Below are 57,671 nucleotides of genomic sequence, written 5' to 3' on the forward strand. Positions count from 1 at the left end.
GTACCTCCAGTATTTTTTAACTCTAACCGTGATGCACCGCTCATTTTTAAGAACTTAAAGGAATTGAATTTGAATAGGAACCTTTCCTTTACAAGTAACGATTTAACGATAAAAAATCCAAGATATAATTTGCAAGCGCAGATGTTATATAAGCTGTCAGACCAATGGACTTCGCAAACTGTAATTTCAAGAGGGAATGTGAAATCTGATGGCTATTATACTTACATCTGGGATGATGCATCTGGTGGCGCAAATAGAGATAATTATTTCGATCAGTGGTTTCATAAAGAGCAACAAACTACAAATACAACAAATATTCAGCAGAATTTTAATGGAGATTTTAAAATTGGAGGGCTTAGGAATCGTGTTTTGGTTGGCCTGGATTATTTTAGTCGCAATGTAATTAGTCATGGGTCTGGTTGGGCAATGGTTAGACAAGTAACGCCTCAAAATAGTGAGGTAGCGGTTGATAAGGACGGAAAAGCGATTGACCCTGTGTTTTTGAGTCAGGCTTTGGTTGACAATGCTATAGCCGGAGCAGGCGGTAGCAGCGCTAACATTAAGAACAGTTCTTACAGCGCTTATGCTTCTAACGTAATTAATCTGACCTCAGGATTGATGGCAATGGCCAGCTTAAGGTTAGATTATTTTGATTCTAAAGGTGCCATTAGCGATCCTAAGGATGATTATCATCAGTTGGTAATGTCTCCTAAATTCGGTTTGGTTTATCAGCCGATTTTAGATAAAGTGTCTCTTTTTGCAAATTATATGAATGCGTTTTTTAATGTTGCCCCTCAGGAAGTATTTGATGGTAATAAAGTTAGTTTGGGCGTGAAATCATTTAAACCAGAGCGTGCCAACCAATGGGAGTTTGGAGTTAAAACCAATTTGTTCTCGGATAAGCTGTTTGCTACAATTTCTGTGTATGATATTAAAGTAGCCAATAGGGTTTACAATACCGAAATTACTGCTGTTCAGGGTGGAAAGACAGGAAGCAAAGGTTTTGAAATAGATTTAAATGCAAATCCTTTTCCAGGCTTAAATTTGATTGCCGGTGTTAGTCATACCAAAATACAGGTGCTTGAAGGAAACAAGGAAAATCCTTCGGATTTTTATAATGAAGTAGGTAGAAGTCCGGGTGGGCAAGGTCCTCAGGATCTGGCTAACTTATGGGCAACTTATAAGTTTATGGACGGAAAGTTAAAGGATTTTGGTTTCGGAATAGGAGGGAACTATGCAGGAGAATATAAAGTAATTGACAATAGTGTAACGGGCAACTTTTATCTTCCGAGCTATACATTGCTTAATGCAAGTCTGTTTTACAATTCGAGCAAGTACAGGTTTACTTTTAACATGAACAATTTAACCAATCAGGAGTATTACATTGGTTATTGGTCTGTCAATCCTCAAAAACCAGCAAATTTTGCAGCGAGTTTTGGATATAAGTTTTAATTGGCAGGCTCCAATCTTTAGCGTAAACAACTTTTCTGTATATTTAGCTTTCGTTGTACATTCAATTTTACTTGGTTGTACACGTAATTTGAAATCTAAACACATGAATTTTGTTATGAAAAAAAAGAATCTACTTTTACTACTCTTATCTGGTTTTATAGGCTTTTCAGCTTTAGCTCAGGATGCCAATAAAAGCGCTTCCAGCCCTGGAGATGCTAAAATAACACCGGTAAAAATCTATGACGGATTGAAAAATCCATGGGGAATGGCATGGTTGCCAGATGGCCGCTTGTTGGTAACAGAACGTAGTGGTGAAATTTTAGTTTTCAAAAACGATAAGTATACAGGTGTTAAGCTTACCGGAGTTCCGGCTGTATTTAGTAATGGGCAAGGTGGTCTTATGGACATTAAATTGCACCCTGATTATAAAAAGAACGGTTGGATCTACATCACTTTTTCTAAACCGGTAGGTGATCTTGCAACAACCGCAGTAGTGCGCTTTAAATTAAAGGGAAATGAAATTGTAGACAAAGAAGACATATTTGAAGCTAAGCCAGCTTTGAAAGCTGATTTTCACTTCGGTAGCAGAGTTGTATTTGATAAAGATAAATACCTGTTTGTAAGTGTTGGCGAAAGAGGTACTCAACCAAAAGTTCAGGAATTAAATAACGACCATGGTAAAGTGCACAGATTATTTGACGATGGTCGTGTACCTACAGATAACCCTTTTGTTGGACAAGGTGATGCTCATGGTTCTATCTGGACTTATGGCCACCGTAACCCACAGGGTATGGTTTATGATGCAGCAACCAACCATATTTGGGAAGTTGAACATGGCCCTAAAGGGGGAGATGAACTTAACCTCATTGAAAAAGGCAAAAACTATGGATGGCCAAAAACTTCATATGGCATTAACTATGATGGCACAGTATTAACTCCAAATAAAGAACTTCCCGGGATAGAAAATCCTAAACACTATTGGGTTCCATCTATTGGTCCATGCGGTATGACTATCGTTACCAGTAGCAAATATCCTGAGTGGAAAGGCAATTTATTGATAGGCGCACTTGCGTTTACTCACCTAAACAGAGTGGTGCTTGATGGTACTAACTATGTATCAGAAGATAGAATGCTGCAAGGTAAAGGACGTTTCAGATACGTTGCTGAAAGTCCTGATGGTTTTATTTATGCAATTACCGAAGGCCCGGGTACATTATTAAAGCTGGTTCCAAAAAAATAAGGTAACACTTCTTATCCTACATCAATATCGGGGTGGTAAAACATGAATACCTTTGTGGTACAATAATTAAAACAACTAACTATTGGCAAGTTTAACAAGCTTAAATGAAACAGGAAAGGTTGTTTTAATGTTACCAAAAAGGAGAAAAAACATGAAAAAGTTAATTGAAAAAATTGTGACAAATTCTGGTAAACCACACATGGTTGGTGACGGATTTAGAGTGTTTAATTACATTCCCGGAGCAGGTATTCCTCAGGAGAGAATAAGTCCGTTTTTACTATTGGACTTTAATCCTGAATATGATTTCGGTCCTTCAAATCATCTTCGCGGTGTTGGAGTTCACCCACATAAAGGTTTCGAAACTGTAACCATTGCTTACAAAGGTTCAGTTGCGCATCATGACAGTACCGGTAGCCATGGTATAATTAATTCTGGCGATGTACAATGGATGACTGCCGGTGATGGGATTTTGCACAAAGAATACCACGAAGAAGCATTCTCTAAAAAAGGAGGGCCGTTTGAAATGGTGCAATTATGGGTAAACTTACCTAAAAAGCATAAATCAGTAACCCCACATTATCAGGAATTAACTGCTGCCGGAATGGGTAAAATTGAATTAGCTGATGGTGCCGGTGAAGTAAATGTGATAGCCGGAACGTTTAATGGTACGGCTGGTCCTGCAGAAACCTATAGTCCGGTAAATTTAATAGACCTTAAATTGAACGAGGGGGCTGAAATAAATACTTCAATCTCAGCCGGACACAATACAGCTTTATTGGTTGTAAACGGAAGTGTAGAGGTGAATGGAGAGATAGCAACAGAACACAATTTTGTATTGTTTGCAAATGAAGGCGAGGAAATAAATATAAAAGCAAATCAGAAAAGCGTGGTTTTATTGTTAAGTGGTGAGCCACTTAATGAGCCAATTGTAAGCTATGGCCCTTTTGTAATGAATACAGAAGAAGAAATCCATCAGGCAATTACTGATTTTAATATGGGTAAATTCGGTGTGTTAGAAGATTAATAAATTACCACCCTTTCGTATTTTATAATAAAGAAACCCCTAATCCAAGGGGTTTCTTTATTGAATTATTAAACGTAAATTTGAAGCCTTAAATAAAATTAATGGTTAAGTTATTTGTGGTGGGCTATCCACTGGATATTCAAGATTCTGAACTTATAGAAATGTTCAGCATCCAGGGTTTGGTTCATAGTATTGAATTGATTACCGATAAATTTACACACAAGCATAAAGGCTTTGGGTTTATTGAAATGGTAGATGAGGCAGGAGCGGAAAGGGCTATAGCTGCACTAAACGGAAAGGTTATAAAAGGTAGAAAAATCACTGTTAAAAAAGCAGACGAAGACAGAGCCGAAAAACCTAGAACTTTTAAGGGAAACAGATTTCACTCTGAAGAAGGTAACAGTGCACCACGCGCTGAGGAGCAGTCGTTTAAAAGCAAACGTCCTCGTAAACTGGTATCTGATAAATAGAGCCCTATCCTGAAATGAAAATTGCAATACTAGGCTACGGTAAAATGGGCCGTATTATTGAGAAAGTAGCAGAGAACCGTAACCACGAGATCATTCTGAAGATTGGCAGCAGTAATCAGAATGAATTAACAACGGAGGCACTTAAAAAAGCCGATGTAGTGATAGAATTTAGCACGCCTGATGTAGTATTACACCACATTCATGAGTGTTTTAAGGCTAAGGTGCCAATTATTGTTGGAACTACCGGATGGTACGAACATTTACAGGCAATTGAAAAGCAATGTAAGGAAACGGGGAATACACTGCTGTACGCTTCTAACTTTAGTATTGGGGTAAATGTGTTCTTTCATGCGAATAGGCTGTTAGCTAAGCTGATGAACAACTACCCGAATTACAAAGTGCATACAGAGGAAATTCATCATACGCGTAAGATGGATTCGCCAAGTGGCACAGCAATAACTATTGCCGAAGGGATTATTGAAGGATTGAACAACAAACAAGAATGGGTAAATACCTTGAATGTTGAGCAAATAGATGTTTCGGATAAAACAATACAAAACAATCAGTTACTGATCGCATCTAAACGCATAGAAGATGTTCCGGGAACACACACTATACAATATGCCAGCGAGGTCGATTGTATAGAATTTAAACATACAGCGCTTAACCGAGATGGCTTTGCCCTTGGTACTGTACTAGCCGCAGAGTGGGTACAAGGTAAGAAGGGATTCTATTCGGAAAAGGATATGTTTAATTTCGATATGGCATAAGCTTACTTAACACAGTTTAATCAAATTCATATTTCCGAAAGAATTCTCGTAAATTGAGTATTGATAAATTCGCATCCTTATGAAAAACTTATCTAAATTGAGTTTGCTCTTGTTGTTTCTTTTATCCTGCGTTTCTACTCAGAAACTGTATGAAAAAGGAGAGTACGACAAAGCCTATTACGCTGCCATTGGCGATCTTAAAAAGAATCCATCAAATGCTGATGCGTTAAAAATTCTACCGGATGCCTATAAAGAGGCCTCAGCTAAATTTGAACAAGATATCCTTTTAGCAAAAGGCGGTAAGGGTAAAAAATCTGAACAGCTTGCTGAGATTTATAATGGATATCTGTCTTTGCAAAATATGTATGATGCTTTCGCAAATTCAGATGTAAAAATAAATGGTTTTAGTCCTCAAAATTATGACCGTGAATTAAATCAGGCAGCTTTAAATGCTGCCGAAACACACTACAATTGGGGAGTTGCACTATTAAACCGTAACGATAGGGTAAGTGCTCGTAAGGCTTATAACAATTTAAAACTTGCAGACAATTATGTGCCAGGTTATAAGGATGTAATCGAGAAGAAGCAGGAAGCTGAAGAAGCGGCTGTAACCAATGTGTTGGTTACCAAGTTAGATCAGCGTTTTGGTTATTATTCAATTGACGGAGCCTTTTTTGAAAGAGATATTCTCTGGAATCTTAATTCAATAGGCAACTCCAACTATTATGAATTTTACAGTGGAAGCGAAGGGCAAGGCCGAAGAATTGATCAGTACCTGGAGATTTCTATGAATGACATCTGGTTCAGTAACCTTGCTACCAATAATTACTCATACCGTGTATCAAAAAAGATTCCTGTTAAAAGCGACAAAGCAAATGGTAGCGTAAGTACAATTACTGTTACAGCCACTATAAATGCCGTAAGGAGGATTATCAACTCGAGGGCGAGTATGTACTATAGAATTACGGATGCGGAATCAAGAAAGCTGATTGCATCTGACAGGATTCCTGCAGAATACACCTGGCAGAGTATTACCGGTAAATACACCGGTGATTCGAGAGCTTTGAGTGCAAAGGATTGGGATATTGTTCGTGGTAGTTATAATAACAGACCGGATTATAATGATTTATATCATGAGCTTACCCGCCAGATTATGACTCAGTTTAACTTTAAAATGAGAGACATTTACCGTTAATGGAACTAAGTTCCATTAACGGTATCGCTTATTCTCAACAAAGAGTTTGGTTATAGAGGAGTAAGATACTGAGTATAAGAATATCCTGCTTCACCATCGTCTGTTTTAATTTCCCACCATTGGTCGTTTGCTTTGCTTACCAATGTAACTACTTCGTGCCTGGCAGCTTTGCCCACAATATCAGCATCGGTACTTGGCCCGCTGCGGATATTTAAATTAGAGCTGTTGGTGGTTACCTTTAATTTAGAACCTTCGGTAACACCGGCTATGCTATTGATATTCATTACCAAATCGCCCGAGGAATAGTTAGGGTCGAGGCGTTCGTAAGTATCCCAGAGTTGTTGTTTTATGGAGCCACTTGCGTCGCCATCAATGTATAGTACACCTTCCTGTTCACGTACATTTAAGTTATTTACTCCCTGTGCAGTGGCAGTATCTATTAATTCTTTATATTTTTCTTGTAAAGCCATGTTGTGTTTCTCCTTTAACTATTTAATAACCAGTTGAGAATTGTCGATTTTTTTAGGTTTTAGTGCATTCAAAGCCATCATCAACTTTTGGAGATTTGTTTTTTGAATTTCACCTTTTAAGGTAATCACACCATCATTAACAGTTGCAGTTACAGTAGGGAAGTCCTTAGTAGCATCTTTAACCGCATTGGTAAGCATGTCTGTAGCAGCTACCGCAACACTTGGCGTATCGGCAACAACTGCAATGTTATTTACTACAGATTTAACACCTGGAATGGCGGCAACAGTTTTGTCAATGTCGGCTTTGGTTGCATCATCAGGAACTTGCCCAGATAATGTTGCTACTCCTTTTTCAACTACCACTGCGGCACCCGCGATGTGCGGATTTGCAAGCAATGCAGTCTCGACGGCAGCTTTTATAGCATCATCTTTGGGGCCACTTTTGCAACCAGTAAATGTAGCTGCCATCATAACGAGGGCAACCAAAAACGCAGTTGTTTTCATTGTCAGATTTTTCATACGGTTTTTTATTTTGGTTTTAAGTTTAAGAGGTATGCCTAACTGCTTTACTTAAAGAATAATAGCATACCAAAAGTTATATGAGAACAATGATGGAAACAAATTGTTTTTACATGGATAATTAAATGAATAAATGAGAAATATTATATACAGTTTTAAAGTATATTGGCTAAACTAATCAACTGTATGTCTATGGATTTATACTTAAAAAGATTTTGGGAGGAAGGAAGCGGAAATCAGTTAGTGGAGTGGTCTGGAGCTCAGATTAGTCTGGATAACGCTAATGTTTTTACACTGTTAGCCAAAGAATATGATGTACAGGGAGATGAAGCTGTTCAGGAGATATTTAAAGACAGAAATTTTGGAGAAGCATACGCTTATGTTACTCAGTTATCTAAAACTATAATCTCCGAAAATGACGATTTGCCAGAAAACATAAAAAGTATGTTTTTAACCATGCAGCAAAAGCCAGCCTGGGTAGATGATGAACTAATACAGATGGGTTGTAATTTATGTATGAGGAGTGGTACCAACGCACTTATTTCTTTAAGGGATTATAGCCTGATGAGTGGATATGATTACGCATATTTGAACAAAGCACTTATTTATACTGGAGCACTTAAGAAAGGTCCTGCAAAAAGAATCACCGATACACTTGATTTTTGGATTCATGTAACACGCAATAATGCTTTGGAAATTAATGCACTAGGATATCAATATATTGCGCGTACAAGAATGATGCACTCCTTCTCTCGGTTGATGATAAAGGAAAAATATGCAGACTGGGATCATGAAAAATGGGGTGAGCCCATTAATTTCGGCGATATGGTTGCTACCAATATCGGGTTTAGCTTGTTTTATCTTCATGGTTTGCACAAGCTGGGAATGCATATTTCTGAAAAAGAAGAGCTAGGGGTTTTTCACCTTTGGAAATACGTTGGTCATTTGCTTGGGATTCCTGAAAAACATTTGCCTAATAACAAAAAAGAAGCAACTGAATTATTTTATTTATGGACTGATGGGCAGGTCTCAGCAGATGAGGATTCAGTAATGTTGGCTCAGGCTTTGGAAAATGAAGCTTTTGCATCAAATATTTTTAAAAAGGCTTATCAAAAGAATTTCCTTAAGTACCTGCATTCTTGTTACGTTAGGTTTTTAATAGATGAAGAAACATGCAACAGACTTCATATTTCTAAAATAAGAATGTACTACCTTTTTCCAAGGTTTAGGAAATTTCGCAATCAGATTCTACAAAAAATAATCGGGATGAGTGGTAAAAACTATAAGCGGGCTGTAACTATGGGGGATATTTTTCAAACTAAAATCTCGCAGGAATACTTAAAGGCAGATAGTTAGTTCATCTTCAAATTTTCTCCCAATTTGATAGGCAACTTTGGTGCAAAACGATTCTTATGCACAGACTTATCTCCATTCTTCTTTTTATGCTGCCACTATTTGTTGCTGCGCAAAGTAATTCCACTGTTACCGTTTCAGGAATAGTGAGGGACATTAAAAAAGGTGCTCTGCCTTACACAAACATTGTACTAAAAATACCAATTGACAGCAGTTTCGTTGTCGGGACGGTAACCAATGATGAGGGCAGGTTTACATTAGCCAATGTAAAAAATGGCAATTACATTATAGAGATTTCGATGCTTGGCTTTAAAACGATAAAGCAACCGTTTAGTATAGGGACATTGAGTGCATTTCTGGACTTGGGACATTTTGAACTTCAGGAAGATAGCAAGATGTTGAACGAAATCACAGTTGTTGGCACTACTGCCAAAGATGGGGTTTCCGATAAAATGGATAAGAAAACCTTTACACTGGCCAATAATGCAACTCAAACAGGAGGTTCGGTATTACAGGCTATGCAAAATTTGCCAGGAGTTACCATTCAGGATGGTAAAGTTCAGCTTCGCGGTAACGATAAAGTAGCCGTTCTGATTGATGGGAAACAGAATGCTGTTACCGGATTTGGTAGTCAGAGCGGATTAGATAATATCCCTTCATCAGCAATAGAGCGTATAGAGATCATCAATAATCCTTCGGCTAAATTTGATGCAAACGGCAATTCGGGTATCATTAACATCATTTATAAAAAGAACAGACAGGAGGGGCTAAACGGTAAAATTGGTCTAACAAGCGGACTCGGTGCACTATGGATTAGAAAAGAGAACCTGCCAACTATAAGGCCGCAATATCAGGCAACCCCTAAATTAAATCCATCCTTATCACTTAACTACAGAAAAAACAAAGTAAACACATTTCTGCAAGCCGATTGGTTGTATACCCAAACGCTAAACAGGAATGATTTTGCCCAAAGAATTTATGATGATGGAACGGTAATCAATCAGCAGGTAAAACGGAATAGAACAACAACATTTTCAACCGTAAAAACTGGGATGGACTGGAATCCAGATGATCAGAACACCTTTACAGTTTCAGCCTATCTCAACAGAGAAAAGATTCTTGACAGAGGTGATATCCCGTATTTTAATAAAGACTTTACTGAGCGCAGTCGTTTGTGGCAGTTTCTGGAAGATGAGGTTAAATATACAGCCACGGGAGCGGCACTTTTTCAGCATAAATTTAAGCAACCAGGCCATTTACTGAATGTTAGTTTCAACTACACTTTTCACAGGGAAGATGAGAAATATTTTTTCACCAATATTATGCCCACATTTACAGGAGAGGACTCATTTAAGCTGCTTTCTGATGAGCATGTGGCTGATCTAAACCTTGATTACGTTAAGCCATTAAAGCATGGTAGATTGGAAGGTGGTGTAAAATTCAGAAGAAGAACAATACCCACCAATATGCAGTTTTTTCCTGGACTTAACTCTCCTTTGGATGTTAATGCCGGTGGTTGGGCTGATTACAAGGAAACTATTCCTGCAGTATATGGTAACTATGTTTTTGAGAACAATAGCTTTGAGTTGGAGGCAGGTTTAAGACTTGAGTATGTAAAGGTAAACTATGATGTGAATCCTAATCATAATACCTATAAAAGCGATGGCTATGATTATACACGTCCGTTTCCAAACCTTCGCTTGGCTTATAAACTTAATGAGAGAAACAAAGTTTCTGTGTTTTATAATGAAAGAGTTGATAGGCCAAATGAAGTGGACATACGAATATTTCCAAAGTATGATGAACCTGAGGTAATTAAAGTCGGTAATCCAACACTGCGACCTCAATTTACCAGAAATATAGAAACAGGCTATAGGTTAACCTGGAGTAAAGGAAGTGTTTATTCTGCTGTTTACCATAAAATGATAAATGCCACTATTACCAGGATTGCCACTGTAGTTCCGGGAAGTACACTGATTTATAATATCTTTCAAAATGCAGGTAAAAGTCGTAATACTGGTGCTGAGGTGACTTACAATCAAGAGCTTGCTCCATGGATTTCTTTTAATGCCAGTGCTGCTTTGTACAAAAATACCATCGATGAATTTACGGTAAGCAACAAATATCCAGTTCCGACGGTGTATACTATGGGAAAGGAAAGTATTACTTCGTGGAATTCAAAATTAAACGGAATATTCAAATTACCTAAAAAGACAGAATTGCAGGTCTCGGCCATTTATTTGGCACCTGATATTATTCCTCAGGGAAAGATTGGATCAAGGTTTTCGGTAGATATGGGGGCAAAGAAACAAATCCAAAATGGGAGAGGAGAGCTGTTTTTGAATGGTACAGATTTGTTTAACACCTTAAATCCTACAAGAGAAATAGCCGGTAATGGATTTAAATTGATCAGTACAGACTATTTTGAAACGCAGGTTTTTAGAATTGGTTATAGCTACAAGTTTTAAGATAGGGCTGGTAAAGTAATGGTGGTTAGCGGTTTATTTCGTAGTAAAATACTTAATGTTTAAGCGTTTAAATTTTCTTGAATTTAATTTAAAATCGTTAAATTCAATGTATACTTTTGCGCTTAACCATATTAATTTATGGAATTACTAACTACACATAAAAAACATTCAATTCTAGCTTTATGAATAAGCCAATCTTTATTGCGCTAATTGCGCTTTCCTCTTTAGGAGCATTGTCATCTTGTAACATGATGAAAAAAAATACAGAAAAAACATCAGCGGATAAGTCAGCTGCTCAGCTGACGGGTTCTTGGGAACTAAACTACATTACTGGAGTAAGAATAGCCTTTAATGGTTTGTACCCTGATACAAAACCAAGTATTAGTTTTGGTAAAGTTGCAGGCGAAATGAATGGTAATACAAGCTGTAATGTATTTGGTAGCAAAGTAACCATTAGTGGAAATAAATTAAGTGTTTCTGAACCAGGTGCTATGACAATGAGATTTTGCGAAGGCGAAGGAGAAAAACGCTTTTTAGATATGCTTAAAAAAGTAGATAGCTACGAAGTGAAGGACAACGTTTTGACTTTATCGCAAGGTGATCTTGCTTTAATGCGTTTTACAAAGAAATAACATTTTTGGGAAGGCTATGTGTATTCATGGGCTTCCCAAAAATTATAAATCATATCAATATAAAAAGAAAAGCCGGTAGCTTAAATGGCTATTTTCTTTTGAGGGAACTGCTCGGTATGAGACATTATCATATGGAGTATGTAATCATTAGATGGATATGGCTGTAATGCCGATTTAAGCTGCTCAGGTTCGTTAATATCAGTATGGTGGGAAATGTATCCCATCCCATAAAACTTCCCTTGTTCTACAAGCAGACAGCTTTGCTCATCTTCTGTTCTGCCTTTATCAATAACTGCAAAAGTGGGTAACATCAACTTCAAATCATCTATTGCATATTTAACCCGCACATTATAAGCCGCTGCGGACTCTTTACCTAAACAAGCACCTGCGCATTTGCCCTCTTCATGAGCGGTGCAACATTGCCTGTTTTTCTGAATAAAACATAGTTTTTCGCACAATAAATGCTCTTTTATTAATGCTTTTAAGAGATTATGACCTTCTAAAATGGTATTGAAACTGTATAAAACAGGCGTATTCTTTTTAAACTTATCGATACCTAATCTTATATATCCCTTCTGATCCTCGAAAGCAAATAAGCTATATTTCTGCTCAAAACGCTTTAATGCCCTGTTATTTTCTGGCCATAACTTTTTGATCTCAGAAGCCTCAAGTATAAAAGCCATCAGTTCTGTACCGCAAATCTCAAAGTCAACACTGTAGATGTCCTTGAGGAAATTCTGACGCTGTTTGGTAATGCTATTACCTGTAAAATGAGAACAAACCCTTTTTTTTAAGCTTTTAGCTTTTCCAATATATATAACTTTTCCTTTTTGATCTTTAAAATAGTACACGCCAGGACTCAATGGCAGTTTATCTACTTCTGATTTGGGTAAATTAGGGGGTAAGGCCTGCTCTTTTGAAATTTTACTAAGTGATTGCTTGATGATACCTTCTGAATCAGCTTCTAACAGTATACCCAGTAAAATTGCGGTAGCGGCAGCATCTCCACCCGCACGGTGTCTGTTGTTTAGCTCAATTCCTAAAGCACTACATAATTTACCCAGACTATAGGAGCGGTGCCCAGGCAACAATTTACGGCTAAGCCTTACGGTACAAAGTTTATTGCATAGTAGTTCATAACCTGCAAGTGATAGCTGGTGTTTAACAAAAGAATAATCGAAATTTACATTATGTGCTACAAATGTTTTATCGTGCAGTAGTTCATATATTTTTTCCGCTATATCCTCAAATAAAGGAGCATCCATCACCATCTCATTACTGATACCGGTTAATGCCTGAATGTATTCAGGAATCTCCTGCGCGGGATTAATTAGCGTTTCAAAAGTATCTACCACAGAAACGCCATCATGAATAAGAATTGAAATCTCGGTGATTCCATTTCCTGAGGCAAAACCTCCAGTTGTTTCTATATCTACTACAGCGTAAAGCATGATTTTTTATGAACTTTTATAAAGTGTAAATATGCTAAAAAAATTAGTAATAAATAAAACTATTGGTATTTAGTGAAAAATTTTGTTGATATAAATAAGTCCCAACAAAAAGTGTCCCATATCACTCTTTTAACAGTTAATTAATAAGAATGAAAAGTATGGCATATAAATAGCTTGTAATTAACTAAAAATAGTTAATGTAATGTCAAGAAAGATACTAGCAGTTGACGACGATAGCGATATAGTTGAAATTATTAAGATTGTATTGGAAAGTGAAGGTTTTGAAGTTTCTACTTTAACTAGTGGGAGAAATGTATTAAACGTAATCTCATCAATGAGACCTGATCTGATATTGTTAGACGTAATGCTAGGCGGAATAGATGGCAGAGATATTTGTAAAGCCATAAAAAACCACTCTTTATTTAAAAGTATTCCGGTTGTTATGATCTCTGCAAGCCACAATCTTCAGAGTGTTTTAAAATTACCTGATTCACCAAATGACTTCCTTTCGAAGCCATTTGATATTGATAGTTTAGTTAAAAAAGTAAAAGCACAATTTGCAGCTTAACTATTTCTTTACTGTACTAATTAATGTATAGATAGTACTAAATTCTATATAGTAACGTTATAAAAAATTAGTGTGTTTCAATTTTTATAGGATTGCTCAGGATTTTATGAATAGGGCATTTATCTGCAATCTGCATCAAACGCTGACGCTCTTCGTCTGTTAACGTACCAATCAGTTCAATTTTTCTGGTGATGGTAGTTTCCTTATTCATGTCCTTTTCATCACAAATTGCCAGTTCTACTTTTATTCCATCAAGGTTGTATTGTTTACGATCTGCATACATTCTAACTGTAATGGCTGTACAGCTGCCCAGGCTAGCCAAGAGCAACGCACCTGGTGTCATGCCTTCATCTGTTCCGCCAATGCTTTCGGGCTCGTCAGAATAGATAAAATGGCCTCCTGCGTAAACTTTAGTTTTATAATGAGATCTGTCTAGCTCTGTAATTGCGGTAATTTGAGTATCTGCCATGTTTTATGTGTTGTGCAGATAAAGCTACAATTAAATTTAAGTATTCACATTCCTAAAATAAACATACAGAGTTAACAATAATATAGCAGGTACTTAAAATAGGAGAAACATATTATATCTTAATTTGTTATATGTGTAACTAACCAAATAACAGTATGTTAAGTAGCTATTTAAATTTCAGATTCGATGTTCAGGGCAAGCCAATCAATGGATTCTGTATGCGTATACAGGATGATTTCCACGAAACCTACGCTGTAATTGTAGATGGCTATCATTCGTTTTGCGTATGGTTAGATTCAACCTCAACCTGGAGATCATCTAAGCATACTAGCGTTGAACCCACAGTATTAGAGCAGATCATCAGCAGGATAACCTCAGTAGAACCTTCGTAGTATTATTTATCCAAAAAACAAATAAGCTAAGCCAATAGCTGTACATACGCCAACAAGATCGGCTAATAGCATAGCGCCAATCGCATAGCGCGTGTTTTTAATACTCACAGAGCCAAAATAAACTGCAATTACATAAAATGTAGTATCAGATGCACCCTGGAATATTCCAGAAAGCCTGCTTGCAAATGAATCTGGGCCATATGTTTCCATAGTGCTTACCATCATTCCTCTTGCGGCGCCACCACTTAAAGGTCTTATCAAAGCTGTAGGTAAGCCTTCAACAAATCTAGTATCAGCCCCTAAAAAAGCAAAAAAGCTTTTGATTCCGCCAATTATAACGTCAAATGTGCCACTGGTACGAAGCAGACTTATGGCAACCAGCATCCCAACAAGGTAAGGAATGATTTTTATAGCGGTATCAAAACCATTTTTTGCACCCTCAACAAAGGCATCGAAAACATCAATCTTTTTATATATCCCTCCAAGTACGATCAGTAGAAAAACCAATAGTATTAACCCATTGCTCAAAATACCTGAAAATGATTTTATCCCTTCAGCGTTAAGTGAGGTGATGTATAAAACCAACAAGGAAATGATGAAAGAAAGACTCAAAATCCATCCGATTACTACCGGTTGTAAAAGGTTGATTTTTTGTTTGAAAGAAACAATTAACATTGCAGCTATAGTACCCACAAAGGTTACGATAAGACAAGGGATAAAAATATCGGTTGGATTAGATGCATTTTGAGAAGCTCTTATAGCAATAACACTAACCGGAATTAAGTTTAAACCTGCCGCATGTAAACATAAAAACATGATCTGTGCATTCGAGGCTGTGTCTTTACTTGGGTTTAGTTCCTGCAAACTTTCCATAGCTTTTAGGCCAAAAGGAGTAGCTGCATTATCTAATCCTAATAAATTAGCGGAAAAGTTCATGATCATATGACCCATAGATGGGTGTCCTTTTGGTATATCCGGAAATAGCTTGGAAAAGAAAGGCCCAACTATACGCGATAACAAACGAATACCCCCGGCTTTTTCAGCAATGCTCATAAGTCCGATAAATAAAGCCAGAATACCAATTAATTTAAGACATAACTCTACAGAAACCCAACAAGTTTCGATAATGCCATCTAGTTTTAAGGGGTTTGCAGGGTCACTGGCTTTGCCAATGACCATCCAGTTAAATATATCAGATTGTCCAAAAAAGAAACATTTTATAGAGGCTACAACAATAGCTACAATAATAAAGCCTGACCAGATTCTGCTTAATGCCATTAATTAGGGATAGTTTGTTTAACGATGTTAATGTATGGATTTAAAATAATATATCCCTAAGGCTTTTCATCAGTAAGTTCAAAACCCCATGTTTTACCCTTTTCGGTTGCAGGTATACCCTGAGTCATCCATGCAGGAGCTTTAGAACCTTTTAAATAGTAATCAAAAAACTGTTGTTCACGTATTTGTATGTCTTTTCTATTCTGACGCTTTACCAGATTATGTGCCTCGTTATTGTAATTTAACATCCATACCGGTTTGCCCAATCTTCTTAGACCTGTAAACATTTCAATTCCTTGGTACCATGGCACTGCACCGTCGGCATCGTTGGCCATAATTACTACAGGAGTAGATACTTTAGGTAAGGCAAATAAAGGAGAGTTTTCGATGTATAATTCTGGTTTTTCCCATAAAGTAGCACCAATTCTGCTTTGAGTTTTTTCGTACTGGAACTGTCTGTTCATACCACTTTCCCAACGCATACCACCGTAAGCCGAAGTCATATTTACTACAGGAGCACCTGCCCATGCGGCAGCATACATATTGGTTTTTGTAATTAGGTGAGCAACTTGATAGCCACCCCAACTTTGTCCCTGAATACCAATTTTACTACCATCAACCCAAGAGTTTTTCTTTAAAAACTCTACACCCGAATTGATAAACTCTTCGGCAGATTTACCAGGATAACCATTTTCATAGCTAATATCAGGTGCAAAAACCAGGTAACCATTACTTACAAAATAAGAGATATTTAATCTTGAAGGAGTAGGAGCAGGTGCTTGATAAGTATATAATCCATCTGATAATTTCTCGTAGAAATATACGATCATTGGATATTTCTTAGCTGGGTCAAAATCTTCTGGTTTATACAAGATCCCATCAGATTTAAAGCCCTTAGGCGTTGTCCAGTTAACCAGCTCTGCAGTTCCCCAGTTGTAGTTTTGTTGTTGTGGATTGGTGTTACTTAATTTAACCTCCGTTTTCATATCAGTTGATACAAACACATTAGGAGAGTTGGTGTAGTTCGCTTTGTCGTAAATATAGCGTTCTTCGCCTCTGGCTTTACTTAAGTTTGAATATTTAAATTTAGCCATTACAACAAGTTCAGGACTTTTATTGTCGCCAATGTTTTTTCTGTAATAGCCATTTTCTTTAGTTATGTTGTTAAAAGCATCAAGCAGGACTACTTCTCTTTTACTTAAAAAACGACTGTTAGAATCTAATTTTTGATAGCGGAAAGTAATGTTATTTTGTCTGCCATAACCATTGGTAATGTTTTGCGGTGCACCTTTTCCATCTGGAGAAAATTCCCAGATATCATATCTGTCGTACAATAGAACAGCTTTGTCTTCCTCAGTCCAAGCAGCAACGCCGTATGCGTCGGGTTGATCTGGTACATCATTTTCCTCATCAACTAATTTCACGCTAAGACCGTTATTTAAATGTGTAACCTTGGCTGTTAAAGTGTTATAAGTGTACCAGTTAGATGTCTTTTTGTCGAAATAAAGTACATACTTTCCTGATGGAGATGCTGTAGCATTCCCCATTAAGCCAGCAATGATCTTTTTCCTTGCACCTGTTTTTGTATCAACCAAGTAATAATCCTTTATCGCATTTCCAGACCACTGAGATTGGATTCTATTCCCAAAATCTGTTGATGCCAATACAAAGTTGGAGTTACCCTCATCAATCAGCTTCGCTTCAGGAAGTTTTGGATCTGTTAAAGGCACTACTTTTACATCGCTGTTAAATATCTCAATAGAAGTTAAATAAGTTCTCTTAGCTTCTTTATCAGCATTTTTTAGCTGCATTGGCTGTAAGTAATCATCCTTATAGCTCCATACATCAAGCTTTGCATGTTCAAAATCGATAAGCGTGGTGTCTTTTGGCTTTTTGATAGGAGCGATACCGAAAAATAGTTTTGTACCCTCTTTGCTAAAGTTCAATTTTCCATCACCACTAACAGCCCATTTCGCAGGGATGCCCGGTATTTCATTGTCTACCAAAATTTGAGCAGTATCTAATGATGGCGAATTGTAGTAAATGAAATAGTCTTTAATTTCAGCTTTTTCAGGACTTCTTTCGCCAAGAAATGCTACCGATTCACTTTCGTCGTCAAAAACAAAGTTTTTGAAGTTTCCTTTTCCACTAACTAATGTTTTAAGCGTGCCTTTGTCTGTGTTTAACAAAAAAACTCCTGTTTGTGCAGCTTTATCTTTTTTTGAACCTGTACAAGCGAAAACAAGCTGTTTGCCGTCTTTACTAAAAATATATTCACTTACATATTTAAAAGTACGCTCAGTACCTGTTGTCAGGTTCCTGAAAACAAGATCAGAGCCTTCTTTATCATCTTTTTTTGTGGAGTCCTCATCTACAAAGAAGTCCGAATCGTTATCTCTTTTGTCAGTACCGGTTACAGTTGCTTTTTTTGAGGTATCTATTGGTTTTTCTAATTGGTAAGCAAGTAGCGCCAAGCCATTTTCCGGTAGTTTGAACGATTTTACGCGCGCAACTTTTACAATAGCGAGATTGGTTAGGTTGGCTATTCCCAGTGAGTCCTTAGGCATCTCTTCCGGTTTTTTCTTTTTAATTTTGGCTTGTCTTATAGCAGAGTAAAACGGTTTAATTGCAAAAGCAGCAAATTTAGAATCGGCACTAAACTGTGCGCTTTCTGCTCTGTTTACTTTGGTTTTTACATTAGTAAGCAAGTTGGTTAGGTATAAGTTTGCATCTCCCTCTTGAACAGCAATTCCGTATGCTGCCCAATTCCCATTGTTTGATAATTTTCTTGAAGCAATAGATTCCCATGTATCATACACGGAATGGTCTAGCGGTTTCTTCTGCGCAAAACTGATTGTCGTAAAAAATAGGAGAGAGAGAATTAGATATTTCTGCATAATATAAATGGTTGTTTTATCCCTGGTTAGTTCTGGAACCCTAAAAATTAGAAAATTTTAAGACATATCACTATTGTATATCAAATTTTACAAAAATAAGTGTGTTTTTAACGTGAATTTGGGCTTATCCTTAAGTATTTTGCTATAAGGCGCTCGTCATCCTGAATTTATTTCAGGACCTCACACTAGCAAGGTTTTCTTTCTCTTGAGAGGTCCTGAAATAAATTCAGGATGACGGGGTGCATATGGAGCTGTTCTGAAATACCTGCATAAAAAAAACACCTACATCACAAACACCTACATAAAAAAAGCCTGCATCAATATTATTGATGCAGGCTTTTTTGAAAAATATAGTTAAGAACTATTTGTTCTTTTTCTGTTGAATTTGAGCTTGTTGTTGTTGACGCATATAGTCTTCTAACTTAGCACTGAATCTTGATTTCTTTTTCTCTGCAACAGGTTTTGTTTTGTTTTCCTGAAGTGTTCTATGGATTTTCTCATCATCTACCATAGATTTAATCAAGAACTGTTGAGCAAACGTTAGCATGTTGGCTAGGAAGTAGTAATAGTTCAAACCTGAAGGGTAGCTATTTAATACACCCAAGAATACGATTGGCATAATGTAACCAATGTATTTCATTTGGCCGGTTGCACCAGAAATCTGATTGTTAAAATAAGTATAGATTAATGTGGAAATAGTCATCAGGATACACATTAAACTTAAGTGATTACCCAGAATAGGGATGTTTACACCAAACTTGATGAAATCATCATATGTAGAAAGGTCCTTCATCCATAAAAAGCTCTCGCCTCTTAACTCAAATAAGTTAGGGAAGAAGAAGAAGAACGCCATTACAAATGGTAACTGTAGCAACATTGGTAAACAGCCACCCAATGGATTTACACCCACTTGCTTGTAAAGTTTCAAATATTCTTGTTGCAATAATGTTGGGTTATCTTCACCTACTTTTGCTTTAATTTCATCCATTTCAGGTTTTAAGATTCTCATCTTAGCCATTGAAAGGTATGATTTGTAGGTTAGCGGAGACATTGCCACCTTTAGCATAACGGTAAGCAGAAGAATAATTAAACCATAGCTCCAACCAAATCCCTCAAGGAAGTTAAATACAGGCAACACAATAAATCTGTTGATGTATTTTAATGGCCAGTATCCCATATCAACTTGTTTCTCTAATTCATGCCCTTGAGCTTTTAAAGTAGAAAACTTGTTGGTTCCAAAATAGAACTCCATTGAATAGTTTTGAGCAGCTAATTGGTTAAACGTAAGTTGCATATTAGCACCATACCATTTAATTTGGCCTGGCTGAGTACTCACTTTAACTTCAAGATCACCTTTATCAAAAGGAACTGTTGGAATTAGTACTGCCGAGAAGAAGTGTTGTTTGAAAGAGAACCATTCTATTTTTCCTTCTTTTAATTCTTCTTTCTCATCTTTAGCAACACTTAAATGGTTAGGGTTTTCGCCAGCATATTTGTAATATGGAGCCGAATGTTCCTGCTCTTTTTTACCTGATTTTTCTTGCTCAAGTAAAGTAGCTTCCCAGTTTAAGGTAATTGTATTGTTTTGAATAACCTGGTTTAAACCATTTAGGTTGATATTGAAACCAACTTTACTGCTGTTTGGTTTTAAATCGTAAACGTACTCAATGTATTTATCTCCAGAGTAATTGGCACGCATGTTAATGCTGTTGCCATTTTTAGAAGCAGTAAAGTACAAATCATTGGTGCTTACAATTTTGCCACCTATATTAAGGTTTAAACCAAATTTGTTTTGGTCACCATCAAATAATATTACCGGTTTACCATCATAAGTTTTTTGTCCTTTAACTTCTGCAGAAAGGATTTTACCACCTTTGTTGGTAAGCGTTAATTTTAAATTCTCATTTTCTAAAACGCTGGTTTGCACTGTGCCTGCGATGTTACCACCAAAAGGACCTTTTAATGCAGCCGAATCAACAGCTGGTATTGCAGCAACGGTAGCTGCAGCAGGAGTAGCAGTGCTATTAGCTGTTGCTTTCTTTATAGAATCAGCAGCAATTCTTTCATTTTCTTTTTTCATTTCAGCCTCACTTGGCTTGAAAAAGTAAAAAGAACCTGCCAGAACAATCATGATCAGGAATAATCCTGTAAACGTATTTCTATCCATTATTGTTAATTAAACGCGTATTATTTTGTTTTCTTCTTCGCAAACTCCATCGCAGCGGCGACAAATTTAACAAAAAGTGGGTGAGGATTTGCAACTGTTGATTTTAATTCTGGGTGAAATTGTCCGCCAACAAAGAAAGGGTGGTTTTTAAGCTCAACAATTTCTACCAGATTACTGTCAGGATTGATACCTGAAGCAATCATTCCTGCTTCTTCAAACTGATTTAAATAAGCATTGTTGAACTCATAACGATGTCTGTGACGTTCGGTAATGTGTTGTTTTCCGTAAGCAGCAAAAGCCTTAGTACCTTTTTTAAGGTCACATGGATATGAACCTAAACGCATGGTACCACCTTTGTTAGTGATGTTTTTCTGATCTTCCATCATATTGATTACCGGATGCTCAGTGTTTTCATCAATTTCGGTAGTGTTCGCGTTTTGTAGTCCAAGTACATTTCTGCCATACTCAATAACAGAACATTGCATACCTAAACAAATTCCAAAGAAAGGAACGTTGTTTTCTCTTACGTATTTAATAGCGTCAATTTTTCCTTCGATACCTCTGCTTCCAAAACCTGGAGCAACAAGTAAGCCATCTAAATGGCCAAGTTTTTCTTTGACATTATCAGGATAAACACCTTCTGAGTGGATGTATTGAACACGTACTTTACATTCGTTCTTAGCACCTGCATGAACAAAAGATTCAGTTATAGATTTATAAGCATCTGGTAACTCTACATATTTACCAACAACACCTATTGTTACTTCTGAAGTAGGGTTTTTTAAACGACCAAGGAAATCTTTCCAGCTTTCCATATCAGGTTCATTTTTATGAGCTAGTTTTAATTTAGTTAAAACTGTTTTGTCAAGCTGCTCTTTCATCATTAATAAAGGAACTGAATAGATTGATGATGCATCAATAGATTCGATTACTGCATTAACGTTTACATTACAGAACAAGGCAATTTTTTTACGGATGTCTTGATTGATATGATGCTCAGTACGGCAAACCAAAATATCGGGTTGTATTCCGTATTCCAATAAAGCTTTAACAGAGTGTTGTGTAGGCTTGGTTTTTAACTCACCGGCTGCGGCAAGGAATGGAACCAGGGTTAAGTGAATAACGATGGCATTGTTAGCGCCTTCTTCCCACTTGAACTGACGTACAGCCTCAATGAAAGGAAGTGATTCGATATCACCAACAGTACCGCCCAATTCAGTGATAACAATATCGTATTTACCGGTCTCGCCTAAAATGCGCATGTTTTTTTTGATCTCATCTGTGATATGAGGTACAACCTGCACTGTTTTACCAAGGTACTCACCTTGTCTTTCTTTGTTAATTACATTCTGATAAATACGACCAGTAGTAATGTTGTTAGCCTGCGTGGTTGGAACGTTTAAGAAACGCTCATAGTGACCAAGGTCAAGGTCTGTTTCTGCACCATCTTCGGTAACATAGCATTCGCCATGTTCGTAAGGGTTTAGAGTTCCCGGATCGATGTTGATATACGGGTCAAACTTTTGAATGGTTACACTGTAGCCGCGTGCTTGTAATAGTTTGGCTAATGAAGCGGAGATGATGCCCTTACCCAAAGAGGAAGTAACACCGCCCGTAACAAAAATATACTTAGTCATGTTTGTGAATTTCTGATATAAAAACAGTTTTTAACGCTGTTTTTATTGTTTTTGTACGGGATACAAAGTTAGCAAATAAACCGAAGCTTTAAGGCTCTTTTTTTAAATATTCGTAAAGGAAAAAATGTTTTAATGAAATTGTAAAGATAATAGGCCTTGTAATTGCTGAATAACAATTATATAAGGAGGCCTAATTAAAGGGTAAAACCATAGATCTTTTTACGAGTTTCTTCTGGTTTCTGGTCTTTACTGCCAGTGTAGCGAGTAAAAAGCTCTATTAATTTCTTTAATTCTTTGTCTGTTTCTGCTTTTTTTCCTTTTGTGGGTGGTTGAATTTCATTATTGAAATTAGTGAAAGCTTCAATTTTTGTGGCAAACCAGGTGGTGTTTAATCGAGGAATGGCAAGGCCGAGTATCATGCCAGGTAAACCACTGAATCCTTCAGGGCCACCTCTTAAAAGAATCTCATCAGTATAAAATGCAATTACATATACGGTGTCATTAATACGACCAATAGCTTTTCGACATTCATATCCTGAAATGGTACGCACTTCATGCATGATTTTCCAATCTACATTTGGTATCGAATCTTTTAAAAGATAGTCTTCACCCATAATGCTTTTCTTTAATACGCGGTTTTTGTTTGCGTAATCAGCATACAGTTCGTTGGTAGATTCACCGGGCGAGATGAAATACATTAGATCATCATCCGTATCGTCTTTTTTTTGTGCTTTATAAATAGATCTTGTACGGTCAAAACAGAGGTCCCAATTGCTCGTTTTGTACTTGGTCATGGTTCCTTTAACTTCTTCAGAAATGCCTAGATTGGCTAAGGTACGGGCCATGTTTACTTTTTTCTCGAATGTAATTTTTCCATTGGGAATAAAAAGTTGTTGGGAAAGCAGCTTAAACGGCAGCAGACAGAAAATAAGAAAAAATATAGGCCTGTTCATCTATTAGCTATTTAACGCTGGATTTCTTAATAAAATTACCACTTAAATTCCAGTTTATTCCAAATAATATATATCTGGGGATATAGCTAAACGTGCTTTCACTCTTAATGTTTCCACCCACATATCTGTTGTAACCAATTTTTTGATTAAGCGCATCGGTTATAGATAACTTAATTTCAAGTGCTTCATTCTTTAATACTTTGGTTGCCAGGTAGCCATTTAGGATGGCTACATTTAAGTCTTTATTAAAAGATGAGTTGGCAGGACGGAAGGATAGGGACATGGTTGTGTTAAACTCAAATTTGTAGGGAAGTTGTACGGTTGCTGAAAACTCATGATCGTGTATTAAACTTTTACCGTCATTAATACTGCCGATAGATGATTTTCCATACATAAAACTGGCCGATGGTGTATAGCTAACATCAAGTGTATGGGTGTAATAATTGAAGGATGTTCTTAAATTGAATTGTGTGTTACGGGTTTTGTTTCGTGTAAAATTTAAAATAGTTTGATTGTTTGATGTGTTAAAGCCTAAATCTACTCCATAACGGAAGTTTATTTTAGGAAAGCCTTTTGAGTAATACACATTTCCAGCTATCGAATTATTACCATTAAGGTTGGTGTAACTGGATATCCTTTTATTAAAATCATCAACTATCTCTGTATCAACTATTGCATTTGTGGTAAACCCATAGCTAAAATAACCTGATATGTACTGGTCAGTAGAAAATTGGAAGCTATTGTAAGAAAGGCCAAAGTTGTTGGTAAATGACGGTCTTAATGATGAGTTTCCAACTATTTGAAATAGAGGGTTGTTGAGCTGACGTACCGGTTGTATCTGATTGATGCTGGGTTGCTGCATGTAGCCATTATAGTTTACAGATAAGTTGCTATTGTTGTCTATTTTATAAAATATATTGGTACTTGGGGCAAGGTTTAAATAGTTGCGGTCAAAGTCGCTTTTTTGATCCAAATCTTTAAGTTCAAAATTAGTTTGAGTTGCCTCCAGCCCTGTAGAAATGGAGAAGTTTTTGACCTTATATTGTGTTACTATTTTGCCGATATTGGAGAAGTTGATGAATTTAAAGTTATTACTTAAAGAGTCTATTTTGTTGGTGCTATTGTCTGAAACTAATCTGTAACTACTTGATGATATGGTTTTAAAGCTATAGCCAGCCTCTAATACCCATCTTTTTGACAAAGGCTCTGTGTAACTGACTCTTGTGCCTATTGAATTTTGTTCGTTTGTGTTATTCTTATTTAGGTTGGTGTTTTCAACACGATTTTCATGACCGTTGTCGTCGTAATACCTTGTTCGGTTTATGCTGTTTTCTGTGTTTCTACTGGATAGGTTTTCCGGTTGAATATCAATCGATAATGTTCTTCCTTTTTTGGCGAATCGTCTAGACCAATTGATGTTTCCATTAAATGCCTCGCTATGACCAGAGCCTGTATTGGCTTGGTTATTTGTACTAATGAATAGACCGCGTTGATCTTGGGTAAAATCATCGCTGGTAGAGTTAAGTTGATTTCGGTTCTGCTTGGCTCCAAAGGCTATTTTTAAGGTAGAAAGTGAATCTATATTATAATTGTAGCTACCTCTCAGACTTTCTCCGGTGTTTTTTGATTTATCTTCACTTCTTCCTGAACTAGAAAATAAGGAACCATTAGGTAGAAGTTCTTCAGATTTTGAAGTCCTTATGTTTTTGTTTTTATAATCGAATCCTTTAAAATTAAGCTTAATACCCATCTTATTTTCTTCAAACCGATCGGAGAAATGACCACCCATATTAATATTGTTAGGTAAACCGCTGGTAGGGGAGCTATAGTCGTCATCATCATCTCCTCCCGATGAGTACATTATTGAACTACCGTCATCGCCAACTTCAATTACGTCATAATCCTCGCCCTTAAGTTTACGCATAGAACGGTTAATCTTGGAGTCGTTGGTAAGATTAGAATGTGTTCCGTAAGCGGCCGCTTTGAGTTTGCTCTTAAAAACACCGAGCATGGCGCCGTAATCCTGGAAATTATCAGAGCCCCTGTTTGCATCTAAAGAGGCGAGGTAGCCATTCTTCGCATTTTCTTTAAGTTTAATATTGATGGTTTTGTTTTTCACCCCGTCATCTATACCTGTAAGTTCTGCAGCTTTACTTTTTTTATCAAAAACTTGAACTTCTTCAACAGCATTAGCTTTTAAATATTTAGTAGCCAGGAGTGGGTCGTCGCCAAAAAATTCATCCCCATCAACCAAAACAGTCTTTACATCTTTACCCTGAGCTTTGATATTACCATTTTTATCGATAATGATGCCAGGTAAGCGTTTTAGTAATTCTTGCACATTAGCATTAGTACGCACAGCAAAGCTGTCGGCTTGAAATACCAATGTGTCACCTTTCATACGAACGGCACTTTTTGCTTTTATAATTACCTCACTTAAGAGTTTTGATTTAAGCTCCATTTTAACATCACCAAGATTTATAGAAGAAGTATCAGAAAGCCTTAGATTGGTAATATAGTCGGCCATTTTAGGAAAGGTGATCAATAATTTGTAGTCACCTTTGGCAATATTCCTAAGCTCAAACTGTCCGGTTGCATTAGTTCTGGTTGTTTTAATCATTACGGAATCGGCGGCTCTTAAGAGCAACACTGAACTATATTCCAGATTTCTTTTTTCCAATGTATCAATAACCCTACCGCTGATATTAGCTTTTTGTGCTTTTACGGCAAGAAACGATATTGTAAGGAAAATGAAAATGGATAACCTTTTCAGCATAAATTACCGTGTAACATTTATTAAGAAAGCTAAAATAATGTTTTTTGACAACTTGAGGTTTTTGTGGAGTAGGTATCAAAAAAAAGGCCCGAAATATTTCGGGCACTTTCTTTAAAGTATATTTGGTTAGAATATTCTAGGTTGTTTATTTATAGTCTTTTACGTGGTTCTTTTTGTTTCGTTATATAAACATAGTGTTAAATTTGAAAATATCATAATATTTTTTTCAAATAATTTTCAACAATTTTAACAGAATGCCTTTTAACGTGTCGAATGCACATTTATTGTGTTGATATGCTTTTTTGTGAAAATAAAATATTTCACTTAGTACAGCAGCTATAATAGGTTTTTACCTTTCCTTCTTTGGTAGACCAAGCTATGTAGTTTTTGTTTTCTTTTCCCAAGCGATAGATGAATCCATTTAATTTTGTTTTCTTTAGCTCTTCGAAAAATAATTTATCCGGTACGTTTTCATCAGGCTTGTCTTCTTCATCAACGGCGGGCTCCATGAAGTTCTCATCGTCAAAAAAACGATTAACTTCTTCTTTCAGAAATTCAATCTGATTCTTTTTCTTGCTAAGATCTATTGTAGCGATATAATTTTTAAACAGATCAGTAGCTTTAATATCTATATCGTAAATCTGTTTACCATCAAAAGAGGTGATGGAGAACGCGAGGTGCATATTATCCGGCTTATCACCCAATACTTGTACTTTAAAGGTATCTGCTTTTAGTGAGTCACTAAATGGTTTGGTAATAGTTTTTGAAAGTTCTCCAACAGCTGTATCACTTGCATTATTACATGCAACTAAAAGAATGGTGCAGAGTAAAAGGCAGGCTAACAGTTTTTTCATGCGCTATCATTTATTTTATTTAAATCTTCAGGCGTGTCAATTGCAATAGTTTCAATTTCCGTTACCTTGGTTTTAATTTTATACCCGTTTTCTATCCATCTTAATTGTTCCAAACTTTCGGCAAGTTCTAAAGATGAAGGTGGTAGTTTAGTGATTTCTAAAAGGGCAGGGTAGGTGTAGCCGTAAATACCTATATGTTTATAGAACTGATTTGAATTTAACCAGTTCTCTTTTTCCTGATTTCTGATATAAGGGATTGTTTGCCTACTGAAATAAATGGCTTCGCCATTTCCATTGACTACAACTTTAGGGATATTGACATTGAAAAGTTCAGTTTCTGTATGTATTTCCTTAATTAAGGTGGCTAGCTGAACATCTTTCTCGTTAAAACATGATGCTAAAAGATCAATCTGTTCAGGGTCTATATAAGGTTCATCACCCTGTATGTTTATGATGGCGTCATATCCTGAAACGTTATTTGCAACTTCAGCACATCTATCGGTTCCACTTAAATGGTCGCTTCCTGTTAAAATAAACTTGCCGCCAAACTGTTTTACTTCGGCAGCAATGCGTTCATCATCGGTAGCTACAATCACGTCCGACAGGCTTTTAGCTTTGCCGGCTTGCTCATAAACCCGCTGAATCATACTCTTACCCTTAATTTGTACTAAAGGTTTTCCCGGAAAACGGGTTGATGCATATCTTGCGGGTATGATTCCCAGTATCTTCATTTAAAATAATCCGTTTATTTCGGCCTCAATTGCTTGTATTATGGTTCCCAGATCTTCAGGATTATTTGTAAAGTCTAGCTTGTCTTTATCAAGGATAAGCAGATTACCTAATTTATAATCCTTAATCCATGCTTCGTATTTTTCGTTTAGCTTAGATAAGTAATCTATACGGATGCTAGCCTCGTATTCTCTACCTCTGCGTTGAATATTGTTTACAAGCGTAGGCACTGATGCACGAAGGTAAACCAATAAATCAGGTGGTTTAATAAATTGGGTAACATTAGCAAAAATAGCCTTATAGTTTTGATGATCTCTTGTGGTCATCAAGCCCATGTCATGCAAGTTATCAGCAAATATATGAGCATCCTCATATATAGTTCTGTCTTGTATTACATTTCGGTTAAAGTTCTGTATATCTACAATCTGTTGGAAACGACTATTAAGAAAGTAGATTTGAAGATTAAAACTCCATCTTTTCATGTCGCTGTAAAAATCCTCAAGATAAGGATTGTTATCTACCGCTTCATATAGAGCTTCCCATCCATAATTTTTTGCCAGTAAACCTGTTAAGGTGGTTTTTCCGGCTCCTATATTTCCTACTATCGCTATATGCATATACTTTTCTTGAAGATTAGTAAGGTAGTTATTTTACCCTTAATGTTAAAATGATTTGAAACCAATTAATTCTCTTACATCTCTAATGGTTTTTTGAGCACTTTCTCTTGCCTTTAATGCACCATGTTTAGCTACCTGACGTAAGTAAGAACTGTCTTTCGAAAGATCTTCAATACGTTCACGAATAGGTGTGTTAAATACAATCATATCTTCAGCTAATTGTTTTTTGAAATCACCGTAGCGTATGGCCATTTTATTATACAATCCATCAAAATGCTCTAAAGTATCAGCTGGAGAAACTATTTTCATTAAATCAAACAGATTTTGAATTGCTTCAGGTTTAGCTTGGTTTTCTTCTGAAGGGCCACTGTCTGTTACAGCGCGTGATACTTTTTTACGGATAATTTCCGGGCTATCTGCTAAATAGATACAGTTACCTTCACCACTTGATTTACTCATTTTTCCATTTCCATCTAAACCAGGTATTTTAACAAGGTTTTGAGAATAGTTAAAAGCAAATGCTTCAGGGAAATATTCTGAATTGTATAATCTGTTAAAGCGGTTTCCAAAAGTACGTGTAAATTCAAGGTGTTGTTCCTGATCTTTACCAACAGGTACTTTCGTAGCCTTATGGATCAAAATATCAGCTGCCATTAAGGTTGGGTAAGTTAACAAGCCTGCATTTACGTTATCTGGCTGAGTTCTTACTTTATCTTTAAATGATGTGCTTCTTTCCAATTCGCCCATATATGCATTCATATTCAGGTATAAATACAGTTCGGCAACTTCTGGAACATCAGACTGAACGTAAATCGTTGTCTCTTCAGGATCTATTCCACAGGCAAGATACTCTACCAAAACGTGTCTAACGTAACCATGTAAATCACCCGGAGTAGGGTGAGTTGTTAAAGAATGAAGATCAGCGATAAAAAAATAGCAGTTATAATCGTACTGCATTTTTACAAAGTTGGTGACCGCACCAAAATAATTTCCTAAGTGTAATTTTCCTGTTGGACGAATGCCGCTAACTACCGTTTCTTTCATAAGGCCGAAATTAATAAAAAACCCTAATTCGATCTGCTTATAATTTCTTTTTTTATGCCCATTCTATTAAATGATTAAATATTTTCACAACTCTTATACTTTAATGGTTTGAATTCTAAAATTTTGTATGTTTGAATTTGATGGTTAGATTTCTAAGGCACCTGCACCGTATATATTCTTTATTTGTTCTTTTGGTTTTTTCAACCTTATTTTATCCATTTTATTATTTTGCATCAACGCATCCAAGGTATTACGACCTGATGAATAAATTGCGAAAATGGAATAGCTTCATTTGCAGCTTTTTTATTGGCCTGGTGTATCGGATTAAATTTGAAGAAGAACTGAAAAACGATCAGACCTATATATATTGCGCCAATCATACCTCAAATTTTGATATTATGACACTTTGTGTAATTGCAAAGGGTCGTTTTCATTTTATGGGTAAAGAAGAATTGCTGGCTAATCCGGTGTTGAAATTGTTTTTTAATACTATTGACGTTCCTGTAAAACGAGAAAGTAAGATTTCGGCTTTTAGGGCGTTTAAAAAAGCAGGGGATAATCTGGAAAAAGGGATGAGTCTTATTATTTTCCCAGAAGGCAAGATAGAGGATCAATACCCTCCAAAAACAATTCCTTTTAAGAACGGGCCTTTTAGGCTGGCCATTGAAAAAAATGTAGCTATTGTTCCGGTAAGTATGGTTAATATTTGGAAAAGAATGTGGGATGATGGTTCAAAATATGGAACAAGTCCGGGAATTTGCGATATTTACATCCACAAACCGATTACAACTCAAGATTTGAGTGTTGACGATTCAGATTTATTGAAGGATCGGGTTTTTGATTTAATAAATAGTAAACTTGCTCATAAATGATTATAGATAAGCAAACCATAAATAAAGTTGCTGATTTAGCCAGAATAGCTATTGAAGATAAAGAAGTTGATACATTGATTCCCGACATGAATAAGATACTTACTTTTATGGAGAAGTTGAATGAGTTGGATACTATCGGTGTAGCGCCTTTGGTTTATATGAACCTTGAGGAGAACATTTGGAGAGAGGATGTAGTGAAGCAGGAAATTTCAGTAGAAGATGGATTGAAAAATGCGGCAAAGCATAACGAGAGTTTCTTCTTTGTTCCTAAAATTATAGAAAAATAAACGCTGGTGTAACATTGAGGTGTTAAGGATCGTCTAAAAAAGAAAAAGTAATGGAAAAAGCATTAATACAAATTAGCGATATAGGTCGTAAATACGTCATAGGTTCAGAAGTTATTCATGCTATAAAATCAGTTACTCTTGATATTCATAAGGGCGAATTTGTTGCCTTAATGGGGCCTTCTGGTTCAGGTAAATCAACTTTAATGAACATTCTTGGTTGTTTGGATACCCCTAGTAAGGGCACATATATTCTTAATGGAATTAATGTGAGCCACATGACTGATAATGAACTTGCTGAAGTTAGAAATAAAGAGATTGGGTTTGTTTTTCAGACTTTCAACCTTTTACCTCGTTCTACATCTTTAGATAATGTTGCTTTACCATTAATTTATGCCGGCGCTTCTAAAAAGGAGCGTGATGAGCGGGCTCAAAAAGCTTTAGAGAATGTTGGCCTGGGTAATAGGGTGACACATAAACCCAATGAGCTTTCGGGTGGTCAGCGTCAGCGTGTAGCTGTAGCCAGAGCATTGATAAATAATCCTTCAATTATATTGGCTGATGAGCCAACAGGTAACCTTGATACCAAAACCTCAATAGAAATTATGGGCTTGCTTGAAGAAATTCATAGTAAAGGAAATACCATTATTCTGGTTACTCACGAAGAGGATATAGCTCAACATGCACATCGTATTGTGCGTATGCGTGACGGCTTGGTTGAAAAGGACTATAAGAATGAAGATGTCAAAACAGTATCTCCTCGACTTCTTAACCTGGAGAAAATAGGTAGTGACTTTGAGAAAATAGTATAATATTTCTTAATGAAGATATATACCAAAACAGGAGATAAGGGATTAACCTCATTAATTGGAGGTACCCGGGTTCCGAAATTCCATTTGCGTATAGAATGTTACGGAACAGTTGATGAGCTTAATTCTTATGTTGGATTAATCATGTGTCAGGATATCGATAGCCATCATCAAAAAACATTAAAAGAGATTCAGGATAGGTTATTTACGGTTGGCGCTTCGTTAGCGGCAGACCCTGAAAAATCAAGGATGAAGATTCCTGATCTTCATGAAAGTGATATTTCATTACTAGAGGAGGAGATGGATCGTATGAATGAGATATTGCCTGAATTGAAGCATTTTTTGTTGCCAGGAGGAAATACGGTGGTTTCTTACTGTCACGTAGCAAGATGTATTTGCCGCCGTGCAGAGCGTTTAACGGTACATTTGGCGGCCGAAAGCTTTGTTGACGAAAAAATGACCATTTATTTGAACCGTTTAAGCGATTATTTATTTGTTTTGGCACGAAAACTGAATTTCGATGCTGGAACGGAAGAAAATATATGGCTTCCAAGGCTATAAAAACAGTGGAAAAAAAAGTTTGTTTTGCTCAGGTTTTTTATTATACTTTTGCGAATAAATTTAGAATAACTTAATAGTAAAGAAATATGTATTGGACTTTAGAACTCGCATCGCATTTGGAAGACGCTCCATGGCCTGCAACAAAAGATGAATTGATAGATTATGGTATACGTTCTGGTGCACCTGTTGAGGTGATAGAAAATTTACAAGCTTTGGAAGATGATGGGGAACCATACGAAACCATCGAAGAGATTTGGCCAGATTATCCAACTAAGGATGATTTCTTCTTTAACGAAGATGAATATTAACCACAACTCATAAAAAAGAAAGGCCCCAATTATTGGGGCTTTTCTTTTTTTTGGAACGATGATTGTTTATGTATTGTCAAGGAAGTGTTTAACGCAACCTAAAATCTATCAAAAAACATACACCTAAAATTAAACGTCATGGGAAATTTACTTTATCTAGTTGCAGTAGTATTAGTAATATTATGGATTATTGGGTTCTTCTTTAATGGTTTCGGTCCAAATGTTGGTGGCCTAATCCATATATTATTAGTGATTGCAGTTATAGCAATTATTCTAAAGGTTATTAATAGAGCAGCATAATAGTATTCACATAAGACTCTATAATTTTAAATAATAGACAGAAGTGGTAATGATAAAATTCATTATCACTTTTTTTTATACCATTTTTTTGGGTTCGGAAGGTGGGACGGGATTTGAACGTATCTCATTCGGGCTTTGTTCGACTGTGGTCGAACGAGGGCCGAACAAGGTCCCTTTAAACATGGTGTAAGGGACGACTGTATTTTAGTTTTTTTTTCGGACCTAATTCCATTTTAAAACTTAGCAAATTAGCATTGAGGTAAATAGAAAATTCCATTTAATTTCGACACCATTTGCAATCTATTTAATTGAAGAATTAAATGTAAGAAAAATATTAACACACAGGAACATTGGCTGTGATAGTAATATTTTATAGTGTATCTTGTTTAGGCTTATTCTAAACGACTCTGTTAATGAATTTTGAAAAATGAAAAAGGTCATCTTAAATATTTTGTTGGTATTTGGTTTACCTTGGCCTATTCTCGCTCAAAAACTCCCTAAGATTCAAGAGCATTCAATTAAAGCACCTGTTAATACACGGATAGACGGCAAACCAACAGAATGGAAGGATGCTTTTCAAGCCTATAATCCTAAAACGGAATTATACTATACGATTTCTAACGATCAAGATAATTTATATTTAATTGTTCAAGCAAGGACGATAGATGTTATTCAAAAAGTTATTTACGGTGGTATAAGTTTTACCGTAAGTACATCAGGAATAAAAACTGACACTAGTAATGTTGAGATTACGTTTCCTGCATACACAAAAGGCTATTCCAAGTGGATGGTAAATCTGGAGGATCTCAAAGAAGTGAGCAAAAGCATTGGGGAAAATAAAGTGTTAGTCGACTCTTTTGTTAATCTGCGTAACAGTCAAATTGATTCCAAACTTAAGCTAATTGGTATTTCAGGAATAAAATTAACTAATGATAGTCTTCTTTCGGTTTTTAATGACACTGGTGTTAAAGTGAAATCTAAATTTAGTTCCAATATAGTTTATACTTATGAATTGGCCTTCCCGTTGAAATTATTGGATAACAAAGGAATTAACCTAAGCGAAATTAGTTATAATATTAGGGTTAATGGGGCGAGCACCCGTAATGTAGTTATCGAGGTGGACCAAGATCGAAAAAGAATTTTTGTTAACGGAAAGAACAATGATAATTATGTTTGGCCGTTGACGGCAAGCTATCTTAGCTTAGCTTTTCCGACAGAATTTTGGGGCCAATATGTTCTATTTACCAAATAAGCTCAATCCGCGGACTGTTATTGAGAAATATTTCTTTTGCTAAGAAACATGGAGGCTATTTCAAGATCTTCTGGGTAGGTGATCTTTATGTTCTGTCTTTCACCTTCAATCAGATTTATTTCAAATCCTGAATATTCTGCAACCGAGGCATCATCTGTAAACTCATTTCTAAAAGGTTTCTCGTAGGCTTTTCTTAATACATCCAGATTAAATGTTTGTGGTGTTTGTATCAGAGCTACTTCGTTTCTGTTTAGTGATTCGCTTTTGTTGCTTCCTAGAAATCTTCTAATTGAATCTGTTGGTGTAATGCCTGCAACGCAGTTGCCTAGCTCTTCTGCTACCTGAAATGACTTTGAAATAAGTTCTGCAGAGACTAGTGGTCTTACAGCATCATGTACAGCGACGATGCCTTTGCCTTTAATGGCTTTTAGGCCGTTCTTTACTGAATGAAATCTTTGTTCCCCACCTTTTATCACCTGATGAGGTATTGTGAAGTTGTAGGTGCTGCAAAGCTCTTCCCAGTAGGTGTGCTGATGTATGTTTAAGACTAAAAGTATTTCAGGGTTTAGTGCACATTGGTAAAAGGCTTCCAAGGTATGCATCAATACTGGCTTACCATCTAATAATAAAAACTGCTTAGCTATGGAGTTTTGCATCCTGCTACCAGATCCACCTGCAACTAAAATGGCATAGTATTTCATGAGGGAGTATTTAGTAGTTAATAATTAGTATTTAGTACTTAGACAAAGTGTGTATTAGCAAAAAGCTATCTACATCCTGTCTAAGTGCTAAATACTGATTACTACTTACTGAAACTATATAATCAACATAGCATCACCATAGCTATAGAAACGATATTTTTCTTTTAAAGCTACTTCGTATGCATTTCTAACATAATCGTAACCACCAAATGCACTTACCATCATCAATAAGGTAGATTCTGGAGTGTGGAAGTTGGTAATCATTGAATTAGCGATGCTGAAATCATAAGGAGGGAAGATGAACTTACTAGTCCAGTCGTTAGCTGCCTTAAGTGTTCTATTTGAAGATACAGCTGACTCTATTGCACGCATAGAAGTTGTTCCAACTGCACAGATTTTTCTTTTGTCTTCAATAGCTTTATTTACAATGTCAGCATCTTTTTGCTCAATAATGAACTGTTCTGAGTCCATTTTGTGTTTAGTTAAGTCTTCAACCTCTACAGATCTGAAAGTACCTAGGCCTACGTGTAAAGTAACTTCTGCAAAGTTAACACCTTTTAATTCCAGGCGTTTCATTAATTCTCTGCTAAAGTGCAAACCTGCAGTAGGTGCCGCAACAGCTCCTTCATGTTTTGCAAATATAGTTTGGTAACGTTCTTTATCTTGAGCAGTAGCTTTACGCTTGATATATTTAGGAAGTGGAGTTTCGCCAAGAATTTCGATGTTCTTTCTGAACTCTTCATCAGTTCCATCAAATAAGAAACGGATGGTACGTCCACGTGATGTAGTGTTGTCAACAACTTCAGCAACTAATAAATCGTCATCACCAAAGTACAATTTGTTTCCAACACGGATTTTACGAGCGGGATCAACCAAAACATCCCATAAACGTAATTCTTTGTTCAGTTCACGCAATAAGAAAACTTCAATTGTAGCACCAGTTTTTTCTTTATTTCCGTATAAACGGGCAGGGAAAACTTTGGTGTTGTTCAATATCATTACATCCTTATCATCAAAATAACTTAGAACATCCTTAAATATTTTATGTTCAATTTTGCCACTATCCTTATGTAGAACCATTAAACGGGCTTCGTCCCTTTGTTCTGAAGGATTATTGGCAACTAATGATTCAGGTAGATTAAACTTAAATTGAGATAACTTCATATTTTTCGATGTGATAATTAAGGGCGCAAATTTACAAAATATAATCTTCTTTTTTGCAATTAACTTACGTCCTGATAAACAAGATAGATTTTATTTATAAACATAATTGTATTTTTTATATTATATAATATTTTTCTGTAACCTTTTTGGTTAGTTTTGGTCTAAACGTTAATTATGATTATTTTCAAACTAATAGGCGAAAGTTTTCGATTTGCATTTGATGCACTACGCCAAAATAAACTTCGCACAATGCTTTCCTTACTGGGGATAACCATTGGGATTTTTGCAATCATATTCGTGTTTTCTGCTGCTGATACTTTTAGAGGGAAACTGCAGGCAAGTATAGATAAATTGGGTTCTAAAACGATATTTATTCAAAAATGGCCATGGGGAGGTTTTGGTGATTATCCCTGGTGGAAATATATGAACAGACCTGTTCCTTCATTAAGGGATTATGAGTTGTTAAGGGCACGTTTGGAGCATGCGGAAGGTCTTTCTTACGAGATATGGGCAAATGAACGTACTATTAAACATAGAAGTAATTCTGTGGAGGGAGTAGGAGTAAGGGCGGCTTCACAGGATTTTAATAAAACATGGACTCTGGATTTTCAGGAAGGTAGGTATTTTACAGAGAATGAAGGCAAGTCAGGTTCTCCTGTTGTTCTTATTGGTGCTCTTGTCGCAGAAGGATTGTTTAACGGTGAACCTGCAATTGGGAAATCTATAATAGTGATGGGCCGTAAGTTGAATGTAGTCGGTGTTTTCAAAAAAGAAGGGGAAGATATTCTGGGTATGTCTCAGGACAAGAATCTTGTTATGCCATTAAATTTTGCAAAAGGCATTATGGATATTGAAAGTGATAGGTATGACCCATCGATTACTGTAAGAGGATTTGAACATATTTCTCTTGAAGAAATTGAAAGTGAAATAAAAGGAACGATGCGTTCTATAAGAAGGTTAAAACCTGGTGTGGAGGATGATTTCTCTTTGAATAAAAGTACTATTGCCTCTAATCAGCTGGATAAGATGTTTAATATGGTTGACATTGCCGGCTGGGTTATTGGAGGTTTCTCAATTCTTGTAGGAGGATTTGGTATTGCAAATATTATGTTTGTTTCTGTAAAGGAACGCACTAATATTATTGGTATCCAGAAGTCTCTGGGGGCTAAAAATTATTTTATTATGCTCCAGTTTCTATTTGAAGCAATAGCATTGTGTTTGCTAGGAGGGTTTTTAGGGCTGTTTCTAGTTTATTTGGCAACATTGGGCGCCAGTGCAGCCGGTTTTGAAATGGTCTTGTTTATGAAGAACATAATTCTTGGGATAGGTGTGTCTCTTGTTATTGGAACAATATCTGGATTTTGGCCGGCGTATGCAGCGTCTAGGTTGGATCCTGTAGAAGCGATTCGCTCGTAATAAGGTTCCGCTCCTAATATGGCTTCGCTTTTTGCTTAAAAACTGTGCATTACTACTCAAAGGCTGGAATCTTTTGCCCTGAAGAAGGACAAAATTTCCTAGGCCTTTTCCTAGAACGCCCAGCTTTTAAGGTATGGCGCCTCAGCATAAACTCGCTAGTCCAACATGCATGGAGCATGCTTGATGATTGACTATTTTATAGAAACACAAAGGCCTGTTCCATTATTTGGAACAGGCCTTTGTGTTATGTTTAAATTCAAGATATTGATATTATTAGTAGTAAAGTCTAAGTACTAAATACCAGTATCTAACTACTAATTAGCTTAATTTGGCTAAAGCAGCTTTTATTCTTGAAACTGCATCTCTAAGTTTATCTTCGGCAGCGGCATAAGAAATTCTGATACAATCGCTGTTTCCAAACGCTTCTCCGGTTACGGTTGATACATGAGCTTCGTTCAGTAAGAATAAGCTTAAATCTTCAGCGCTATTGATGGTTTGAGTACCATCAGTTTTACCGAAGTAAGATTTTATCTCAGGGAAGAAATAGAAAGCTCCATCTGGAAGATTTACATTAACGCCCGGGATTTCTTTTAATAAAGCATAAACGATATCTCTACGTTTTCTGAACTCATCAACCATTTCCGTTACGCTGTCTAATCCACCTTGGTAAGCTGCTAAAGCTGCACGTTGAGCGATAGATGAACTACCTGAAGTGATTTGACCTTGTAATTTATCGCAAGCATTTGCAATTTCTTTATTTGCAGCCATATAACCAACTCTCCAGCCAGTCATAGCATAAGATTTAGAGAAACCATTGATTAAGATTACTCTGTCTTTAATAGAATCAAATTCAGCGATAGAAGCATGTTTACCAACAAAGTTGATGTGCTCATAAATCTCATCAGAGATGATATAGATATTAGGATGTTTTTCAAAAACAGCTACCAAATCAGCTAATTCTTCTTTGCTGTACACAGATCCCGTAGGGTTGCATGGCGAAGAGAACATGAACAATTTGGTTTTAGGAGTAATTGCTGCTTCTAATTGAGCTCCTGTAATTTTAAAGTTGTTTTCAACTGTAGCATTAATGAATACAGTTTCGCCTTCACCAAGTTTAATCATTTCTGAATAAGATACCCAGTAAGGAGTTGGAACGATAACTTCGTCACCTGGATCTACAATACACATTACTGCGTTGGCAAGTGATTGTTTTGCGCCTGTTGAAACTACAATTTGATCAAAACTGTAGCTCAATCCATTTTCTCTCAATAACTTTTCTGCAACTGCCTTACGAAGTTCAGGGTAACCAGAAACCGGAGTATAGTATGAATAATTCTCATCTACAGCGGTATTTGCAGCTTCCTTAACAAATTTTGGTGTAAAGAAGTCTGGCTCACCAAAACTTAGGTTGATAACGTCTATTCCTTTTGCGGATAGCTCTCTGCCTAACTTAGCCATTTTAATTGTTTGTGACTCAGATAGGTTATTGATTCTTTTGGATAAAAATGTCATAATAATTTGTGCGTGGGCAAATTTAATTTTGTGCAATGACAAATATATGAACCTCACTGAATTATAAACTAAAAAAAATACTTTTTAATGTAATTCGGTAGTGAAACTGTATTTTTGGTGACTAAACTCTATAAAGTGCAACCTAAAAAAAAGGCGATACTTCTTTCTTTATGCATCAGTATAGTGCTTATGTTGGCAAAATTTGTTGCCTATTTCATCACTCAATCTAATGCAATTTTAACTGATGCTTTAGAGAGTATTGTAAATGTACTTGCCAGTAGTTTTGCATTTTATAGTATCTATTTGGCAACTATCCCTAAAGATAAAAATCATCCTTATGGTCATGGTAAAGTTGAGTTCTTCTCTGCTTTTTTGGAAGGTGCGTTAATTACCATAGCCGGATTAATTATCATCTTTAAATCTACTTACGATTTAATATATCCTAAACCCATTTATCAACTTTTTGAAGGCGCAAGTATTATTGGTGTAACTGGGGTAGTAAATCTAATAATTGGCTTATACCTAATTAACACCGGAAAAAAGCATAATTCAATTACACTGGAGGCTGATGGAAAACATCTGCTTACGGATGCAGTAACAAGCGCCGGATTGGTAGTTGGTGTGGTTTTGATACAACTTACTAAAATCTACTGGCTGGATAGTGTGATCTCGATTTTACTTGGTCTATATATCATTTATAATGGATATAAGCTAACCAGGCGATCAGTTGGTGGGTTGATGGATGAAAGCAACATCGATCTGGTAAAAGATATTATAGGAATTCTGCAGAAGAATCGTAAAGAACCATGGATAGATGTTCACAATCTTAGGGCGCAACAGTATGGGGCCGATCTGCATATTGATTGTCACTTTACACTTCCTTATTATTTCGATCTCAATCGTGTTCATCAGGAGATATCAAGTATTGATAAGCTGATAAATGGGAATGCACACCATAAAACTGAACTATTTATTCATGCAGATCCTTGTTTGCCAGCCTGCTGTAATTACTGTAAAATGCAGGATTGTCCGGTGCGAGAAGAGGCCTTTAGAGGTGAAATTGAGTGGACAATAGAAAATGCAACTAAAAATCAAAAACACTTCGATCAATGAGTTATTTTAATGTAAGAGTATATGGCTTACTAATTAATGCTGAAAACCAGGTTCTGATTAGTGATGAACAATCAGGAGGAAGAACTTTTAGTAAATTCCCAGGTGGTGGGTTAGAGTTAGGGGAGGGGCTGATAGATGCACTTAAACGAGAGTTTATGGAAGAATGTAATGCTGAAATTGAAGTGTTGAAACATCTTTATACTACAGATTTCTATGAGCAATCTTCTTTTAACGACAGTCAAATTTTAAGCATTTATTACACTGTAACAGCTTTACATCCTTTAGCGCTTAATTTTAAAACTGAACTGTTTGATTTTGATGAAAATACCTTGCAATCGTTTAGATGGGTTAGTTTAGAACATCTTAAAACTGACGATGTAACTTTTAAAACAGACAAAACCGTAGTAGAACTATTAATTAAAGAAAGAAACCAATGAGTTTAGCCGAAAGGGATAAAAAAGTAATATGGCATCCTTATACCCAGATGAAAAATGCCTTACCACATATCCCAATTGTACGAGGAGAGGGTGTTTACTTATTTGATGAGGATGGGAAAAAATATATTGATGCTGTTTCTAGTTGGTGGGTAACTATACATGGACACGCCCATCCGCATATTGCGGCTAAAGTTTCCGAACAGTTAAATACCTTAGAACATGTAATATTTGCAGGTTTTACGCATGAGCCCGCTGTACAACTTGCGGAGCGCTTGCTGCCATTGCTACCCGGGAAACAGGAAAAGGTTTTTTATAGTGATAACGGTTCAACCGCAATAGAGGTGGCTATAAAAATGTGTCTGCAGTATTGGGTTAATACAAGTAAGCAGCCTCGAACCAAAATTATTGCATTTAAGGAAGCTTATCATGGTGATACTTTTGGCGCGATGTCGGTAAGTGGTCGTAGTATTTTTACTGATCCTTTTGCCTCATTGTTATTTGATGTAGAGTTTATTGATCTGCCGAACGAGAAAAATATTGAACAGCTTAAATCGAAGATCAATTATCTTTCTAATGAGGTTGCCTGCTTTATATTTGAGCCTATGGTTTTGGGAGTGGCTGGTATGAAAATGTATGAGCCTCATTACCTGGATCAACTTATTGAAACCTGTCAGAAACATGGAATATTGACCATTGCTGATGAAGTTATGACTGGTTTTGGACGCACAGGTAAGTATTTCTCTTGTGAGGCATTAACTACTAGTCCAGATATTTTCTGTCTGTCTAAGGGGCTTACTGGTGGCACTATGCCAATGGGGATTACTACTTGTAACGAGAAAATATTTGATGCCTTTTTAAGTGAAGATAAACTTAAGACCTTATATCATGGTCACTCATTTACTGCAAATCCTATAAGTTGTGCAGCATCTTTAGCTAGTTTGGACATCCTGTTAAACCCGGAAACTCTAGAAAATATTCATAGAGTAGTAGCAAAGCATGAGGCTTTTGCTTTACAAATTAAGGATCATTCTAAGCTTAAGGATGTTAGGCAGGCTGGGACTATATTGGTATTGGAGTGGGAGACAGGAACTGATACTTCTTATTTAAGTGGGTTAAGAAATAAACTTTACAACTACTTTTTGGAACGGGGCATTATTTTGAGACCATTGGGTAATATTATTTACATTTTAGCTCCTTATGTTATCAGTAATGATGATCTGGACTATATTTACCAAACTATTACTGAAGCACTAAACGATATATAGAAACACTAAACGATAAATAGAAACACTAAACAATATAAAGGTTGTCATCCTATATGCCTTCCGTCATCCTGAATTTATTTCAGGATCCCGCACTTGCTGGTGAGGTCTTATATGTGAGATCCTGAAATAAATTCAGGATGACGAGATGAACATTATTAGAATGATGACAAGACGAGTATTATCAGGATGACGAATATTAAAGTAATTTATAATAAATATACAAATGGAAATTAAGGCGATTTTAGAGAATATAGTGAGCGATAATCTTTTGCATGCCAAGTGGTTAAATACTTTGTCGTATATGGAAAATGCGGGTGCAAAAAAAATATCTGCTTCGGAGCATAAAGAAAACGTAAACCTTATCATCCTTAAACATGCAGCAGAGGAGCACCGTCATGCTTATTATTTGAAAAAGCAATTGGATAAACTGGATGGCAATCTTTGCAAAACTTATACTAATGATGAGCTTCTGGCTCCTAACGATACTAAATTCTATTTGAATGCTTTGGATGTAGCGGTGTGCCGCTATTTAAAACAGCATTTTAATTTAAGTGGTTATGAGTTAAAGTTTGCTGCTTATCTTTTTGTAACCTATGCGATTGAAGTTCGTGCAGACGAATTATATCCAGTATATCAAGATGTTTTAACTTCAGTAGGAAGTAAAGTGACAGTTAAATCGATTATTCTCGAAGAGGAAGGTCATCTTGAGGAGATGCTAAATCAACTTAAGTCATTCTCTGCTGATTGGGAAAAACATGCTGAACTGGTAATCAAAATTGAACAGGATATGTTTGATTCCTGGATGAAAAATTTGGGAAACCAATTACTTAATTAAGCTTTAATGGTTATAACTTTTGCAGGAGTGATGGCGTAAAAGCGATCACCCTGTTTTGAATCTAATACTTTTAGTCCGGTAAAAACACTGAAGGCCGGTAATATTGCGTAATCGCTTCCAAAATAGAAACAAGGAAACTTGAGTTGTTGCTTAGCTTTTCCATAGATGATTACACCTGGATGTATATGACCTGAGATATTGTAGTATTCATCAACTTCAGAAGGTTTATCGTGTATAAACCTAAAAGGTGCTGCCAAAAGTTCTTTCTGATATACATCTATTCCTAAAGCATCATAATCTTCATTTTTTAAATTATCGTGGTTTCCTTTTATCAATACAACTTTAAGATGGGCAAAGCTTTTTCTCCAATGCATAAAGGTATTGGTATCGCTGTTAATATTGTTATGGAACATGTCTCCTGTAACCAACAGTGTTTCAGGATTAAATTCAGCTACTAATGCGGTTAACCTTTGCAAGTCTGTTAGGTTTATGGAGTCGGGAACCGGGATGCCTGATTTTCTGAAATGAGCGGACTTACCAATGTGAAGGTCACTAATGATAAGCATCTTTTTGGCTTGCCAGTATATAGCCCTGTCACTACTTAATATGAGTTGCTCTCCTTTACAATCAATGGTCATTTTTTTTCTTTTTACTTGTAATCTTCTTCTCCGATTCTGCTGTCATTCTCTCAATTCGTTGACTTAATTCTTCACTACTCATATTATCCCTTAAGCTATCAACTTTTATTGGGAAACATAGGGGAGTGTAGGTTTCGGTCTTCATAATAATAACTTTACTGGCTTGTATCCGATGAAGAGCTGCTGCTAATCTGGGTTCCTCAATCTGCTGATAAAATGCTTCGTCATACGACTGACGCAACAATAAGTTATGTTTATCATAATCGCTAAACACGTTGAAAAATAAGGATGATGAAGATTGTAAATGTTTGTTAGCAACATATTTGCCAGGATACCCCTGGAATACAAGTCCAGAAATACAGGCAATATCTCTGAATTTACGTCTTGCCATTTCTGTTGCATTGATGCTCGCTACAATATCATCTGTAAGGTTTGTGGGGCTAAATAGCTCTTTTATATTGCTTTCTTCGAGAGGGATTGGTTGTTCACTAAGCAGTTCAAAACCATAATCGTTCATCGCAATAGAGAAACTAATTGGCTGGAGGCGACCCAGTCGGTAGGCTATTAATGCAGCCATGATCTCATGAACTTGCCTGCCTTCGAATGGATAGGCAAAGAAATGGTAACCATCCTTGGTATTAATTAGTTCGATAAGAAATTCATCGCTTCTAGGTACATGAGAAACCTTTGCCTGTTGTTCAAATAAGGGAAGTATGAAATCAAGCTCCTCATCGTCATGTTGTTTATCTAATGTTTCATTATACTTCTTCCTGAGCAGGTTACCTAGATTTGCTGTTAACGACATGCGGCCACCCATCCAGCTAGGGCTAATGGCTTGCTTAAGTTTACTTTTTCTAACTAAAACCATCATTTCTTTAACCATTACAAATTCCAACACTCTGCCTGCAAGTGTAAAACTGCTTCCGGGTTTCATCCGAGATATGAAAGATTCCTCTATCATACCAACGTAACCTCCTGTCAGATATTTTACTTTAAGCATGGCATCACTAACAATTGTTCCGATGTGTAATCTGTGACGCATAGCAATTTGCCTGTTTTCTACTTTCCAAAGTCCATCAGTAGTTTTGTTTACTTTACTGAATTCATCATAAGCTGTTAAACTGTCACCACCTGTAGTGATGAATTGCATGATCCAATTCCATTCCTGAGGAAGTAGCTCCCTAAATGCATGAGTTTGCTTAATCTCGAAAAAAATCTTTTCATCATCAAATCCATCGCCAACCGCTAAAGTAACGAGGTATTGAATGAGGGTGTCAAATGACATTACAATAGGTTCCCTGCTTTCAATGTTTTGAGTTTTTGCGGCTTCTTTTATTGCCGCGGCTTCTACAAGTTCTAATGCATGAGTAGGCAGAAAGTAAATTTTGGAGGTTTCGTGCGGTGAGTGACCACTGCGCCCCGCACGTTGTAAAAATCGGGCAACACCTTTTGGAGAGCCAATTTGAACTACTGTATCTACGGGCTTGAAATCAACACCCAGGTCTAAAGAAGAAGTGCAAACTACAGCTTTAAGTACTCCAGAGTGCAAAGCATCTTCAATCCAGTTTCTTAATTCATAATCTATTGAGCCATGATGTATGGCCAGAAGTCCTGCGAGGTTTTCATCCTGAGCAAGCAGGGTCTGATACCAGAGTTCAGCCTGTCCGCGTGTATTGGTAAATATTAACGTGGTTTTGCTTTTATTAATAATAGGAATTAGCTTGCTTGCCAGCTTATGGCCTAAATGGCCGGCCCAGGGCAGCATATCTATATGATCCGGTAATATTGATTTGATAACTATCTTTTTTCTTATATCGGATTTTATTATGGTTTTCAGGAGATCTGTATAAGGCACAAGTACGTCCATTGCCTGTTCCATATTACCTATAGTTGCAGATATCCCCCATATCCTTAAGAGTCTTTCCGGATGTTGCTCTATTAGCAAACCTTTTATTCTTGAAATAGCCAGTTCAGCCATCACACCTCGTTTACTGCCTAACAATTCATGCCACTCATCGGCCACTATGCATTGTAATTGATCGAAGTAATTGAAGGTGCTTTTTTGAGCGAGCAGTAAGTGCATACTTTCAGGTGTGATAATAAGCACTTCGGGCATTTGTTTTTTCTGTCTTAGCTTTTCACTTTGTGGAGTATCGCCATTTCTTACACCAACTATCCAGTCCAATTGAAGTTCATCACAAACCTCTCGCATTGCTCGTGCTAAATCCTTAGCCAAGGATCGCAAAGGGGTAATCCAGATTAATTTTAGGCCGGTGGTATTTTTCTTCTGCTTACTTTTAAAAGCCAGGGTTTCCTGTTCAGCTCTTTTATTAAGCTCATCTATTACCACAGCTAAAAAAATAGAATAAGTTTTTCCAAAGCCGGTGGGGGCGTTCACTAATCCACTATAACCTTCTGCATAATATTGCCATGCATCTGTTTGAAACTTAAAAGGCTTTTTTTTATTAAGTTTTAGCCAATTTATAATCTGTTTATACCCATAACTACTTTCAAGTTTCATAGAATAGAGTGGAATAAAATTAACACAATCAAGATAAGTAAAGTTTTCGTGTATATTTAGATATGAAGAATCGCTTAAAATTTTTTGGTACAAGTTTAATATTGCTTTTAACTTTTACTTTGGCCATTCAGGCACAACCTGTAATTCATGTTAACCAAATCGCATTTGATTTATTAGGCCCAAAACAAGCTATTGTTAGTTTTGAAGGTGATTTTTCGGGAGTGAAAAAGTTTACACTGATTAATGCTTCTAATCAAAAGATTAGTTTCAGCTCAAATCTTAAAGCTACAGGATCTGTAGAAGACTGGTTCCCCGGTCGTCAATTTTATACTGCAGATTTTTCATCATTTAATAAGCCAGGGAAATACAAAGTCGACCTGTTGTTTAAAGGAAAGCATTATACTTCAGTAAGTTTTGAAATTGCCTCGCAGGCACTTGCAGTAAATACCTTGCCAAGTATTCTTAATTATTATAAAAAACAACGTGCAAATACTCCTCAGGAATTAGAGGCTGATAAAAAGATGTTGCTTTATGGTAGTGATAAGAGAGTTGATATACACGGTGGTTGGGGAGATGCTTCTGGAGATATAAGTAAATACTTCTCTCATCTGGCATATGCTAATTTTATGTCGCCACAGCAAATTCCTATGGTAACATGGTCAATGGTAAATGCAACAGAGAAGATACCAGGATTGCTAGGTAAACTTAAAATTAAGGAAGATTTGCAAGCAGAAGCTTTATGGGGTGCCGATTACATTATGCGTTCTTTATCTGATGAAGGATATTTTTATATGACTGTATTTAGTTATTTCAAACCAGATGCAAGTGCTAGAAGAATTGTTGGTTTGGAGGCAAATAGTGTTACTACATCAGACTACCAATGTGCTTTTAGAGAAGGAGGAGGTATGGGAATTGCTTCACTAGCTCGTATTTCTTCATGGGGTAAAAATGGTGATTATCAAGCAAAAGAATATTTGAAGGCTGCGGAAAAAGCGTATGCTCATTTGGTAGTAAATAATTTGAAATACGCTGATGACGGAAAAGAAAATATCATTGATGATTATTGTGCATTAATGGCAACTACAGAGTTGTGGATAGCTACAGATAGTACATATTATAGAGACGAAGCGCGCAAAAGAGCCTCAAATTTGAGAGGCAGAATGACTGATAAGGGATATTTTATTTCGGATGATAAGAATAGACCATTTTGGCATGCTGCAGACGCAGGTCTGCCTGTAGTAGCTTTGGTTCGTTATCTGGATAAGGAAAAGGAAAACGATTATAGAACACAGACCCTTGAAGTAATAAAGAAAGCAATAGATGGTAATTTGAAGGTTACCCAGTCGGTTAATAATCCCTTTGGATATGCAAGACAGTATTTTAAGTTCAATGGGAAAGTACAGGATGGTTTTTTTATTCCTCATGAAAATGAAACAGGTTGGTGGTGGCAGGGTGAAAATGCACGACTTAGCTCTTTAGCTACAGCATCACTTCTTGGTGGCCGTCTTGTTTATCCTAAAAATAGTGGTTGGGGAGTACGAAGAGATATTGAACTTTATGCAGAGCAACAACTATCGTGGATTTTGGGTGGTAATCCTTATTCTATGTGTTTTATGTATGGTTTTGGAGAAAAAAATGTGCCATATATGGCCAGTCTGTTTGGTCACGGGTCTCAAAAAGGCGGAATTTCTAATGGTGTTACAGGAAAAGATGGTAATCCGGATGGCAGTGGTATAGACTTTAAAACTGAAGCGGGAGGAAATGAATGGCGGTGGACAGAACAATGGATACCTCATGCAGCATGGTTTTTACAGGCATTAACAGCAATAGAAACAGTCAATGAGCAACGAGCTATTGTGATAAAAGAAAAGCCTTTGTTTAGGGTTTTAGCTTTGGCAGAGAATGGAGGCCACCACATTGCTTTTACCAAAGCAGCGCGGCCGTGGTTGGAAGAATTCGCGAAAAAGAATCATTTTGCAATTGATTACATTGAAAATACAGATAAAATTGATGAAGCATTTTTGAAGCAATATAAGGTGGTTATTCAATTGGATTACCCTCCATATGCATGGAATCCAAAGGCAGTTAGTGCTTTCGAAGATTACATTAATAATGGAAAAGGAGGATGGGTAGGATTACATCATGCAACATTGCTTGGTGAGTTTGATGGCTACCCAATGTGGAATTGGTTTTCTGGTTTTATGGGCGACATCAGGTTTGATAATTACATAGCAGATTTTGCCTCAGCGAACGTGAGGGTAGAGGATAAGTTGCATCCTGTAATGAAGGGAGTATCACCATCCTTTAAAGTAGACAAGGAAGAATGGTATACATACAATAAAAGTCCAAGGTTAAATGTGAAAGTACTAGCTAACGTTGATGAATCTAGCTATGAGCCTAATTCTAAATTGAAAATGGGTGATCATCCAGTAGTTTGGATAAACCCTAAAGTTAAGGCCAGAAATGTTTATGTTTTTATGGGACATTCTCCGGATTTGCTTCTCAATAAGGATTGGAAGAGGTTGGTTAGCAATTCGATAATGTGGGCAGCAGGCCAAGGTAATTAGTGTAGTATTAGTGTTGAAGTAGATTTTCTTTTCTATTTTTACGACAGACTAAGTATTTATATGCCAATAGCCAAGAGACTAGTACCATTACTTTTAATAATCTTATGTTTTTGTCGATTTTCTTTTGCGCAGAATAAATTTACGGTCAGTGGTACAGTTACTGATTCTGGAACTGGGGAGACGTTAATAGGAGCCAGCGTTAAATTGTTAGGTTCAATTACCAGTGGAACTGTAACCAATGCCTATGGGTTTTACTCGTTGAGTGTACCGGAAGGGGCGTACAAAATTTCGGTAAGTTTTATCGGTTATAAAACCGTTGAGCATTCAATTACTATTTCAAAGAACTTACGACAGAACTTTGTTCTTTCAGAGGATAATCAGCTAAATGAGGTCGTTATTTCTGCTGAAAAAAGGGATGAGAATGTGAGTAGTCCACAAATGGGACTTCAAAAGATCAATGTCAGAGAGATTAATAATGTGCCTGTTTTGCTTGGTGAACGTGATGTGCTTAAAACCTTACAATTGTTACCAGGAATTAAATCAGCAGGAGAAGGCAATAGTGGTTTCTATGTAAGGGGTGGATCTACTGATCAGAATTTGATCCTGTTAGATGAAGCTCCAGTTTATAATGCTTCTCACTTGCTTGGTTTTTTTTCTACTTTTAATTCTGATGCCATTAAGGACGTAAGCGTTTATAAAGGTGGTATGCCTGCTCAATACGGAGGCAGACTAGCTTCAGTATTAGATATAAAGATGAACGATGGAAATCGTAAAGATTATACTGCCGAGGGAGGTATAGGTTTGATTTCATCGAGATTAAAGGTAGAAGGGCCAATTGTTAAGGACAAAGGTTCATTTATGGTTAGTGCACGCAGAACTTATCTTGATGCATTTTTAGCATTATCACCAGATAGTTCAGTAAGTGGAAATACGCTTTATTTTTATGATGTAAATGCGAAAGCAAACTACCAGTTGGATGATAAAAATACGTTGTTCTTATCCGGTTATTTCGGAAGGGATAAGCTAGGTATTTCTGAGGCCTTTGGTTTTAACTGGGGTAATTCAACAGTTACACTGCGCTGGAATCATCTTTATAGTGATCGTTTGTTCTCAAATACTTCTTTAATTTATAGCAATTACAATTATGTGATTCAGAATTTTATGGAGGACAATGACTTTGAAGTTAATTCTTCTATAAAAGATTTCAATTTAAAACAAGATTTTGAGTATAGCTTAAGTAATAGACATAGCTTGAAATTTGGAGTAAATGCTATTCATCACACTATTGCGCCAGGTAAGCTTACTGCAAGTGATTCATCCAGCGTGAATCAGACCACTTACGAAAACCGCAAGGGTTATGAGCTTGCCACTTATGTATCAGATGAGTGGGCGATAAGTGATCGTTTGAATCTAGTTTATGGGCTAAGAATAAGTGGTTTTTCTTTAACAGGACCAGGTAATTTCAAAGCATATGATGAGGATGGGAATATCATTAGCACAAAGACCTATAAAGCCGGGGAGGTGGTTAAAAACTACTTTAATCTTGAACCAAGATTTTCTGCTAGTTATCAGATCGCACCTTCAAGTTCTTTGAAAGCGGCATATACCAGAAATATTCAAAACATCCATTTGATGTCTAATTCTACTTCAACTTCTCCAACAGATCTTTACATAATGAATAGCAATAATGTAAAACCGGAAATTGCAGATCAGATTGCCGCAGGGTATTTTAGAAATTTTAACGACAATAATTATGAGTTTTCTGCAGAAGTGTACTATAAATGGATGCAAAACCAGATTGAGTACAGAAGTGGAACTGATTTAAGAGGAAATGGTAATGTTGAAGCTGATTTGTTGTATGGTGATGGTAGGGCTTATGGTATTGAACTTTTCCTAAAGAAAAGGTTTGGTAAGTTTAACGGATGGATTGGATATACCTGGTCGAGAACACAACGACAGTTTGATGCCATTAATGAAGCTAAGTGGTTTTATGCTAAGCAAGACAGAACTCATGACATATCATTAGTTGGAATTTATAAGGCAGGACCGCGCTGGACTTTCTCTTCTGTTTTTGTTTATAATACCGGAAATGCAGTCACTTATCCAAGTGGTAAGTATCAGATTAATGGTCGTACTACCTTTTACTATACAGAAAAGAACGGATACCGCACTCCAGATTATCATCGTTTGGACGTTGCTGCCACACTGGAAGGGAAACCCGGAAAGAAGCTTCAGTCGAGTTGGTCATTTGGTATTTACAATTTGTACAATCGCCAGAATGCATTTTCAATTGATTTTAAAGATAATCCTGATGATGTCTCAAAAACTCAGGTGGTACGTACAACTTTGTTTGGCATAATTCCTTCGGTGACGTGGAATTTCAAATTTTAATAAGATGAAAAAGAAGGATATAATTTCTGTCATTGGTGCTTTGATTGTTTTGGTGTGGCTTTCCGGATGTGAAAAGGTAATCGACCTGAAATTGGATAATGCCACACCACAACTGGTAATATACGGGGGGCTTAGTGATAAAATTGACAATCATTTGGTAATGATTTCTAAAACATATGATTTTACAGATCCGAATAGATTTAATCCAGTTTCCGGAGCAAAAGTGGTGGTGAGGAATGAAGAGGGAGTTACAATAGAATACGTGGAGGTTTCTAATGGTTTATATCAGAGCCCTAAATTTAGAGGCCAGTCGGGTAAAAAATATATGCTTGATGTAACTTATGACGGAAAAATTTATTCCGCCACTTCTACGATGCCCGGTAAGGTGCCATTGGATTCTCTTACTTTTAAAGATTTTAGTTTTTTTGGTAAAACCAATACCTATGTTGCTGCCAATTATGTTGATCCAAAAGACATTCAGAATCAGTATAGGTATATTTTGACTGTTAAAGGTAAAATAGAAGATGATGCGGTGAGTGAAGATCGATTTGATGATGGTAACAAGGTGGCAAATGTTATTTTTTATGAGTTAAACGATCTGGTTCGTGGAGATACAATTGATGTTGAGTTTCAATGTATAGATAGAAATGTTTATAAGTACTTTTATAGTTTGGGGCAAAATTCGGGTACAGGTGGACCTCCGGTAGCCCCGGCTAATCCGCCATCTAATTTTAACAATAAAGCATTAGGAGTTTTTAATGCATATTCGATAAGTCGAAAAACCGTTGTAATTAAATAATGTAAGCTTTCAGTATGATGTGGAATTGTATTATATTGCACTGATAGCCAATTTTTGGAGTTCTAACTTATTATCTATGCTTACAGAATTAAGTCAAAATCAATTTTCAATTGAAGAGGAGCGGATAAAAGCCTTAAATAGGTATGAGGTTTTGGATACGCCACCCGATGGCTCATTTGATAAGTTGACCAGGTTGGCAGCAAAATTATTCAATGTACCAATAGCTATTATTAGCATTGTTGATAAGGACAGAATTTGGTTTAAATCGAAATATGGTGTAGATGTTCAGGAAGTGAGTCGTGATATTGGACTTTGCGCTCAGGCAGTATTATCTGATGGACTTTACAAAGTTGAGGATACATTTATCGATCCGGAAATTGCATTAAACCCAGTAAGATTAGGTGATATAGATTTAAGATTTTATGCCGCACTTCCACTAAAAACAATCGACAATTTTAACCTTGGAGCTTTTTGTCTTATTGATAAAGAACCAAGAAAGTTTGGTTCTGAAGATGAAGCGATTTTGAGTGATTTAAGAGATCTAGTTATGGATCAGATTGAACTTAAGTTAGCATCAAGGCTTATTGCGATACAACACAATCAAATCTTAAATACCACAGCTCATGATCTGAAAAATCCACTTACAACCATACCAGTTCGAGCTGACTTGATAAAACTTAGGAAGAATGATCCGGAAATGGTAGATAAGATGTGCGAACAAATTAAAACTGCTAGTTTAAATATGGTTCGTATTATTGATGAACTGTTGCTCTCCGGTACTGCAGAGGCAGGCAAGGTACAATTGTTATATATTAAGTTAAATCTGTCATCATTGATTAGTAATGTGATTTCAATGAATTTGCCACTTGCAGAGCGAAAAAATCAAGCAATAAACTTTATACCTGAAGATGATATTGTAATAAATGGAGATGAGGGTAAACTATCAGAAGTACTGGATAATCTGATCAATAATGCAATCAAATATTCACCTGCAAATACCAATATAGAAGTGAGCGTAAAGAAGCTTGAAGGTAAAGTGCTTATAATGGTAAAAGACGAAGGACAAGGGCTCACTGATGATGATAAAAATAGATTGTATCAACGCTTTACCAGGTTAAGCGCACAACCAACCGGTGGCGAAAATTCAACAGGTTTAGGTCTCTCTATAGTTAGGGTGTTGGTAGAAGCACACGAAGGTAGAATATGGGCTGAAAGTGAAGGTCACGATAAAGGATCAACTTTTATTGTTGAATTGCCTTTACAGGATTAGAAGCACTCTATTGACCAGATACGCTCCGATTTGCCTTTTGGAGGCAATGTTATAATTCCTTCTTTATCTTTAAGATTCTGATTATGGTTTATTCCATCAGCAATTCCACACCATGGCTCTAAACATACAAAATCGGCATCTTTAGCAGCCCAAATTCCAAAGAATGGGAAATTTTTAAAGTTGAAATGTAAACCATGTGAATCCTTATGGTTTTTAAGCGATATACGGTCACTTTTTAGCGTTTTAAACACTAGTGCATCTTTGTAGAAAAGGTTGTGTGTTAGGGGTAGGGAGTGATTACTAAGGCTTATTATATCTGTTTCATCATCAATTAAATCGCCATTCAGTTTGTGGTAAATAAGGCTCTCATCTTTATTAAATTCTAAGAAATAATCGTCGTAGTCAATATGCTCATTAGTTGATGCCGAAAATGCAGGATGTCCACCTACTGAAAACAGAAGGTCCTTGTCGTCTGGATTTAAAACTATATAGGTACAAAATAGGCTTGTCCCTATTATTTTATAGTGTAATTGTAAGGTGAAATTAAAAGGATAAACTTTTAGTGTTTCTTCGTTTTGGGTTAATGTAAACAGGGCCTCAGTATGGCTAATTAATTCCAGGCTAAATTCATTGTCTCTGGCAAAACCATGTCTTGGTAGTTTATATTCCTTGTCTCCATAGTAATAGGTGTTGTCTTTTAGCGCACCTACAATAGGGAAAAGTATAGGACTAAATTTCCCCCAATAATCAGGATTTCCATTCCATAGGTACTCTTTACCTGTTTCTTTACTTGTCAGGTTTTGTAGCTCCGCACCTTTTGTAGATAAAGATGCTTTTATATATTCGTTTTCCAGGAAAATCATAAGTGCTAAAATAGTTAATTTCTTATGTAATTAACTGTAATGTTTATAGGTAATTGTTTGGTTAATTTAATTAATTCCAAAATAATAGCTGTATCTATTTTGTTTGTAAAGAGTTATATTTGTTGTAATAACAAGCTATGAATCTCAAAGAAAAATTAGCAGTGTTTACGGGATGGCTGCTAGGCAAGCCCAAAGTTATTGGCTTATGTGTATTCTTATTTTTGCTAATGCTGATTGGCTTATTAGTCATTCAGAGGTATCAGATTATTAAAGAAGGTAGGCGCCTCGAAATGGCCAACGCGCTTAATGTAGTAAAGCAAAATGTTCAATTAACCTTGAATAATGGTTATGCGGCTGCTTTAACTCTTGCATTAACTTTAAATGAAAAAGGTGTCCCAGAAAATTTTGAGGCTGTTGGCGCTAAATTAATGGAATCTAATCCTGATTACCAGGTGCTTGAGATGTTACCACAAGGTGTAATAAAATATCTCTATCCACTAAAGGGTAATGAACTGGCAATGAACCTTGATCTTTTTAAAAAAACTGCAGAATCGAGATTAATGGCCACTCAATCAAAATTATCTAAAACGATGTATTACGCAGGGCCTTACGAATTGCAGCAAGGCGGAATGGGAGTTATAGGAAGGTTACCTATATATCGTAATAATAAGTTTTGGGGGTTTTCTGCTGTGGTAATTAAGCAGGAGGCATTTTTTAATAGTATTGGTGTTTATAAGGATAAAGGCAATGATTTTTATTTTCAGTTTTCTAAGCTAGATGTAAGCTCAGGGAAAGAGCATTTTATTTTGGAAGGGGATACTAGCTTTTTTGATCGAAGTTATCAATATGCAATGTTTCCAAACACCAACTGGAAGCTTTATATCATCCCTGCTGATGATGGAAAAATACCTTTTCTATTTGTGTATCCTTTACTTTTTGCTCTTTGCTTAGCAGCTCTATCAAGCTTATTAGTGGTTCAGGTTGTTAAAAAAACTACAAAACTGCAGACTCAGGTTTACAGTCAGAAGTCTGAGTTGATTAATACAGAAACGAAGTTTAAGACAATATTTGATCAGGCGGCAATAGGGATAGCCCTGATAACTCCTGCCGAGGGTAGATTTTTACAGGTGAATAAGAAATTGTGCGAAATAATGGGCTACAAAGAATCAGAATTACTTGAATTAGGATTTCAGAATATAACTTTCCCTAATCAACTAAATGGAACTGTTAATAATATTAACAGCCTAAGGGAAGGAAAGATAAAAGAGTATAGGGTTCAAAAGAAATATGTACATAAAGAGGGGCATGTTAAGTGGTGTAATATTGTAGAAACACCTTTATGGAATGATGATGGAACACCATCTAGCCATATCGTAATTGTTGAGGATGTAACTGATCGGAAAGCTGCGGAAAAGATTGTTCTTGATTCTCAACTGAGGATTGAATCTTTGATAAATACAATTGACGGGATTGTTTGGGAAGCAGATCCTAATACTTTTGAATTCACATTTATTAGCAAAAAAGTTGAGGATATCTTAGGTTATTCGGCCGAGGAATGGCTCTCGTGTCCAACTTTTTGGGTTGATCATATTTATCCTGAAGATAGGGATTGGGCCATCGACTATTGTGCCGTTTCGACCAGAAACAATGTACAACATGATTTTGAGTACAGGATGATTGCTAAAGATGGCTCAGTTGTATGGCTTCGCGATATTGTAAATGTAATTTCTGAAGACGGTAAGCCCATTTTATTAAGAGGTATTATGATTGACGTGGGCGAAAATAAAGAGGCTCAAGACGCTCTTAAAGACTCGTTTGATCTGGTTACTGAACAAAATAAAAGACTACTGAACTTTTCATATATCGTTTCTCATAATTTAAGGTCACATACCAGCAATATTCAGGCAATTACAAATCTCATAGGGTACACCAATTCTGAAGAAGAAAGGACTGAATTGATTGAAGTCCTTAAAACCGTTTCAGGCCTCTTAAATGAGACTATGTTAAATTTGAATAAGGTGGTTAATATCCAGACAAGTATTGATGTGATAAAGGAACCTTTAAGCTTAAATAACTACATTAATAAAACTATTGACATATTAAACGACCAAATTCTTTTAAAGAATGCGATTATAAATAACAAGGTTCCTATCGATGTTATTGTTAATTATAATCCAGCATACCTGGAAAGTATTTTATTGAATTTTATTTTTAATGCAATCAGATATAGTCATCCTGATAGAAATCCGGTAGTTGAATTGGTTTCTTTTATTGAAGATTCGCAAACTGTTCTACAAATTTCTGATAATGGAATTGGAATAGATCTGGAAAAGCATGGAGAGGAGCTTTACGGTTTGTATAAGACCTTTAATAAAAAGCCCGACTCTAAGGGAGTAGGGCTTTTTATTACGAAAAATCAGATTGATGCCATGGGAGGCAAGGTGATAGTAAGTAGTGTTGTAAATCAAGGGACTACTTTTAAAATACATTTTAAATAGCGTATTTACACTTAATGTTATTCTTTTTTTGCATCTGTTGCTGCAGCTTCTGCTTTAGCTTTCTTTTTAAAGAAACCTCTTAAAAGAAAATTATGTTGCAAGGCTTCCAGATTTTCATCAAGTTTTTTACTGCTTGTTTCCATGTTTAGCATAATTGTTTTTACCTGCTCCGCCGTTTTTTGATCATTCAACAATACGCCAACTGCATTATCTGTTTGTGTTAGTTTTGAAGATGCCTTATTCAGGTTTTCTGTAAGTTCTGATGCAGAGTTAGCGGTTTTCTGTAGTTCATTTACAGACGCTTGAAGCTTAGCAAAAACTGCAGTGTCAGTTAGTAATTTATCAGTTAAACCGCCTTTTGTATTTAAAGTTTTAGTGAACTTATCCAATTCTGCTGCCATTTTATTCGCAGAAGCTGTAGTAGTTTTTAAATTCACCACAATTGCTTTGAAGTCAGAAGCGATCTGCTCATCGGTAAGTAATGCACCTACTGTTCCTTTTCCTTCAACAAGGCTTTTGGCCAGAATTTTAAAGTCAGAAGTTACATCTACCAGGTTTTTGTTATTTACCTGGAAGGTTTTCATGATATCATCAGTCGACAAGGTAGTGTTAACGCGAAGTCTGTCTCCATCCTCAACAAATGGGAATTTTGGTGTACCACCCGTAATTACAATGATCTTATTCCCAATCAATCCATCAGAACTGATACTGGCCGATGCATCTTTGTGAATATATTTATGTGCTTCTTCTTCGATGTTAAGAAACACTTGTACCTGCGAGGTTCCGAAAAATTGAATCTTTTTAATGGTACCTATCTTTACACCGGAAAACCAAACATTATTCCCTGTTTTAAGGCCCTGGATATCGTTGAAAACCACATCAACAGTAAAGCTTTTTACGAAAGCTTTTTTCTGACTGCCTAACGTAAAAACCCCTAAAATAAATATCGCTATGCCCAGGAGAATAAACGCTCCCACTATAATCTTACGGCGTGTGTCTGTTGCCTGCATAATTTCTATTGAATAAAATTGTAATCGTAAAATGGTTTTACCCGGTCATCACTTGTATTAAACACGTCTTCGAAAGTGCCCTGACGCTCAAACTTGCCATCTAATAACATGGCTACTCTATTACCAACTGCTTTTGCACAAGTTAAATCATGGGTAATTATAATAGAACTTGTGTGGAAGCGCTCCTGGACCTCGTTAATCAGGTTATTGATCTCTAAACAGGTTATCGGATCAAGTCCGGCTGTTGGCTCATCATAAAGCATTATTTCGGGTCTTAATATCAGTGTTCTTGCTATACCTATTCTTTTTCTTTGCCCACCTGATAATTCAGATGGCATTTGGTTAATGGTATGGAGCAAACCAACTGCATCTAGCATCTCCTCAACAGCACTTGTTATCTCACCCTTTGTTAATTTTCTTTGATTTCTTACTAATGGAAAGATCAGGTTTTCTCTAACCGTCATACTATCGTACAAAGCACTATTTTGGAATGAGAATCCCACTTTTAACCTTAATGCAAGTAATTCTTTATAGGTAATCTGATCAACATGCTGGTTAAGCACCTTTACTTCACCACGATCTGGGGTAAGTAAGCCTACAACAATTTTTATCAATACAGATTTACCTGTTCCTGATTTCCCAAGCACTACTAGGTTTTCACGCTTATAAAGTTCTAAATCTACTCCTCTAAGCACATGGTAGTTACCAAAAGACTTATATAGTCCATTGATTTCTATTACTTTTTCATGTTCAGATAAGGGCTTTCTTTCTTCCATAATTTAAAAATTAAGTTCTGAATAGACCAAAAAACTGAACTGAAACTACTTCTTCTATAAATATCAGAAACATACCAATTACCA

Annotated in this window: 51 protein-coding genes (2 of these 51 cut by a window edge); 28 read left to right on the forward strand and 23 right to left on the reverse strand. The window is 36.4% G+C overall.

Annotation, left to right across the window (positions count from 1 at the left end; all coding sequences use genetic code 11):
* The 6 genes from HQN83_RS18580 to HQN83_RS18605 form a co-directional block, all read left to right on the forward strand.
* A protein-coding gene (locus HQN83_RS18580) for a TonB-dependent receptor (protein ID WP_173092162.1) crosses the window boundary here: on the forward strand, positions 1 to 1,452 show its 3' portion. 975 nt of this gene lie to the left of the window's left edge; only the last 1,452 of its 2,427 coding nucleotides appear in the window; the start codon falls outside the window, past its left edge; its stop codon occupies positions 1,450 to 1,452.
* A gap of 115 nt (positions 1,453 to 1,567) precedes the next feature.
* Complete coding sequence (locus HQN83_RS18585) at positions 1,568 to 2,692, forward strand: PQQ-dependent sugar dehydrogenase (RefSeq protein ID WP_173092164.1); 1,125 nt, start codon at positions 1,568 to 1,570, stop codon at positions 2,690 to 2,692.
* A gap of 151 nt (positions 2,693 to 2,843) precedes the next feature.
* Entirely contained in the window at positions 2,844 to 3,716 is an 873-nt protein-coding gene (locus tag HQN83_RS18590; RefSeq protein WP_173092166.1) for a pirin family protein, read from the forward strand.
* A gap of 101 nt (positions 3,717 to 3,817) precedes the next feature.
* Positions 3,818 to 4,186, forward strand: coding sequence for an RNA recognition motif domain-containing protein (locus HQN83_RS18595; RefSeq protein WP_173092168.1), 369 nt, complete (start codon positions 3,818 to 3,820; stop codon positions 4,184 to 4,186).
* Positions 4,187 to 4,200: 14 nt separating this feature from the next.
* On the forward strand, positions 4,201 to 4,956 hold the full coding sequence (dapB, locus tag HQN83_RS18600) for a 4-hydroxy-tetrahydrodipicolinate reductase (protein ID WP_173092170.1): 756 nt from the start codon (positions 4,201 to 4,203) through the stop codon (positions 4,954 to 4,956).
* A gap of 79 nt (positions 4,957 to 5,035) precedes the next feature.
* On the forward strand, positions 5,036 to 6,151 hold the full coding sequence (locus tag HQN83_RS18605; RefSeq protein WP_173092172.1) for a hypothetical protein: 1,116 nt from the start codon (positions 5,036 to 5,038) through the stop codon (positions 6,149 to 6,151).
* A 50-nt stretch (positions 6,152 to 6,201) separates the two neighbouring features.
* On the opposite strand, the gene HQN83_RS18610 is transcribed toward HQN83_RS18605, so the two are convergent.
* Together HQN83_RS18610 and HQN83_RS18615 are read right to left on the reverse strand one after the other, a co-directional pair.
* Positions 6,202 to 6,621 (reverse strand): SH3 domain-containing protein, encoded by a 420-nt coding sequence (locus HQN83_RS18610; protein WP_173092174.1) that lies wholly within the window; start codon positions 6,619 to 6,621, stop codon positions 6,202 to 6,204.
* 18 nt (positions 6,622 to 6,639) lie between these two features.
* On the reverse strand, positions 6,640 to 7,140 hold the full coding sequence (locus HQN83_RS18615) for a BON domain-containing protein (protein WP_173092176.1): 501 nt from the start codon (positions 7,138 to 7,140) through the stop codon (positions 6,640 to 6,642).
* Between the two features lie 192 nt (positions 7,141 to 7,332).
* Between HQN83_RS18615 and HQN83_RS18620 the strand changes: the two genes are divergently transcribed.
* From HQN83_RS18620 to HQN83_RS18630, 3 genes are all read left to right on the forward strand, one after another.
* Positions 7,333 to 8,496, forward strand: coding sequence for an oxygenase MpaB family protein (locus HQN83_RS18620; RefSeq protein WP_173092178.1), 1,164 nt, complete (start codon positions 7,333 to 7,335; stop codon positions 8,494 to 8,496).
* 56 nt (positions 8,497 to 8,552) lie between these two features.
* Positions 8,553 to 10,961, forward strand: a complete 2,409-nt coding sequence (locus HQN83_RS18625; protein ID WP_173092180.1) for a TonB-dependent receptor domain-containing protein — start codon at positions 8,553 to 8,555, stop codon at positions 10,959 to 10,961.
* Between the two features lie 182 nt (positions 10,962 to 11,143).
* On the forward strand, positions 11,144 to 11,593 hold the full coding sequence (locus tag HQN83_RS18630) for an META domain-containing protein (protein ID WP_173092183.1): 450 nt from the start codon (positions 11,144 to 11,146) through the stop codon (positions 11,591 to 11,593).
* Between the two features lie 80 nt (positions 11,594 to 11,673).
* On the opposite strand, the gene HQN83_RS18635 is transcribed toward HQN83_RS18630, so the two are convergent.
* Positions 11,674 to 13,044, reverse strand: a complete 1,371-nt coding sequence (locus HQN83_RS18635) for an exonuclease domain-containing protein (RefSeq protein WP_173092185.1) — start codon at positions 13,042 to 13,044, stop codon at positions 11,674 to 11,676.
* A gap of 202 nt (positions 13,045 to 13,246) precedes the next feature.
* Here HQN83_RS18635 and HQN83_RS18640 point away from each other — a divergent pair, with 202 nt between their 5' ends.
* Positions 13,247 to 13,612 carry a response regulator transcription factor gene (locus tag HQN83_RS18640; RefSeq protein ID WP_173092187.1) on the forward strand — a complete coding sequence of 122 codons (366 nt, stop codon included), beginning with the start codon at positions 13,247 to 13,249 and terminating at the stop codon, positions 13,610 to 13,612.
* Between the two features lie 67 nt (positions 13,613 to 13,679).
* On the opposite strand, the gene HQN83_RS18645 is transcribed toward HQN83_RS18640, so the two are convergent.
* Positions 13,680 to 14,081, reverse strand: coding sequence for an OsmC family protein (locus tag HQN83_RS18645; RefSeq protein ID WP_173092189.1), 402 nt, complete (start codon positions 14,079 to 14,081; stop codon positions 13,680 to 13,682).
* Positions 14,082 to 14,236: 155 nt separating this feature from the next.
* Here HQN83_RS18645 and HQN83_RS18650 point away from each other — a divergent pair, with 155 nt between their 5' ends.
* A complete protein-coding gene (locus HQN83_RS18650; RefSeq protein WP_173092191.1) occupies positions 14,237 to 14,473 on the forward strand; it encodes a hypothetical protein in 237 nt (78 codons plus the stop codon).
* Positions 14,474 to 14,479: 6 nt separating this feature from the next.
* Here HQN83_RS18650 and HQN83_RS18655 read toward each other — a convergent pair whose 3' ends face one another.
* From HQN83_RS18655 to trpS, 10 genes are all read right to left on the reverse strand, one after another.
* Positions 14,480 to 15,751 carry a nucleoside recognition domain-containing protein gene (locus HQN83_RS18655; protein ID WP_173092193.1) on the reverse strand — a complete coding sequence of 424 codons (1,272 nt, stop codon included), beginning with the start codon at positions 15,749 to 15,751 and terminating at the stop codon, positions 14,480 to 14,482.
* A gap of 56 nt (positions 15,752 to 15,807) precedes the next feature.
* Positions 15,808 to 18,648: an alpha/beta hydrolase family protein gene (locus HQN83_RS18660; RefSeq protein WP_173092195.1), complete on the reverse strand. Its 2,841-nt coding sequence runs from the start codon at positions 18,646 to 18,648 to the stop codon at positions 15,808 to 15,810.
* Positions 18,649 to 19,009: 361 nt separating this feature from the next.
* Complete coding sequence (gene yidC / locus HQN83_RS18665) at positions 19,010 to 20,815, reverse strand: membrane protein insertase YidC (protein ID WP_173092197.1); 1,806 nt, start codon at positions 20,813 to 20,815, stop codon at positions 19,010 to 19,012.
* Positions 20,816 to 20,835: 20 nt separating this feature from the next.
* Positions 20,836 to 22,452, reverse strand: coding sequence for a CTP synthase (locus HQN83_RS18670; protein WP_173092199.1), 1,617 nt, complete (start codon positions 22,450 to 22,452; stop codon positions 20,836 to 20,838).
* A gap of 194 nt (positions 22,453 to 22,646) precedes the next feature.
* Positions 22,647 to 23,405, reverse strand: coding sequence for a GLPGLI family protein (locus HQN83_RS18675; RefSeq protein ID WP_173092201.1), 759 nt, complete (start codon positions 23,403 to 23,405; stop codon positions 22,647 to 22,649).
* Positions 23,406 to 23,412: 7 nt separating this feature from the next.
* Positions 23,413 to 26,181, reverse strand: coding sequence for an outer membrane beta-barrel family protein (locus tag HQN83_RS18680; RefSeq protein WP_173092203.1), 2,769 nt, complete (start codon positions 26,179 to 26,181; stop codon positions 23,413 to 23,415).
* 320 nt (positions 26,182 to 26,501) lie between these two features.
* Complete coding sequence (locus HQN83_RS18685; protein WP_173092205.1) at positions 26,502 to 27,035, reverse strand: hypothetical protein; 534 nt, start codon at positions 27,033 to 27,035, stop codon at positions 26,502 to 26,504.
* Positions 27,032 to 27,766, reverse strand: a complete 735-nt coding sequence (gene kdsB, locus HQN83_RS18690; RefSeq protein WP_173092207.1) for a 3-deoxy-manno-octulosonate cytidylyltransferase — start codon at positions 27,764 to 27,766, stop codon at positions 27,032 to 27,034. The genes HQN83_RS18685 and kdsB overlap by 4 nt, the downstream gene beginning before the upstream one ends.
* Positions 27,767 to 28,381: a deoxynucleoside kinase gene (locus HQN83_RS18695; protein ID WP_108205724.1), complete on the reverse strand. Its 615-nt coding sequence runs from the start codon at positions 28,379 to 28,381 to the stop codon at positions 27,767 to 27,769.
* A 45-nt stretch (positions 28,382 to 28,426) separates the two neighbouring features.
* Entirely contained in the window at positions 28,427 to 29,425 is a 999-nt protein-coding gene (trpS, locus tag HQN83_RS18700; RefSeq protein WP_173092209.1) for a tryptophan--tRNA ligase, read from the reverse strand.
* Between the two features lie 260 nt (positions 29,426 to 29,685).
* Here trpS and HQN83_RS18705 point away from each other — a divergent pair, with 260 nt between their 5' ends.
* From HQN83_RS18705 to HQN83_RS18735, 7 genes are all read left to right on the forward strand, one after another.
* Complete coding sequence (locus tag HQN83_RS18705; RefSeq protein ID WP_246254544.1) at positions 29,686 to 30,297, forward strand: lysophospholipid acyltransferase family protein; 612 nt, start codon at positions 29,686 to 29,688, stop codon at positions 30,295 to 30,297.
* Positions 30,294 to 30,584, forward strand: a complete 291-nt coding sequence (gene gatC, locus HQN83_RS18710; protein WP_173092214.1) for an Asp-tRNA(Asn)/Glu-tRNA(Gln) amidotransferase subunit GatC — start codon at positions 30,294 to 30,296, stop codon at positions 30,582 to 30,584. The genes HQN83_RS18705 and gatC overlap by 4 nt, the downstream gene beginning before the upstream one ends.
* Before the next feature lie 50 nt (positions 30,585 to 30,634).
* The gene (locus HQN83_RS18715) at positions 30,635 to 31,393 is read left to right on the forward strand and encodes an ABC transporter ATP-binding protein (protein ID WP_173092216.1); all 759 of its coding nucleotides are present in this window, start codon (positions 30,635 to 30,637) and stop codon (positions 31,391 to 31,393) included.
* A 9-nt stretch (positions 31,394 to 31,402) separates the two neighbouring features.
* Positions 31,403 to 31,951, forward strand: coding sequence for a cob(I)yrinic acid a,c-diamide adenosyltransferase (locus tag HQN83_RS18720; protein ID WP_173092218.1), 549 nt, complete (start codon positions 31,403 to 31,405; stop codon positions 31,949 to 31,951).
* 86 nt (positions 31,952 to 32,037) lie between these two features.
* A complete protein-coding gene (locus HQN83_RS18725) occupies positions 32,038 to 32,259 on the forward strand; it encodes a DUF2795 domain-containing protein (protein ID WP_008240955.1) in 222 nt (73 codons plus the stop codon).
* Positions 32,260 to 32,397: 138 nt separating this feature from the next.
* A complete protein-coding gene (locus HQN83_RS18730; protein ID WP_152542334.1) occupies positions 32,398 to 32,559 on the forward strand; it encodes a lmo0937 family membrane protein in 162 nt (53 codons plus the stop codon).
* A 427-nt stretch (positions 32,560 to 32,986) separates the two neighbouring features.
* On the forward strand, positions 32,987 to 33,811 hold the full coding sequence (locus HQN83_RS18735; RefSeq protein ID WP_173092220.1) for a hypothetical protein: 825 nt from the start codon (positions 32,987 to 32,989) through the stop codon (positions 33,809 to 33,811).
* 17 nt (positions 33,812 to 33,828) lie between these two features.
* On the opposite strand, the gene HQN83_RS18740 is transcribed toward HQN83_RS18735, so the two are convergent.
* Together HQN83_RS18740 and queA are read right to left on the reverse strand one after the other, a co-directional pair.
* Positions 33,829 to 34,512, reverse strand: a complete 684-nt coding sequence (locus HQN83_RS18740; protein WP_173092223.1) for a 2-C-methyl-D-erythritol 4-phosphate cytidylyltransferase — start codon at positions 34,510 to 34,512, stop codon at positions 33,829 to 33,831.
* A 114-nt stretch (positions 34,513 to 34,626) separates the two neighbouring features.
* The gene (gene queA, locus HQN83_RS18745) at positions 34,627 to 35,676 is read right to left on the reverse strand and encodes a tRNA preQ1(34) S-adenosylmethionine ribosyltransferase-isomerase QueA (RefSeq protein WP_173092225.1); all 1,050 of its coding nucleotides are present in this window, start codon (positions 35,674 to 35,676) and stop codon (positions 34,627 to 34,629) included.
* Positions 35,677 to 35,850: 174 nt separating this feature from the next.
* On the opposite strand from queA, the gene HQN83_RS18750 reads away from it, so the two are divergent.
* The gene (locus tag HQN83_RS18750; protein ID WP_173092227.1) at positions 35,851 to 37,092 is read left to right on the forward strand and encodes an ABC transporter permease; all 1,242 of its coding nucleotides are present in this window, start codon (positions 35,851 to 35,853) and stop codon (positions 37,090 to 37,092) included.
* Between the two features lie 318 nt (positions 37,093 to 37,410).
* Here HQN83_RS18750 and HQN83_RS18755 read toward each other — a convergent pair whose 3' ends face one another.
* On the reverse strand, positions 37,411 to 38,604 hold the full coding sequence (locus tag HQN83_RS18755) for a pyridoxal phosphate-dependent aminotransferase (protein ID WP_173092229.1): 1,194 nt from the start codon (positions 38,602 to 38,604) through the stop codon (positions 37,411 to 37,413).
* Between the two features lie 135 nt (positions 38,605 to 38,739).
* On the opposite strand from HQN83_RS18755, the gene HQN83_RS18760 reads away from it, so the two are divergent.
* The 4 genes from HQN83_RS18760 to HQN83_RS18775 all read left to right on the forward strand — a co-directional run bounded on the left by HQN83_RS18760 (position 38,740) and on the right by HQN83_RS18775 (position 42,254).
* Positions 38,740 to 39,717 (forward strand): cation diffusion facilitator family transporter, encoded by a 978-nt coding sequence (locus HQN83_RS18760; RefSeq protein WP_173092231.1) that lies wholly within the window; start codon positions 38,740 to 38,742, stop codon positions 39,715 to 39,717.
* A complete protein-coding gene (locus tag HQN83_RS18765) occupies positions 39,714 to 40,154 on the forward strand; it encodes an NUDIX domain-containing protein (RefSeq protein ID WP_173092233.1) in 441 nt (146 codons plus the stop codon). Before HQN83_RS18760 ends, HQN83_RS18765 begins: the two co-directional genes overlap by 4 nt.
* Complete coding sequence (gene bioA, locus HQN83_RS18770; RefSeq protein ID WP_173092235.1) at positions 40,151 to 41,419, forward strand: adenosylmethionine--8-amino-7-oxononanoate transaminase; 1,269 nt, start codon at positions 40,151 to 40,153, stop codon at positions 41,417 to 41,419. Before HQN83_RS18765 ends, bioA begins: the two co-directional genes overlap by 4 nt.
* A gap of 223 nt (positions 41,420 to 41,642) precedes the next feature.
* Positions 41,643 to 42,254 carry a hypothetical protein gene (locus HQN83_RS18775; RefSeq protein ID WP_173092237.1) on the forward strand — a complete coding sequence of 204 codons (612 nt, stop codon included), beginning with the start codon at positions 41,643 to 41,645 and terminating at the stop codon, positions 42,252 to 42,254.
* On the opposite strand, the gene pdeM is transcribed toward HQN83_RS18775, so the two are convergent.
* A complete protein-coding gene (gene pdeM, locus HQN83_RS18780) occupies positions 42,251 to 42,892 on the reverse strand; it encodes a ligase-associated DNA damage response endonuclease PdeM (protein WP_173092239.1) in 642 nt (213 codons plus the stop codon). The two genes, HQN83_RS18775 and pdeM, sit on opposite strands and share 4 nt — an antisense overlap.
* Positions 42,882 to 45,413 (reverse strand): ligase-associated DNA damage response DEXH box helicase, encoded by a 2,532-nt coding sequence (locus tag HQN83_RS18785; RefSeq protein WP_173092241.1) that lies wholly within the window; start codon positions 45,411 to 45,413, stop codon positions 42,882 to 42,884. Before HQN83_RS18785 ends, pdeM begins: the two co-directional genes overlap by 11 nt.
* A 62-nt stretch (positions 45,414 to 45,475) precedes the next feature.
* Here HQN83_RS18785 and HQN83_RS18790 point away from each other — a divergent pair, with 62 nt between their 5' ends.
* From HQN83_RS18790 to HQN83_RS18805, 4 genes are all read left to right on the forward strand, one after another.
* Positions 45,476 to 47,980, forward strand: coding sequence for a ThuA domain-containing protein (locus tag HQN83_RS18790; RefSeq protein WP_173092244.1), 2,505 nt, complete (start codon positions 45,476 to 45,478; stop codon positions 47,978 to 47,980).
* A 60-nt stretch (positions 47,981 to 48,040) separates the two neighbouring features.
* The gene (locus HQN83_RS18795) at positions 48,041 to 50,371 is read left to right on the forward strand and encodes a TonB-dependent receptor (protein WP_173092246.1); all 2,331 of its coding nucleotides are present in this window, start codon (positions 48,041 to 48,043) and stop codon (positions 50,369 to 50,371) included.
* A gap of 4 nt (positions 50,372 to 50,375) precedes the next feature.
* Positions 50,376 to 51,170, forward strand: a complete 795-nt coding sequence (locus HQN83_RS18800) for a DUF4249 domain-containing protein (RefSeq protein ID WP_173092248.1) — start codon at positions 50,376 to 50,378, stop codon at positions 51,168 to 51,170.
* 76 nt (positions 51,171 to 51,246) lie between these two features.
* A complete protein-coding gene (locus tag HQN83_RS18805; RefSeq protein ID WP_173092250.1) occupies positions 51,247 to 52,440 on the forward strand; it encodes a GAF domain-containing sensor histidine kinase in 1,194 nt (397 codons plus the stop codon).
* On the opposite strand, the gene HQN83_RS18810 is transcribed toward HQN83_RS18805, so the two are convergent.
* Complete coding sequence (locus HQN83_RS18810) at positions 52,437 to 53,303, reverse strand: aldose 1-epimerase family protein (RefSeq protein ID WP_173092252.1); 867 nt, start codon at positions 53,301 to 53,303, stop codon at positions 52,437 to 52,439. The two genes, HQN83_RS18805 and HQN83_RS18810, sit on opposite strands and share 4 nt — an antisense overlap.
* A gap of 137 nt (positions 53,304 to 53,440) precedes the next feature.
* On the opposite strand from HQN83_RS18810, the gene HQN83_RS18815 reads away from it, so the two are divergent.
* A complete protein-coding gene (locus tag HQN83_RS18815; RefSeq protein WP_173092254.1) occupies positions 53,441 to 55,801 on the forward strand; it encodes a PAS domain S-box protein in 2,361 nt (786 codons plus the stop codon).
* Positions 55,802 to 55,818: 17 nt separating this feature from the next.
* On the opposite strand, the gene HQN83_RS18820 is transcribed toward HQN83_RS18815, so the two are convergent.
* The 3 genes in view from HQN83_RS18820 to HQN83_RS18830 are tightly spaced (at most 10 nt apart) and all read right to left on the reverse strand, a layout consistent with a single transcriptional unit that may run on beyond the window.
* A complete protein-coding gene (locus HQN83_RS18820) occupies positions 55,819 to 56,811 on the reverse strand; it encodes an MlaD family protein (protein WP_173092256.1) in 993 nt (330 codons plus the stop codon).
* Positions 56,812 to 56,816: 5 nt separating this feature from the next.
* Positions 56,817 to 57,587 carry an ABC transporter ATP-binding protein gene (locus HQN83_RS18825; RefSeq protein ID WP_173092258.1) on the reverse strand — a complete coding sequence of 257 codons (771 nt, stop codon included), beginning with the start codon at positions 57,585 to 57,587 and terminating at the stop codon, positions 56,817 to 56,819.
* 10 nt (positions 57,588 to 57,597) lie between these two features.
* Positions 57,598 to 57,671: the final stretch of an MlaE family ABC transporter permease gene (locus tag HQN83_RS18830; protein ID WP_173092260.1), read on the reverse strand. It continues 712 nt past the right edge of the window; only the last 74 of its 786 coding nucleotides appear in the window; its start codon lies beyond the right edge, outside the window; its stop codon occupies positions 57,598 to 57,600.

Source organism: Pedobacter foliorum (assembly GCF_013266735.1).
Taxonomy (GTDB): domain Bacteria; phylum Bacteroidota; class Bacteroidia; order Sphingobacteriales; family Sphingobacteriaceae; genus Pedobacter; species Pedobacter foliorum.

Coding starts and splice junctions, on each gene's coding strand:
- HQN83_RS18735 (WP_173092220.1), top strand. CDS start 32,987: ATGAAAAAGGTCATCTTAAATATTTTGTTGGTATTTGGTTTACCTTGG.
- HQN83_RS18630 (WP_173092183.1), top strand. CDS start 11,144: ATGAATAAGCCAATCTTTATTGCGCTAATTGCGCTTTCCTCTTTAGGA.
- HQN83_RS18620 (WP_173092178.1), top strand. CDS start 7,333: ATGGATTTATACTTAAAAAGATTTTGGGAGGAAGGAAGCGGAAATCAG.
- HQN83_RS18825 (WP_173092258.1), bottom strand. CDS start 57,587: ATGGAAGAAAGAAAGCCCTTATCTGAACATGAAAAAGTAATAGAAATC.
- gatC (WP_173092214.1), top strand. CDS start 30,294: ATGATTATAGATAAGCAAACCATAAATAAAGTTGCTGATTTAGCCAGA.
- HQN83_RS18590 (WP_173092166.1), top strand. CDS start 2,844: ATGAAAAAGTTAATTGAAAAAATTGTGACAAATTCTGGTAAACCACAC.
- HQN83_RS18595 (WP_173092168.1), top strand. CDS start 3,818: ATGGTTAAGTTATTTGTGGTGGGCTATCCACTGGATATTCAAGATTCT.
- HQN83_RS18725 (WP_008240955.1), top strand. CDS start 32,038: ATGTATTGGACTTTAGAACTCGCATCGCATTTGGAAGACGCTCCATGG.
- HQN83_RS18610 (WP_173092174.1), bottom strand. CDS start 6,621: ATGGCTTTACAAGAAAAATATAAAGAATTAATAGATACTGCCACTGCA.
- HQN83_RS18800 (WP_173092248.1), top strand. CDS start 50,376: ATGAAAAAGAAGGATATAATTTCTGTCATTGGTGCTTTGATTGTTTTG.
- HQN83_RS18810 (WP_173092252.1), bottom strand. CDS start 53,303: ATGATTTTCCTGGAAAACGAATATATAAAAGCATCTTTATCTACAAAA.
- HQN83_RS18660 (WP_173092195.1), bottom strand. CDS start 18,648: ATGCAGAAATATCTAATTCTCTCTCTCCTATTTTTTACGACAATCAGT.
- trpS (WP_173092209.1), bottom strand. CDS start 29,425: ATGAAAGAAACGGTAGTTAGCGGCATTCGTCCAACAGGAAAATTACAC.
- HQN83_RS18645 (WP_173092189.1), bottom strand. CDS start 14,081: ATGGCAGATACTCAAATTACCGCAATTACAGAGCTAGACAGATCTCAT.
- HQN83_RS18775 (WP_173092237.1), top strand. CDS start 41,643: ATGGAAATTAAGGCGATTTTAGAGAATATAGTGAGCGATAATCTTTTG.
- HQN83_RS18730 (WP_152542334.1), top strand. CDS start 32,398: ATGGGAAATTTACTTTATCTAGTTGCAGTAGTATTAGTAATATTATGG.
- HQN83_RS18670 (WP_173092199.1), bottom strand. CDS start 22,452: ATGACTAAGTATATTTTTGTTACGGGCGGTGTTACTTCCTCTTTGGGT.
- HQN83_RS18650 (WP_173092191.1), top strand. CDS start 14,237: ATGTTAAGTAGCTATTTAAATTTCAGATTCGATGTTCAGGGCAAGCCA.
- HQN83_RS18705 (WP_246254544.1), top strand. CDS start 29,686: ATGAATAAATTGCGAAAATGGAATAGCTTCATTTGCAGCTTTTTTATT.
- bioA (WP_173092235.1), top strand. CDS start 40,151: ATGAGTTTAGCCGAAAGGGATAAAAAAGTAATATGGCATCCTTATACC.
- HQN83_RS18680 (WP_173092203.1), bottom strand. CDS start 26,181: ATGCTGAAAAGGTTATCCATTTTCATTTTCCTTACAATATCGTTTCTT.
- yidC (WP_173092197.1), bottom strand. CDS start 20,815: ATGGATAGAAATACGTTTACAGGATTATTCCTGATCATGATTGTTCTG.
- dapB (WP_173092170.1), top strand. CDS start 4,201: ATGAAAATTGCAATACTAGGCTACGGTAAAATGGGCCGTATTATTGAG.
- HQN83_RS18805 (WP_173092250.1), top strand. CDS start 51,247: ATGCTTACAGAATTAAGTCAAAATCAATTTTCAATTGAAGAGGAGCGG.
- HQN83_RS18715 (WP_173092216.1), top strand. CDS start 30,635: ATGGAAAAAGCATTAATACAAATTAGCGATATAGGTCGTAAATACGTC.
- HQN83_RS18605 (WP_173092172.1), top strand. CDS start 5,036: ATGAAAAACTTATCTAAATTGAGTTTGCTCTTGTTGTTTCTTTTATCC.
- HQN83_RS18655 (WP_173092193.1), bottom strand. CDS start 15,751: ATGGCATTAAGCAGAATCTGGTCAGGCTTTATTATTGTAGCTATTGTT.
- HQN83_RS18640 (WP_173092187.1), top strand. CDS start 13,247: ATGTCAAGAAAGATACTAGCAGTTGACGACGATAGCGATATAGTTGAA.
- HQN83_RS18820 (WP_173092256.1), bottom strand. CDS start 56,811: ATGCAGGCAACAGACACACGCCGTAAGATTATAGTGGGAGCGTTTATT.
- HQN83_RS18585 (WP_173092164.1), top strand. CDS start 1,568: ATGAAAAAAAAGAATCTACTTTTACTACTCTTATCTGGTTTTATAGGC.
- kdsB (WP_173092207.1), bottom strand. CDS start 27,766: ATGAAGATACTGGGAATCATACCCGCAAGATATGCATCAACCCGTTTT.
- HQN83_RS18815 (WP_173092254.1), top strand. CDS start 53,441: ATGAATCTCAAAGAAAAATTAGCAGTGTTTACGGGATGGCTGCTAGGC.
- HQN83_RS18635 (WP_173092185.1), bottom strand. CDS start 13,044: ATGCTTTACGCTGTAGTAGATATAGAAACAACTGGAGGTTTTGCCTCA.
- HQN83_RS18790 (WP_173092244.1), top strand. CDS start 45,476: ATGAAGAATCGCTTAAAATTTTTTGGTACAAGTTTAATATTGCTTTTA.
- HQN83_RS18615 (WP_173092176.1), bottom strand. CDS start 7,140: ATGAAAAATCTGACAATGAAAACAACTGCGTTTTTGGTTGCCCTCGTT.
- HQN83_RS18695 (WP_108205724.1), bottom strand. CDS start 28,381: ATGCATATAGCGATAGTAGGAAATATAGGAGCCGGAAAAACCACCTTA.
- HQN83_RS18750 (WP_173092227.1), top strand. CDS start 35,851: ATGATTATTTTCAAACTAATAGGCGAAAGTTTTCGATTTGCATTTGAT.
- pdeM (WP_173092239.1), bottom strand. CDS start 42,892: ATGACCATTGATTGTAAAGGAGAGCAACTCATATTAAGTAGTGACAGG.
- HQN83_RS18685 (WP_173092205.1), bottom strand. CDS start 27,035: ATGAAAAAACTGTTAGCCTGCCTTTTACTCTGCACCATTCTTTTAGTT.
- HQN83_RS18795 (WP_173092246.1), top strand. CDS start 48,041: ATGCCAATAGCCAAGAGACTAGTACCATTACTTTTAATAATCTTATGT.
- HQN83_RS18675 (WP_173092201.1), bottom strand. CDS start 23,405: ATGAACAGGCCTATATTTTTTCTTATTTTCTGTCTGCTGCCGTTTAAG.
- queA (WP_173092225.1), bottom strand. CDS start 35,676: ATGAAGTTATCTCAATTTAAGTTTAATCTACCTGAATCATTAGTTGCC.
- HQN83_RS18625 (WP_173092180.1), top strand. CDS start 8,553: ATGCACAGACTTATCTCCATTCTTCTTTTTATGCTGCCACTATTTGTT.
- HQN83_RS18765 (WP_173092233.1), top strand. CDS start 39,714: ATGAGTTATTTTAATGTAAGAGTATATGGCTTACTAATTAATGCTGAA.
- HQN83_RS18755 (WP_173092229.1), bottom strand. CDS start 38,604: ATGACATTTTTATCCAAAAGAATCAATAACCTATCTGAGTCACAAACA.
- HQN83_RS18740 (WP_173092223.1), bottom strand. CDS start 34,512: ATGAAATACTATGCCATTTTAGTTGCAGGTGGATCTGGTAGCAGGATG.
- HQN83_RS18720 (WP_173092218.1), top strand. CDS start 31,403: ATGAAGATATATACCAAAACAGGAGATAAGGGATTAACCTCATTAATT.
- HQN83_RS18785 (WP_173092241.1), bottom strand. CDS start 45,413: ATGAAACTTGAAAGTAGTTATGGGTATAAACAGATTATAAATTGGCTA.